Here is a 57,671-nt window from a genome sequence, read left to right as displayed (position 1 = left end):
CGGGTGAGGCCTTGACGCGGAGATCACCCGGGAGAACGATGACGCCCCCGGTCGACCCACCGGCCCTCGCACGACGACGTGGAGGTGTTGTGGCGCTCTACCAGTACGCCTGCGACGACGACGGCCCGTTCGACGCGACCGCCCCGATCGGCACCGCACCGGCGGTGTTCCCGTGCCCGGCGTGCCGGGCGCCGTCGCGGCGCGTGTTCACCGCGCCGCGCCTGTCCCGCGCGTCGGCTCCGGCGTTCGCGGTGATCGAGCGCGCGGAACGCTCGGCGCACGCACCGGACGTCGTGACGTCCCCGCCGCCGGCCGCGCGCCGGCCCCCGCGCCCGGGACCGGCCGCGTCCCCGGCGCTCCGGAAGCTCCCGCGCCCCTGAGGGCGCGGACCCCGCCGAGGAGGAGGTGACCTGCCGTGGGGGACGTCGGTCTGCTGTACGTGGGCGCGGTGCTGTTCCTGAACGGCATGATGCTGCTGGGCAGGGTGGACGGGCGCGCCGCCGCCCCCCTGAACGTCTTCGTCGGCCTGCTGCAGGTGCTGACGCCGACGTACCTGATCCTCACCGCCGGGGGTGACCAGGAGACCGTCCTGAGCGCCTCCGGGCTGTACCTGTTCGGGTTCACGTACCTGTACGTGGCCTTCAACCTGCTGCGGGACCTGGACGGCACGGGGCTGGGCTGGTTATCCCTGTTCGTCGCGCCCTGCGCGCTGGTGTACGCGTTCCTGAACTTCACGCGCTTCGACGACCCGGCGTTCGGCGTGATCTGGCTGCAGTGGGCGTTCCTGTGGACGCTGTTCTTCCTGCTGCTGGGGCTGCGCCGCGAGGGCCTGACCCGCTACACCGGCGCGGTGGCGGTCGTGCAGGGCGTCATCACCGCCGCGGTGCCGGCGTTCCTGCTGCTGACCGGCCGCTGGCGCGCCGACGCCACCACCGCCGTCGTCCTCGCCGTCGTCGGCGCGGTCGCGTTCGGCGCGCTGTACCCCCGCCTCACCGGCGCCCGGGGCGGGTACACCACGACGGCGCCGCCGCGGGCGGCCGCCGGCCCACCGCTGGACCGAAACCCGTGAACCCGTAGGAGGCGACGATGCCCGAGGTGGTCTTCCCGCTGGACTCGACCAAGAGGTTCACCGAGCAGGAGAAGCTCGGCCACAACCGCTGGCACCCCGACATCCCGGCGCAGGTGCACGTCAAGCGGGACAGCACGTTCCGCGTGCACTGCCGGGAGTGGTTCGACGGTGCCATCCGGAACGACGACTCGGCGGACGACGTGCGCGACGCGCCGCTGTCCACGGTGCACGTCCTGTCCGGCCCGATCGCGGTCGAGGGCGCGAAGCCCGGCGACCTGCTCGTGGTCGACATCGTGGACGTGGGCCCGATCCCGCAGGAGGACTCCGGCCCGCTGGCCGGTCAGGGCTGGGGCTACACCGGCATCTTCGCGACGCGGAACGGCGGCGGTTTCCTCACCGAGCAGTTCCCCGACGCCTACAAGGTGGTCTGGGACTTCCGCGGGCAGACGGCGACGTCGCGGCACGTGCCGGGGGTCTCGTTCACGGGCATCGTGCACCCGGGCCTCATGGGCACCGCCCCCTCGCACGAGCTGCTGGCGCGCTGGAACGCGCGCGAGGGCGCGCTCATCGCCACCGACCCGGACCGGGTGCCGCCGCTGGCGCTGCCGCCGCTGCCGCAGGACGCGATCCTCGGCGGCCTCACCGGTGACGCCTTCACGAAGGCCGCCGCGGAGGCGGCGCGCACGGCACCGCCGCGCGAGAACGGCGGCAACCAGGACATCAAGAACTTCACGAAGGGGACGCGCGTCTTCTACCCGGTGTTCGTGGACGGGGCGAACCTGTCGATGGGCGACCTGCACTTCTCCCAGGGCGACGGGGAGATCACCTTCTGCGGGGCCATCGAGATGGGCGGGTTCATCGACCTGCACGTGGACGTCATCGAGGGCGGCATGGAGACGTACGGCGTCTCCGAGAACGCGGTCTTCATGCCCGGGAACACCGACCCCCAGTACAGCCAGTGGCTGGCGTTCTCCGGCACCTCGGTCACCCTGGACGGCGAGCAGCGCTACCTGGACTCGCACCTGTCGTACCAGCGGGCGTGCCTGCACGCGATCGACTACCTGAGCAGGTTCGGGTGGACGCCGGAGCAGGCCTACATGATCCTCGGTGCCGCGCCCATCGAGGGGCGGCTGTCGGGGGTGGTGGACATCCCGAACTCCTGCTCGACGGTGTACGTGCCCACGGCGATCTTCGACATCGACGTGCGCCCGTCGGCGTCCGGGCCGGCGCGGATCGACCCCGGTCAGGGGGTGCCGCGCTCGAGCTTCTGAGGGACGTGGAGCGTCCCGGTCGCCCGGGCCGCCAGCCGACCGGGACGCTCCGCGGGACAGCGCGACGCGTCGTCGCGGTGGGGTCCGGAACCGGGTCGCCGGGTCCCGCCGCGACAGCCGCACCTCCTGTCCCTACGCTCGGGCACCTGCTGCACCGGCCGCGGGACTCGGAGGTTCGTCAGGCCATGGCCCTCCCGCCACCCAGCGACCTGTTCGCGTCGTACCAGCCGATCGTGGACCTGCGCACCCGCGAGGTCGTGGCCGTCGAGGGGCTGGTGCGCGGTCGTCGCGGCGACGAGCGGTTGACGCCCCAGCAGCTGTTCACCGACGCCGCCGCGCGCGGTGGCGACGCGGTGGCGCGCCTGGACGAGGCGTGCCTGCGCTGCACCACCGGGTCGGCGGGCGACCTGCCGCCCGGCGCCGTCCTGTTCGTCAACGTGGAACCGCCGACGCTGGCCGCGTTGTCGCGCCGGGACCTGGCCGAGGTCGCGGCGGGGGTGGGCCCGGGGGTGCGCGTGGTCGTCGAGGTGACCGAGCGCGACCTGCTGCAGAACCCCGCGCAGCTGCTGGAGGGTGTCCGGCGGGTGCGCGACCTGGGGTGGTCGGTCGCCCTGGACGACGTGGGCGCCGAACCGGCGGCGCTGGCGCTCATGCCGTTCCTGCGCCCGCAGGTCATCAAGCTCGACCTGGCGCTCGTGCGGGCGCGGCCGTCGCTGGACGTGGCCGCCATCGTCAACGCCGTGCACGCCGAGGCGCAGCGCTCCGGCGCGCTGGTGCTGGCCGAGGGCATCGAGACCCGCGAGCACCTGCACCGGGCCCTCAGCACGGGCGCTCGGCTGGGCCAGGGCTGGTACTTCGCCCACCCCGGCCCACCGCCGCGGCGGTGGGCCGGGACGCTGCAGCTGCCCCCGCCCGCGCCGACCCCGTCGAGCGCCACCACGGCCTACGAGCTCCTCGCGCGGAGCGTCGCCGCCCAGCCGACCACCCCGGACCTGCTGGCGGCGCTGACCCGGCAGGTCGAGCGGCAGGCGATGCTGCTGGACGAGACGGCCGTGGTCCTGTCCTGCTTCCAGCACGCCGACTTCCTGACCACCGCCACCCGGCGCCGGTACGAGGCGCTGGCCTCGGTGTCCTCCCTGACCGCCGTCCTGGCTCCCGGGATCGGGGCCGCACCCGCCCCCGGCGTGCACGGCACGGCGCTGGCCGACGACGACCCGATGAGCGGCGAGTGGGTGGTGACGGTGGTCTCCCCCCACTTCGCCGCCGCTCTGGCCGCCCGCGACGTGCGGCACGGGGACGGGGACGGGACGGCTCCGGTCCCGGACCGGCCCGGGCCGCCGCGGCAGCAGCGCCGGATGACGTACGTGCTCAGCTACGACCGCGAGCAGGTGATCGCCGCCGCCAGCCTGCTCATGTCCCGCCTGCGGGCGCCCGAGCCGCCGCCGCAGGACGGTGGCGCCCAGGGCCCCGCCGGCCGGCACGGGCCAGCCGGTGCGGCCCCGGACGGCGGCGCCGCGCCGTCACCGGCCCCGCTGGCCGGTGTGCCGGCCCGGGACCTGCCGGACCTGCTGACGCGGGCCATCGCCACGGCCAGCAACGGCATCGCCATCGCGGACGCGACCGCCGCCGACACCCCGCTGGTGTACGTCAACGCCGCGTTCGAGCGGCTGACCGGCTACACGTCCGCGGAGGTCCTGGGGCGCAACTGCCGGTTCCTGCAGGGTCCGGCGACCGACCGCACCCAGGTCCGGGTCATGGGGCGGCGGCTGCTGACCGGGCGCCCGGTGCGGACCACCGTGCTGAACTACCGCCGCGACGGCGAGGAGTTCTGGAACGAGGTCACGATCAGCCCCGTCCACGACACCGACGGGCGCCTGACGCACTTCATCGGCAACCAGGTCGACGTCACCGACCGCGTCGACCGGGAGGAGCGCACCGCCCACCTCGCCTACCACGACTCGCTGACGGGTCTGCCGAACCGCGCCCAGGCGCTGGCGAACCTGGGTCTGGAACTGCGCCGCAGCACGCGGACCGGGTCGGGGGTGGCGGCGGTGTTCATCGACCTCGACGACTTCAAGTCCGTCAACGACCGCTTCGGGCACGCCGCCGGCGACCGGGCGCTCGTCCACGCCGCGCGGTGCCTGCAGTCGGTGGTGCGCTCCGGCGACCTGCTGGCCCGCCTGGCCGGCGACGAGTTCCTGCTCGTCCTCACGGGGCTGCCGCCCGGTGACGACGGTCCCGTGCGCTGCGTGGTGCAGCACCTGCACGACAGCCTGCGCGAGCCCGTGGACGTGCCCGGTGGCGCGGTGACGCTGGGTGCCAGCATCGGGTTCGCCCTGGCGCCCCGCGACGGCGGCGACGCGGCCACCCTCGTGGACGCCGCCGACGCCCGCATGTACCGCAGCAAGCGCACCGACCACCCGCCGGACCGGTGAACCTGCCGCCGCGCCGAGCTGCCGCGGGTGCTCGTCGCGGCCGGCGCGCACCGGGGTGAGCCGGCCGGTGCGCTGACCGGCCGGCGTCACGGCCGCAGGTACACGCCCCGCCGGTGCAGGAGCGCGGCGAGCGCCGTCCACGCCAGCACGGCCAGCACCGTGTACGGCACCTGCTGGTGCCCGCCGACGGCGACGGCCTCGGCGGTCCGCGCGCTGAGCGACCGCCCGTCGGCGTCGACCTGCCGGGCGAGCAGCGCGGTGACGACGTGGGAGCCGAAGTACACGAGCAGGCTGTTGCGGCCCAGCGCGACCAGCGGCCAGGTGGCCGTGCGCAGCGCTCTCGGGGTGGACGCCCGGTCCAGGACGACGTGCGCGAGGACGAGGGCGAGCGCCACCCCGGCGGCCACGGACAGCCCGAACGGCGCGCTCCACAGCCGCTTCATGACGGGGACCTCGACGCCGAGGGCACCGGGGACGGCGACGGCCAGCCACGCCAGCGCCGCCAGGACGCCCGCGACGGCGGCCACGGGTCCCACCGCCGCCCACGGCCCGCGCCGCTCACCGGCCGCCGAGGCGCGCACGGTGAGCAGCAGGTGCCCGACGGTGGCGCCGGCGGCGGCGCTGACGACCGCGCCCGACGCGGCGACCAGCCCCTCCGGGTCGTGCCCGGCGGTGCCCAGCCGGTAGACGTGGTCGGCGCCGAACGCGGCAACGTCCAGCCACCCCGAGGGGTTGCACTCCCGGGTGAGGGTCCCGCCGGGGCAGGTGCCGGCCCACCCGGCGAGCAGGGCGGTGTGGGCGGCGGCCAGGACGGCCGTCAGGGCCAGCCACCCCCGCCAGGAGCGGGTGAGCAGGTGCAGCAGGACGAGCACGAGGACGACGAGCGCGTACAGCTGCAGAACACCGGTGACCCGCCAGGTGGCCGGGTCCCACGCGCCGGAGGTCAGCGCGTTGTAGAGCAGGCCGACGGCGACGAGGACGAGCACCCGGCGGGCCAGGCTGCGCACGTCGGTGCGCCGGTGCATCGCGAAGGCGAGACCGCAGCCGGTGAGGGTGACGAAGACGGGGAAGACGAGGTCGATGCCGTGCACGCCGTCCCACTCGGCGTGGTCGAACCAGGCAGGCACGACGAGCAGGCTGTTGACGCTCACGCTGACGACGAGCATGAGCCCGCGCACGACGTCCAGGCTGGACAGGCGGGGCCGGGCGGTGCGGCCGGCGCGGTCGACGCCGGGGGTGCCGGTGGCGGACCCGGTCACGGTGCTCCTCCCCCGCGGACGCGGGCCGTCCACGGCGGCCCATGCTGCCAGCCGGCCCGGGCGCGACCGGCGGGCGGCGGGGCCGGGTGGCACGATGCGCCGGTGCGGGGTGCTGGCGTGCGACGGGCGGCGGGCCTGGTGGGGGGTCTGGTGGCCGCGGGCCTGCTGGCGGGGTGCTCGCCGCCGCTGCCGCCGGCGACGCTGGCCGAGCAGCTGCTGCTCGTGGTCAGCCCCCACCCGGACGACGAGCTGCAGGGCTGGTCGCTGGTCACCGGCCGCGGGCCGGGCACGTACCCGGTGTTCGTGACGCTGACGCACGGGGAGTCGACCACCAAGTGCGCGCCGGAGGAGCTGGAGCGCACCCTGCGGACCGGCTGGGGCGAGCGGGAGCCGGAGCCGCTGCCGGAAGGTCCGGGCACGCCGTCGTGCGGCGAGGCGCGGCTGGACAGCTGGCACGCCTTCCTCGACGAGGCGACCGCCGTGGAGGGCTGGCGCGAGACCTTCGACGACCTCGTCGAGGGCGAGGTGGAGGTGCCGGGCGTGGCGGCGCCGGCGACGACGTGGGTGGGCGAGTCGGGCGCGCGGGTCGCGGTGGACGGCGGGGACGGGTCGCTGACCCCGCAGGTGGTCGACGCGGCCGTGGACGCGGTGCTGGGGCTGCGCGGGACGGTGCTGCCGGACCTGCCGCTGGCGACCGTGGTGGGCGCCGCCTACACCAACGACGCCCCCGGCGAGGGCCGCAACCGCGCCGCGGACGGCACCTGCACCGACCACCCGTGCGAAGGCGACCCCCGGTACGCCGAGTACGAGCACCCCGACCACTGGGCGGTGCGCGAGGCGCTGCTGGCCCGCGAGCCGCAGGCGTGGACGTGCGTGGCGACGTGGCCGCGGGACCCGGAGCTGACGCAGCGGCGCGACGTCCCGGCGGACGTGTACGAGGCGCTCATGGGCCTCGGCGAGGAGGTCGAGCCCGGCGACCCGGAGTCCCGCGAGCGGCTGGGCGCCCACCAGCGCGCCTACGGGTGGCTGGCGTTCCCGCGCACGTACTGGCCGCCGACGGTGCTGCCGGTGCCGGACGAGGCCGGCGAGCCGCTGGTGATGTCCTCGCGGCAGTCGTTCACGTGCCGCCGGCCGGTGTGAGGACGCGCTTGCACCTTCTGGTGCAACCGCGCGGGTGCATCCGCCCGCTGCTGGAGGGCTGACCGCCGCCGCGACGAACCTCGGGGCATGACCACGACCCCGCTGACCGTCCCCGCGCGCCGACCCCCCGCCCGCGGTCTCCCCGCGCTGCTGCGCACCCACCCCCTCGTCAGCTTCTTCGTCCTCGCCAACCTGATGAGCTGGTTGGCGTGGACGCCGTACGTGCTGTCCGCCAACGGCCTGGGCCTGTGGTCCTACCGGTTCCCCGAACTGCTCGGGACCAGCCAGCTCCTGGGCGTCCTGCCCGGCGCCTACCTCGGCCCCATCGCCTCCGCGTTCCTCGTCACCGCCGTCGCCGACGGCCGGGAGGGGTTGCGGCGCTGGGCGGGCCGGATGTGGCGGTGGCGGGTGGACTGGCGCTGGTACGCCTTCACGCTGCTGGGCATCCCGGCGGCGGTGCTCCTCAGCGGTCTCGCCTTCTCCGGCGGGCAGGTGGCGGTGCCGTCGACGCTGGCGCTGGCCGCGTACGTGCCCGCGCTGCTCGTGCAGGTGGTCACGACCGGTCTGGCGGAGGAGCCCGGCTGGCGGGACTTCGCGCTGCCGCGGCTGCAGGACCGCTTCGGTCCGCTGGCCGGCTCGATGGTCCTCGGGCCGTTCTGGGCGCTGTGGCACGCGCCGCTGTTCCTCACCGAGTGGGGCGGGTGGCCGCACGCGCACTGGTCGCGCCCCGTGGCGTTCGTCGTGTTCTGCCTGGCGTTCAACCTCGTCATGACGTGGGTGTTCAACCGGACCGGGCAGAGCCTGCCGCTGGCGGTGCTCGCGCACGTCGGTGTCAACAACGTCTCCTCCGTGCTGTGGGCGGAGACGTTCCCCGCGATCGACGCGGACCGGGCGGTGGTGGCCACGGCCGCGGGCGCGGTCGTCGGGGCCGCGGTGCTCCTGGTGGCTACCCGCGGCCGCCTGGGCCGGTGACGCCCTCAGCCCGTGCCGTCACCGCCGGGCACCGCGACGACGTGGTTCTGGTAGGCCCACACCACGGCCTGCAGGCGCGAGGAGACGCCCAGCTTGGGCAGCATCCGCGCCAGGTGCGACTTCACCGTGGACACCTCCACGACGAGGGCGCGGGCGATGTCGTCGTTCGCCATGCCCTGCGCGAGCAGCAGCAGGATCTCCCGCTCGCGCGGGGTGAGCAGGTCGTCGGCGCGGCGGGCGGTCACCGGTTGCAGGCGGCGGCGCTGGACGAACTCGGCGAGGACGCGGCGGGTCAGGGTCTGGTCGATGGTGCCCTGGCCGGAGGCCACCTGGCGCACCGCGCGCACGATGTCCTCCGGCTCGGAGTCCTTCAGCAGGAACCCCGACACCCCCGCCTCCAGCGCGCCGAACACGTACTCGTCGAGGTCGAACGTCGTCAGGACCAGCACGGGGACCCGCGGGTCGGCGTCCGGCGCGCACAGCGCGCGGGCCACCTCGATGCCGTCCAGGCCCGGCATCCGCACGTCCAGGCACGCCACGTCGGGCACCAGGTCGCGGGCCATCGCCAGCGCCCGGTCGCCGTCTGCGGCGACGCCGACGACGTCGAGGTCGTCCTCGGCCGCCAGCAGCGCGGTCAGGCCCGCGCGCACGAGGTGCTGGTCGTCGGCGAGCAGGACGCGGATCACGCGGTCCCCTCCAGGTGGTCGTCGCGGTGGTCGGGACGGGCGGCGGGTTCGGCCGGCAGGCGCAGCCGGACCCGCCAGCCGCCGTCACCGGTGGGCCCGTGCTCGAGGGTGCCGCCGACGAGCTGGGCGCGCTCGGCCATCGCGACGAGCCCGAAACCCGATCCGGGTCCCTGGTCCGGGCCGGTGGGCGGGCCGTTGCGGACGGTGAGGACGACGCGGTCGGACGCGGTCGCGTCGACCTCCACGGCGCACACCGCGCCGGGGGCGTGCGCGGCGGCGTTGGCGAGCGCCTCCTGCACCGCGCGGTGGGCGACGAGCTGCGCGAGCGGGCCCAGACGCTCCGCGCCGTCGCCGCGGTGGACCAGCGCGACGTCGGCGCCGACGGCGCGGCGCGCGCGCACGAGGTCGTCCAGCCCGGCCAGCGTCTCGACCGGGCGGGCGTCCGCCGCGTCCTCCCGCAGCAGCCCGACGAGGCGGCGCAGGTCGTCCAGGACGGCGCGGCTCTGCTCGCGGACCAGCTGGGCGGAGCGCTTCGCGGCAGCCGGGTCGGTGTCCACCTGCCGGCCGATCGCGGCGGCCAGCAGCGCGATCCCCGACAGGTGGTGGGCGGCGATGTCGTGCAGCTCCCGCGACATCGCCGTCCGCTGCTGCGAGACGGCGGCCGCCAGCAGCGCCTCCTGCTCGCGGCGCAGCGCGGCCACCTCCTGCCGCCGCGCGCGCTCGGCGTCGCGGCGGGCGGCGACGACGGAGCCCAGGAGCAGCGGCGCACCGACGACGAGGAGCGCCTGCGCCGTACCGGCGGCCACCGGCACCCACGGCCCGCCCCCGGCGGCCGGCTCGTCACCGGTCTGGCCGAGCACCTGGGCGAGGGCCACCAGCAGCAGCGTCGCGGCGAGCGCGCCGGCCAGCCGGCGCAGCGGGCGCGACAGCACGGCCAGGTGCGTCGCGACCGCGACGGGCAGCGTCGTCAGCGTGAGGACCGCGGAGGGCGCCGCCAGGGCCAGGGGCAGGGGCAGCGCCGCGGTGAGCGGCAGCAGGAGGGCGGGGCGGCGGGCGACGCGCGCCACCAGCACCGACTGCGCGGCGACCACGGCCGCGGCCGCCCACCACGAGGGGCTCGCGAGCGCCGGCGCCGCCCCGAGGGAGGGGTCCGCGGCAGCGGCCACCGGCAGCCACGCCAGGAGCGCGAGGGCGACGGCCGCGACGGCGAGGGCCGCGAGCGCGTGGGGGTGCGGGCGGTGGCCGCCCGCACCGCCGGGCCGGTCGGGGCGGGCGGGCACGCGCCCACCCCACCACGCGCGGGCTGGCGGCCGCCACGTCCCGGCCCTCTCAGGGATTCAGCAGCCCGTCTCCCACACCGGCGGCGGCAGCGGGGACTCCCGGCCGGGCTCGGGCAGCCACACGGTGCCGCGGCAGGGCAGCTCGACGGCGACGGCGGTGCCGCGCTCCACCGTCGGGTGGCCGAGGCCGCGCAGCTCCTCCAGCAGGGCGAGCTTGCCGGCGCGGGTGGCGCCGGCCCCGTCGATGCGGGTGTCGACGACGATCCAGTCGGCGGTGACGGGGTCGGTGTTGGTGAAGATCCGCACGGTGTGCCGGGTGATCAGGTACGGCCCGGCGCCGTTGTCGGCGGCGACGAGCGAGCCGGCGGGCAGGTCGGCGGACAGCGCCTGCAGGTCCCGGGTGGCGGCGGAGGGCCGCCACGTGTCGGCGTCGAGGGGGTCGGCGACGAAGTTCGCGGCCCGGTAGGTGCCGGCGCTGACGGTGACGCTCGCGACGGCGATCCCGGCGAGGAGGGCGCGGCGGACGCGCGGCCGCAGCCGGCGCAGGACGTCGACGACGGCGAGGGCGACGACGGGCATGACGACGGCGTCGTAGTGGAAGCGGGTGGACCAGTAGCTCTCGTACGGGGAGGCCAGCCGCCACAGCAGGGTGGGCACGGCGACCAGCGCCAGCGGGGAGCGCACCCACACGAACCCGCCGGTGGCGAGCACGGTCAGCAGCAGCTCCGCGCGCGGCTGCCCGTCCGCCGACCACGTCAGCGGCTCGGCGGGCGCGGCCTCCCCCGCGAAGCGCAGCTCGAACAGCGGCACGACCGAGTCGGGGTTGGCCCACCAGATCACCGCGAAGGCCAGGACGGTGCCCGCGACGGCGGCCGCGGCGGTCCCCACCGCGAGCAGCCGCACGCGGCGGCGGTCGGCGCCCCGGGCGAGCAGGAACGCGACGGCGGCGACGGCCACCACGGTCGGTCCCTGGTCCTCCTTGACCAGCAGCAGCGGCAGCGACCACGCCAGCGCCGCCCGCAGCCGCCGCTCCAGCAGCGCCGAGCAGGCGAGGGCGACGAGGGGGACGGCGAAGCACACCTCGTGCACGTCGAGGCGGGCGACGTTGACGACGCCGTAGGAGGCCGTGAACAGGGCCGCGACGACCGCGGACGCGCCCGCGCCCAGGTGCCGGCGGGCGGTGGCGTGGACGACGCCGACGGCCGCGGCGAGGGCGAGCGCCTGCACGACGATCAGCGAGCGCGGGTCCGGCCACACCCACCAGCCGGCGCCGAACAGGACGGTGACGGGGCTGAAGTGCTCCCCCAGCAGGGGCAGCCCGCGGATGTCGCTGTACGGCAGGCGCCCGGACGCCCACGACTGCGCGGACTGGGCGAACACGCCGAGGTCGAAGGCGCCGGAGCGGCCGGCGTTCCAGCGGGCCAGCCCCACCCAGGTCAGCGCCGCGAACGCGAGCGCCGCCGCGAGCAGCGACGGCCCGCGGCGCGTGCGGACGGGTGTGGCGGGTGCGTCCGGGGGCGCGGCGGTCGTGCTCATCGTGGCCGCGAACCTACCGCCGGTGACGCGCCGGGCGGGTCCGGCGCGGCTCCGAGGCGGGTGCGGCGGCTACCGTCCTGCGACTGTGCGCCCCGCTGCGACCGTGACGGCCCCGCCTGCACCGGCCCCCGCGCGCGGGGGCGCCGCGGCGCGGGTGCTGGCGGGGCTGGCGGTGCTGGCGCTGGGGGTGTTCGCGTTCGGCTGGCGACTGGGCGTGGAGACGTCGAACGGCGACGAGCTGGTGTACCGCGACGCCGGCGCCGCGTACTGGCGCGGCGACGTGACCCCGAACCCCGAGCACCCGCCGCTGGCCAAGCACCTCGTGGGGCTGGGCGGGCTGCTGGGCGACGGGTCGCTGACGGCCGAGCGGGTCCCGGCCGCGGTGTGCGGGGTGCTGGTGGCGGTGGTGCTGTTCGCGGTGACCCGCCGCCTGGCGGGCACGTGGACGGGGCTGCTGGCGGCGCTGCTGTGGTGCGCGCTGCCGCTGGCGCCGGGCGTGGTGCCCGCGCACGTGGCGCGGCGCGCGACGCTGGAGGCGCCGCTGCTGCTGTTCACGACCTGCGCGGTGCTGGCCGCGCAGCGGGTCGCGGACCGATCGACGCCCGGCCGGTGGGCGGTGCTGGGCGTGGCGGTGGGCGCGGCGACGGCCTCGAAGCTGACGGGCGCGGCGGTGGCGGTGGTGGCGCTCGCGGCGCTGTGGACGCACCGGCGGTCGTGGCGCGCGGCGCTGCCGGGCGCCGTCCTGGCGGGCGCGGTCGCGGTCGCGGTGTTCTGCGCCACCTACCTGCCGCACGGCGACCGGTTCTGGTGGGGCCTGCGCACGGTGGTCGCCTGGCAGCTGGAGCACGCCGGCCGTGGCGCGGTGCAGGAGGTCGCCGGGACCGTGTCGGCGTTCCCGCCGTGGTGGTCGGCGTGGTGGTTCCAGGCGCAGTACCTGGGCGCGGCGGGCACGGCGGCGCTGTGGTCGGCGGCGCTGCTGGGCGCGGCGCTCGTGGTGCGACGGCGCGCCGGGCTGCCGGTGGTGGCGGCGCTCGCCGCGACCACGGCCGCGCTGGTGGCCAGCCCGCTGAAGCTGCCGCAGTACCACGACGTCGCCGTCCCGCCGCTGCTCGTGCTGGCGGCGGTGGCGGTGCACGCGCTGCTGACCCGCCCGCGCGCGGGGGCGGCCCGGCTGGCCGGGGCGGTGCTGGTCGTCGTGGTGCTCGCTCCCCTGGCGACGGTGGCGGCCGGGCACCTGGCGCGGGTGGCGACCACCGCCCCCGCCGACTACCGGGTCGTGGCCCGCGAGCTGCCCGCCACCGCCGCGCCGGTCGTGGTGTGGGGGGACGCGGAGGCGCTGCGCCGACTGCGCCCGGACCTCGCGCTGACCGGTGCCGTGGCGCCCGACTGCGCGGCGGCCGCGCTCGTGGTGGACCCGACGGTGGCGAACCGCGTCGAGGGCGCGGACACCGCGGCGTGGGTCGGGGCGTGCGGGTGGCGGCTGGTGCTGCGCGCGGACCGGCTGTCGGTGTGGGCGGAGCGGTGAGGGACGACCGGGTGGCGACCGAACCGTCAGCGTGACCCGTCCCGGCGGTAGGCGTCGCTGAGCGCTGCGCAGTCGGCCAGCACGGGCAGGAGCCCCAGCTCGCGTCCCTTGATGACGGCGTTCAGCCGGTCCCCCACGCCCAGCGCCCGGTAGAGGTGCTGCAGGTGCTTGTGCACGGTGCGCTCGCTGATGCCGAGGCGCCGGCCGATGGCCGCGGCGGTCCACCCCTGCGCGAGGTGGCAGAGGATCTCGTGCTGGCGCGGCACGAGTCCTCGGGCGTCCTCACCTCCCGGTGAGGAGCGGGCGGCGCCGGCGACCTCGTCGACGACCACGGACGTGGAATCCTGCAGCGCGGGTCGCCAGCCCAGGGACAGGGCTCCGCGCCGGGTCGGCAGGCTCCCCGTGCGCTGGGCGGCGCTGAGGTGGCGACGGGCGACCGCGAGCACCTGCGCCGGGGTGGTTCCGTGCCGGTCCAGCAGCGTGGACGCCTCCGCGTTGGCGTAGGCGAGCGCCGCCCCCCGGAACACCAGCAGCCCGCAGCCGGCGGCGACGGCGCGGTCCAGGTCGAGGAGCAGCGCGTCGCGCTCGCGGTCGAGGGCGGCGCGGCGCAGGAACGGCACGAGGGCCCGCAGCGCGGCCCGCTCGTCGTCGCTGAACGGACGGCTGCGGTTCACCCCCCAGCCGAGGACGTCCCCGGCCGGGGAGAACTGCGCGGCCAGCAGCGCGAACGGCACCCCGCGGGGTTCGAGCAGCTCGCGCCGCATCGGGTTCACCGCCCACTCCTCGGGCGTGCAGATGTCCTCCACGCGGCTGGCGGGCAGTTCCCCGTTGCCGACGAGGTAGGCGATGCCGGGGTTGCCGCGCAGCACGACGTCCACGGCTGCCCGGTCCTGGGAGAACAGGGCGTCGGGCGCCTCGGTGACGTCGGCGCCTCGCCCGGTGGCACTGACGCGCACCTCGGCGGCGACGTCCCCCGGCGCGACGCGCAGCATCGCCCGCAGGCCGGCGTGCACCTGCGTCGATGGATCGTCGACCTCGAGCAGTTCCAGCCCCAGGTCCGTCGCGAGCCGCGCTCCGCTCATCCCGCGCACGTACCGGTAGTAGCACAGAATGCTACCTGTTGCATCCGCTCCGTGTCCGGTACGCAGTAGTGCGTACTTCCCCACCGCGGCGCCTCCTGGTTGCAGAGGATGCACGAGCGCGGTGGGCACTCGTATCAGCGCTCCACGTGCACCGAGGTCGACACCAGCAACGAGCTCGACGGAGTGGGTCGACGGAGTGGGTCGACGGAGTGGGCCGGCGGAGTGGGCCGGCGGCTCGACGAGGACCCGATCTCGACACTCTCACGATCCACCCGCCGAAGCGCGGCACCTGAACCCGGAAGCTCCAGCAGCAAGATGGTCGAGGAGGTATGCGGTGAGTCCCAGGGGGGAAGTCGCGGGCCGCACCAGGAGTCGCCGAGCGAGCGGCAGTTCGGTGAGCCGTCGGGGCCTCGTAGCGGTGTGGGTCCTCACCTTCGCGGCGTTGGGCTCGAGCGCAGCGTGGGCCGCTTACTCGTGGAAGTTCACCACTTCCAGCGAGGTCGAGACGGCTGCGAACGTCGAACCCCGGGCGACGGTCGTCGAGAAGGTGGGCGGCTTGTACCCAGGAGCGCTGCTCCCCATCTCGATCGAGGTGGAGAACCCGAACTCGTACCCCATCGTCGTGACGAGTCTGGAGGGTCATTCGGAGAAGCTGGCCAGTGGCTGCAACGACTACGCTGTCCAGCTCGTCAAGCAGACGCCTGAAGAGCTGGCCAGGACGGTGATCGGTCCCCGGAAGACGGTGAACGTTCCAGCTCAGATCACCATGAAGGAGTGGGCGCCCAAGGAGTGCGCTGACCAGACCTTGCGGATGAACATCATCGTGGGCGCCAGACAGTCGATCACTCCGTGAAGCGCGCCGACCACCGGACGGCACCGACGCCACCGTCGACGACTTCCGCTGACCCGACACGTGACACCTCTCGAGGAACGGGTGGTCCGGTCCTCGCGACCGACTCCCGACCAGGCGTCGAGCACACGAAGTCCCAGGCACCGAGGCGGTCCAGGCACGCCTCCTTCCCGACAGGTGACCCGATGACATCCGACAGCAGTCATGTGACCGAGGAGAGTGACATCCCGCAGATCAGTGAGAGGCCTCGGAGCCCTGGAGGTCTCGACGGGAGACACCTGGTCTGGACGTTCATCCCGGCGTTCGTGACAGTCGTCTTCGGTCTCGTCGGGTTCTTGGCGGGCGGCTACACGACCCAGTTCAAGGTGTTGTCGATCGCCGCGTTCACCTGTGCGGTCGTCGGGGCGGGTTCTCACGTCCTCCTCGCCCAGGGACACCAGCGAGCCCGAGGCGCTCTCGGCGCCTTGCGCACCTCGTCCAGTGCACTGTCCGTGGCAGCGATACTGGTCATGGTCGCCTTCACGCTGACCGGCAAACCCTCGTCCTTGGGTCCAGCACAGGCAGCGACAGCCGCCTTCACCGCTCCCGATGCTCGAACGCCGGTCAGCAGCCCCTTCTCCGCTTGGGGTACGTCCGACCTCCCGGCGAACACCCACCTCTGGCTCCTGGTACGCCCACCGAACGGCGTCTTCTACACCACCGACTTCGCCCCTCTCCACGTCGATCCACAGGGCGAGTGGGACACTGCAGGGATCGGGCTGGGCAGGGACCGGGACGACATCGGCAAGTCCTACGAGTTGCACCTCGTCGGGGTTCGAGTGGCGGAGGACGCGGACCCGAGGGTTGAGGATCCGATCTACCGGGCCGCACTGGCCGCACCGGAGGGCCAGGGCTCCGTGAGCTTCGACGTGCTCCCCGTGGGCGCCGAAGAACTCGACAGTGTTCGTGTCACCCTGGGCGATCGGCTGCCGTGAAGCTGTCCTCAGCACGTGCACACCCTCCGGATGCATCCTCGCGGCGCAGCTGAGACCTCGCGAGAACCATTCGTGCTACCGGCAGCGACGGGTCCACCTGGTCTCGCGCGTTCACGAGTCCGTCCCCTCGTGCCCCGCGGCCACCGGCCTCGCAGGAGCCCCGTGGACCGCCCGAGAGCCCCGTGACGAACCCGGCACCCAGCTGCACCTGGACGGCGTGTCCGGGCTCTCCGCCGGCTGGCGCCTGACGTCCGGCAGGCTCACCTCGTCTTCACGGTGACGGGTCGCGAGGGGCCGGTGCGGGCGGCCGCGCGGTCGGTGAGGGGTGGACGGTGGAGCACGGCGCGGCAACGGGGGACGAGGAGTCCCTGGGCGACGTCGTCCGCGAACGGCGGCGGCTGCTGTCGCTCGCCTACCGGGTCCTCGGCACGGTCGCCGACGCCGAGGACGCCGTGGGCGAGACGTACGTGCGCTGGTACCGGCTGAGCGAGGAGGAGCGGGCGGCGGTCGCGAACCCGCAGGCGTGGCTCACCCGGGTCGCGGGCCGGGTCTGCCTGGACGCCCTCGGCTCGGCGCGCGCGCGCCGCGAGCGCTACGTCGGCGAGTGGCTGCCCGAGCCCGTCCCGGCGGACCTGTTCGCCGGGACCGGTGGTGCCGCGGAGGCGGCCGACCCGGCGGACCGGGTGAGCCTGGACGAGTCGGTGAGCACGGCGTTCCTCGTCGTCCTGGAGGCGATGACCCCGGCCGAGCGCGTCTCGTTCGTCCTGCACGACGTGTTCGCGCTGCCGTTCGCGGAGGTCGCCGCCGTCGTGGGCCGCTCCCCCGGCGCGGTGCGCCAGCTGGCGTCGTCGGCGCGGCGCCGGGTGCGCGAGGGCGGCGCCGCGCAGGTGGACCGCCTGCAGCACGACGCGGTGGTGCGCGCGTTCGCCCGCGCCTGCCGCACCGGGGACGTGGAGACCCTCACCCGCGTGCTGGACCCGGCGGTCGTGCTGCGCTCGGACGGCGGGGGCGTGGTCAGCGCGGCCCGCCGCCCGGTGCGGGGGCCTCGGACGTGGCGCGCTTCCTGCTGGGCGTGGCGCGCAAGCAGCCGGACGCGCGGATGGTCGAGGAGCGCACGGGCGACGGGCTGGCCCTGCGCGTGGAGCACGAGGAGGTCGTGCGCGGGGTGCTGAACGCCCGCGTCGTGGACGGGCTGGTCGCGGAGCTCTGGTTGCAGGTCAACCCGCACAAGCTCGGCACGTGGACCGCGGGGAAGCCGTGAGGCCGGGCGGGTGATCCGCACCACAGCGGGCGGCTCGGCCTGACACCTCGCGGTGGTGCGTCGTCTGTCCGGCAGCAGGCGCGCGGAGCACCGCGGCGCCGTCCGTCCGGGGAGGTCGTCGTGGGAGTCGTCGAGGTGAGGAGCAGGCCGGCGGGCACGACGCTGCGCGAGCGTCGGGCGCTGCTGTGGCTGCTCGTCGTGCTGGGCCTGTACGTGGGCATCTGGTCGGCGTTCTTCCCCCTCTCGTTCTACGAGGAGTTCCCGGGGCCGTTCAGCGCGTGGATCGCGCTGGACGGCCCGTACAACGAGCACCTCGTGCGCGACGTGGGGACGTTCAACCTGGGCCTGGCGGCGGCGAGCGCGGCCGCCACCCGCTACCGGGACGCCGGGCCGGGGCAGGTGGTGGGGCTGGCGTGGGTGGTGTACTCGGTCCCGCACCTGGCGTACCACTTGCAGCACCTGGGCCACCTCGGCGTCGTCGACGTCGTCGGCCAGGTCGTCTCGCTCAGCTCCACGCTGGTGCTGGCCCTGCCCCTGCTGCTGCCCGAGCGTGCCACCGCGCGGGCCGACCGGCCCGGTGTCCGGGCCAGGAAGATCGGGTGAGACCCGTGAGGATCGCTGTCGCCGGTGGGACCGGCACCGTCGGGCGGCACGTCGTCGCCGCCGCCGAGGCGCGCGGCCACGAGACCGTCGTCCTGTCCCGCTCCACAGGGGTGGACCTCGTCGCGGGCACCGGCCTGGACGCCGCGCTGGACGGGGTGGACGCCGTCGTGGACGTCGCCTCCGTCCCGACGCAGTCCGCGAAGGCGTCCACGGCGTTCTTCCGCGCCGTCACGACGCACCTGCTCGCCGCGGGCGAGCGCGCCGGGGTCCGCCGCCACGTCGCCCTGTCGATCGTGGGCTCCGACCGCGCCCCGCACGGGTACTACGCGGGCAAGGCCGTGCAGGAGGACCTGGTGGCGCGCGGGCCGGTGCCGTGGACGCTGCTGCGCGCCACCCAGTTCCACGAGTTCGCCGGGCAGCTCCTCGGGCAGTTGTCCCTCGGCCCGCTGGCGCTGGTGCCGGTGATGCGCTCGCAGCCCGTCGCCGCCCGCGAGGTCGCCGAGCGGCTCGTCGTCCTCGCCGAGGAGGGCGTGGCCGGCGCCGCGCCGGGGCGGGCGCGGGACCTGGGCGGGCCGGAGGTCCTGCGGATGGCCGACGCGGTCCGCGCGTACGCCCGGGCCACCGGCCGCAGGGGCCCGGTGGTGGAGGTCCCGCTGCCGGGGGCGATGGGGAGGGCGTTCCGCGACGGGACCCTGGTCGCCGGCCCGGACGCCGACCGGGGGACGCAGACGTTCGCGCAGTGGCTGGCCGGGACGGGTGCTCCCGCGCGGCGCTGAACCACGGGTGGGCGTCCCGGTCGTCGTGAGCGCCTCGCGACGACCGGGACCCCCACCCGCTCAGGGGGTGGCGACGGGCACCGGGGCGACGAGCTCGTCCGGGTCCCGGCGGGAGCGTCCGCTGCCGGTGACGACCGCAAGCCCTTCCCGGGCCCAGTACTCGAAACCGCCGATCAGCACCTGCACCCGCGTGTAGCCCATCGACGCCAACGTGTGGGCGGCCTTGGTGGCGCCGTTGCACCCCGGCCCCCAGCAGTAGACGACGATCGGGGTGTCCAGGTCCGGCGCCAGCTCCGCGATCCCGTCGCGCACCTGCGCACCAGGCAGGTGCACCGCGCCGGGGATGCGTCCCTGGCCCCAGCCCGCGGCGGAGCGCACGTCGAGCACGAGAGGCGCCCCACCGGCGGCGCGGGCGGCGGCGAGGTCGGCGGGATCGGTCTGGTGGGCCAGCTGGGCGGCGAAGAAGTCCACCGCGCTCATCGGGTTCGGCATGCCGCCATCGAACCCGGCCCAGATCGGGAGGACCACCACCGTTTCCCGGTGGACCGAGCTCCGCGCCGTCGATCCGCTGGTAGTTTCCGGCACGTGGCGACGAATCCGCGGCCCGCTCTCGACGCGACCGACCACCGCGTCCTGGCGCACCTGCAGCGGGACGGGCGGACGAGCGTCGCGGAGCTGGCCCGGGCGGTCAACCTCTCCGCGAGCGCCACCGCCGAGCGGTTGCGGCGCCTGACGGACACCGGCGTCATCACCGGCTACACCGCCGTCCTGGACCCGGAGGCGTTGGGCTACACCGTGACCGCGTTCGTGCGCCTGGCCTACCCCACGGGGAACTACAAGCCGTTCCACGACCTGCTCGACGTCACCCCCGAGGTGGTCGAGGCCCACCACGTCACCGGCGACGACTGCTTCGTCCTGAAGGTCCTCGCCCGGTCGATGCGCGACCTGGAGCGCATCACCGGTGGGCTGGCGACCCTGGGCGGCATCACCACCAGCGTCGTCTACTCCAGCCCGCTGCCGCGCCGGCACCTCGACCCCGCGTAGGGACGGACCGGGGAACCGGTTCTCCGGACGTGGCCGTGGACGGCTCACCGGACCCCCTCCGGTGGCCCCGCGCCACCGGCAGCACCTCGACGAGGTGGGCGCCGGCGTTCACCGCAGGTGCTGCACGGCCAAGCCCACCGCCAGGACCAGGTAGCAGACCGCGAAGCTCCTGGTGACCCGGGCCAGCAGCGCCGGGCGGCGGACCAGGACCGGGCGCAGCAGCGCCGCGCCGACGCCGTAGGCGGTGAACACCACCCAGGTCAGTCCCGTGAAGACCGCCCCCAGCACGCTCATCTGCACCGCCGCCCGCACCGGTTGCGCGGTGGTGAGGAACTGGGGCAGGAACGCGATGAAGAAGATCGTCAGCTTCGGGTTGAGCAGGTTCAGGACCACGCCGTCGCGCAGGACCCTGCTCGCGCGTGGTGCCGGGACCGTCACCGCCACCGCCCCTGCGCGCAGCGGTGGCGCGGCGACGCCCGCGGGCCCGGCCGGAGCCGGGACCCGGTGGCCGGGGACCGGGAGCCCGCCGGTCCCCGTCGCGGTCTCGACGGTCACCGACCTCCACGTGGTCCAGGTCATGTGGAGCAGGTAGGCGACGCCGGCCCACACGAGGACCTGGTGCACCGCGCTGGCGGCGTGCAGCAGCGCGGCCAGGCCGCTGACCGCGGCGAGCAGGTGCGGCACGGTGCCCAGGGTGCACGCCGCAGCAGCCCACGCGGCGGCGCGGTGCCCCCGCAGCAGGCCGGCGTTCAGCGTGTAGACCGCTCCCGTGCCCGGGGTGGCGACGACGACCAGGCTGGTGAGCAGGAACGGCCAGCTCACCACGCCCGACCACCACAGTGCGCGCCGGACGCCGACCACCCCGCTCCTCGGTGCCGCGGCGAGAAGACCAGCGCGGCGCCGTCGAGCACGGCGGAGGGCGAGGAGGTCGCGGTCCGCCGGTCACGGGCGGTGCGGTGAGGACCGGCGACCCCTCGTCCGTGGTCCCCTGCGGCGTCGTGGGCTGCGTCCTTCACGACCGCGATGCTGGGTGCCAGGATGGACCAGCTCAAGACCCAAAGCCCGACCCTCCGGATGGACCAAATGACCCGGTCAGGTGCCTCCACCCGGTCCGGCCCGTCCTGGAACCGCGACCGGCTGGACGCCGACGACGACGCGGGAGGTGCCGGCTCCACCCCGCGGAGCGGTGGTCGCGGCAGTGACTTCCTCCAGCTGGACCCCACCGCGGCTCCGACCCGGGGCAGGTCGGCGTGGCTGGCTGCGCGCCTGCGGGAGGCGATCACCACCGGGCGGGTGCCTGACGGCGCGGTGCTGCCGCCCACCCGGGCCCTGGCCGTCGACCTGGGGTGGGCCCGCGGCGTGGTGGTGGAGGCCTACCAGCGCCTGGGCGAGGAGGGCCTGACCACGGGACGAGCCCGCGGAGGTACTCGCGTCCGCCTGCCACCGACCCACCCGGCCGGCCCGCGTCCCCGCACCGCACCGTCGTCCGCCGGCACCTCACCGGACCCGCCCGCGGGGCGGGCGCCGGCGTGCACCTCGGCTCCCGTCCTGGACCTGACACCCGGGGTACCGGACCTGACGCGCTTCCCCCGAGCGGCGTGGTTGCGCGCCGAACGCAGTGCCCTGCACACCGCCGGCCCCGACGTCCTGCGCTACGGCGGCCCCGCCGGTGACCCGGGGCTGCGGCAGCGACTGGTCTCCTGGCTGGCACTGCACCGCGGCATCAGCACCACCCCCGAGGACGTCGTGATCGTCGCCGGTGTCGCCCAGGCCCTGGCCCTGACCGCCCACGTCCTGCGCCGGCGCGGGCTGGACCGCATCGGGGTCGAGGACCCCGGTAGCCGCGGCGCCCGTGACGAACTGGCCTACTGGGGCTTGGACCCCGTGCCGGTCCCCGTCGACGAGCACGGACTGCGCACCGACCTCCTCCCCGCGCTGCTCCCCTCCACGACCGGCCGCCCCGGCGGGGCGGTCCCGGCCGGAGGCCGGCCTCGCGGGGCGGTGGTGGTGACCCCGGCCCACCAGTACCCGACGGGGGTCCCGCTCAGCCCGGCGCGACGTGTCGAGCTCCTGCGCTGGGCGAGCGAGCACGACGGGTTGATCGTCGAGGACGACTACGACGCCGAGCACCGCTACGACCGCACCCCCACCGCGTCGGTGCACGCCGCGGCCCCCGACCGGGTGCTGCACACCGGCAGCGTCTCCAAGACCCTGGCCCCCGCGCTGCGCCTGGGCTGGGTCGTGGCCCCCACCTGGTTGCGCACCGAGCTGCTGGAGGCCAAGCACGCCAGCGACATCAGCAACCCGTCGCTGCCGCAGTTGGTCCTGGCGCAGATGCTCTCCGACGGCAGCTACGAACGGCACCTGCGCCTGACCCGGCGGCACCAGCGCGGCCGACGCGACGAGTTCGTGTCGGCCCTGCACCGCGCTCTGCCCACCGCCCGCGTCGGTGGGCTGGCCGCGGGCCTGCACCTCGTCCTCGACCTGAGCGGCCACGACCTCGACGACGTCGAGCTCGCCGACCGGCTGGCCCGCCGTGGTGTGGTGGTCGACACCCTCAGCAGGCACCGGGTGCGGCCGGGCCCTCCCGGGCTGGTCCTCGGGTACGCGGGACTCACCCCCCAGCGACTGCGGGCCGCAGCCGACCGGATCGCCGCCACCGTCAGCGACCTCCGCTGAGCCGCGCGCTCCGGTGCCGGGCCGACGCCACGTCCACGTCCGGGGAGCCGGGAAACTGCTTGCCCCCGCACCACCGCGGGTCCACCCTGGTCCCGTGCGTTCCTGAGCCCGTCCCCTCCCGCCCCGCGGCCACCGGCCCGGCGGGAGTCCCGTGGACCGCTCAGGAGCCCCGTGACGACCCCCAGCACCCACCTGCGCCTCGACGGCGTGTCCGTGTCCCCCGCCGGCCGGCGCGTCCTGACCGACGTGTCCCTCGTGGTCGCCGCCGGTGAGCGCGTCGGCCTCGTCGGCGAGAACGGGTCCGGCAAGTCGACGCTGCTGCGCGCGGCCGCCGGCCTGCTCGTCCCCGACGCCGGGACGGTGACGGCCACCGCCCCCGGCGGGCGCGTCCCGACGCGCGGGCTGCTGCACCAGGAACCGCCGTTCGCGCCGACGACGACCGTGGTCACCGCCGTGGAGGACGCCCTCGCCCCGGTGCGCCGGGCCGCGGCCGTCGTGGAGGAGCGCGCCCTCGCGCTGGCCGCCGCCCCCGACGACGCCGGAGCCGCCACGGCGTACGCGGCGGCGGTGGAGGACGCCGAGCTGGCTGGGGTGTGGGACGCCGACGCCCGCGCCGCGACGACGCTCGCCGCCCTCGGCCTGGGCGCGGTGCCCGTGGACCGGCCGACGGGTGAGCTGTCGGGCGGGCAGCGGGCCCGGCTGTCGCTGGCGTGGTTGCTGCTGCGCGCCCCGGACGTCCTGCTGCTGGACGAGCCGACGAACCACCTCGACGACACCGCGACCGCGCACCTGCGCGACGTCCTGCTGACCTGGCGCGGGCCGGTGCTGCTGGCCAGCCACGACCGCGCGTTCCTCGACGAGACGACGACGGGCGTGGTGGACCTGGACCCCTCCCCGCTGCCGCGCGCGCTGGCAGGTCCCCTCGCCGCGGGTGACAGCGGCACGGGTCTCGGCGCCGCGCGCGCCACCACGGGCACCGGCGGGTACACCGAGCACCTGCTGCGGCGCGCGCGGGAGCGGCAGCGGTGGGGGCAGCGGTTCCGCGACGAGCAGGAGGAGCTGGGCCGGCTGCGCGCCGCCGTCGAGCGCGACCAGGTCGTCGGCCACGACGACTGGAAACCCCGCACCGAGGGTCGCGCCGCGCAGAAGTTCTACGCCGACCGCAACGCCCGCGTCGTCTCGCGACGGGTGTCGGACGCCCGCGCCCGGCTGGCCGAGCTGGAGGAGGGGCAGGTGCGGAAACCTCCCGCACCGCTGCGGTTCGCCGGGTTCGGCGCGGTCCGCGAGCGGGACGCGGAGCCGGTGCTCGCGGCCGAGGACGTCCACGTCCCCGGCCGCCTGGCCCCCACGTCCCTGACCGTGGGGCCCGGGGAGAAGTGGCTCGTCACGGGCGCGAACGGGGCGGGCAAGTCGACGCTCCTGCACGTCCTCGCCGGCCTGCTCGAACCCCGCGGCGGCGCCGTCCGCCGGGCCGGGCGCGCGGGCCTGCTGACCCAGGACGTGGACCTGCCAGACCCGCGCGGTCGCGGCGCGCACCGGACCGTCCGGCAGGTGTGGGCGGACCTGGTGGGTGCGGCGCGCGCCGAGGAGGTGCCGCTCGCGGCGACGGGGTTGCTGTCCCGCCACGAGGAGGACCGCCGGGTCGGCGAGCTCAGCCTCGGGCAGCAGCGGCGCCTGGCGCTGGCCGTCCTCGTCGCCGACCCCCCGGACGTGCTGCTGCTGGACGAGCCCACCAACCACCTGTCCCTGCCGCTGGTGAGCGCGCTGGAGGAGGCCGTCGAGGAGCACCGCGGCGCCGTGGTGATCGCCTCGCACGACCGGTGGCTGCGGCGGCGCTGGCGTGGGCGGCACCTGTCCCTGCACCCGGTGACGGACGGCTGACGCGCCTTCCGGCCGGGCGCGCCGTGGGGCATGCTCGCCCCGTGGAGCAGGACGGGTTCGGCGCGGCGCTGCGGCGCCTGCGGGAGGCCACGGCCCCGGAGACCGTCGGGCTGCCGGCGGGCCGGCGGCGGACGCGGGGCCTGCGGCGCGAGGAGCTCGGCGACCTGGCGGGCATGTCCGCGGACTACGTGCGCCGGCTGGAGCAGGGCCGCAGCCACCCGTCGGCCGCCGTCGTCAACGCCGTCGCGCGGGCGCTGCGGGCCGGGCGGGCGGACTACGAGCAGCTGTGCGCGCTCGCCGGGTACGCGGCCGCCGAGGGGCGGGTGCCCACCGAGCTGGGCCCGGGCGCGACGCGGCTGCTGGAGCGGTTCGCGGACACCCCGGTGGTCGTCTACGACGCCGCGATGAACGCCGTCGCGGCCAACAGCACGTTCCTGGCGCTGGAGCACTGGGACCTCACCGGGGAACGCTGGGAGTGGAACGTCGCCTGGCGGACGTTCTGCTCCCCCCTCGGCGGCTTCCGGCAGTCCGCGGCGGACGCCAGCGACCGCGAGGCGGTGATGGTGGCGCGGCTGCGCAGCGCGGTGCTGCGCTACCCGGCCGACGCCCCGCTGGCTGACCTGGTCGACGAGATGCGCACCCGCAGCTCCCTGTTCGACACCCTGTGGCGCGCGCCGCGGCCGGTGGACGCCTACGAGAGCAACGCGGCGTTCACCCGCTCGAACGGCGAGACGCTCACGCTGATGGGCAACTTCATCGCCATCCCCGGCGACGACCTGGCGGCCGTGATGCTGACCGCGGCGCCCGGTTCGGCGGACGCGGTCAAGCTCGCGGAGGTCGTCGGCGCGGTCGACGGCCCGGCGGTCGTGAAGGTGGGCCATCTCGGCCCAGGATGAGCGCGCCGCGACCTGCGAGGTTCGTGTCGTCCCCAGGACCGCGGAACAGGTCCGCGGAGCTTCCTCGGGGACCTCGAAGGAGCAGGTGCAGCGATGAAGGCAGTGCGTTTCCACCAGGTCGGCGGCCCCGAGGTCCTGCAGCACGAGGAGGTCGAGCAGCCCGTCCCCGGTCCCGGTGAGGTCCTGGTGCGGGTGGCGGCCTCGGCGTTCAACGCCGCCGACAACGGCATGCGGGCGGGGTTCCTGCCCATCCCGGTCGTGCTCCCGCACGTGCCCGGCTACGACGTCTCCGGCACGGTCGAGGCGCTCGGCGAGGGCGTGGACGACCTGGCGGCCGGGGACCCGGTCGTCGGGTTCCTGCCGATGGAGCGCGACGGCGGTGCCGCGGAGTTCGTCGTGGCCCCCGCCCAGGCGCTGGTCGCGGCGCCCGCGAGCGTCCCGCTGGCCGACGCGGCGGGCCTGCCGTCGGTGGCGCTGACGGCGTGGCAGGCGCTGTTCGACGAGGGCGAGCTGACGGCGGGTCAGCGGGTCCTGATCGTCGGGGCCGGGGGTGTCGTCGGCAAGTACGCGATCGCCCTGGCGAAGCGCGCCGGCGTGCACGTCGTGGCGACCGCCAGCCCGCGCAGCGCCGACGCGGTCCGCGCCGCGGGCGCCGACGAGGTCGTCGACCACACCCGCACCGACCTGCTCGACGCCGTGCAGGAGCAGGTCGACGTGCTGGTCAACCTCGCCCCCCTCGACCCGGAGGGGTTCACCGCCCTGGTGGCGCTGGTCCGCGACGGCGGCGCGGTCGTCAGCACCACCGCGTTCATCCCCACCCCCGGCGACGAGTCCCGCGGCGTGAGCGCGAGGACCGTCTTCGTGAAGCCGAACCGCGAGCGCCTGGCGGAGCTGGTGTCCCTCGTGGACTCCGGCGTCCTGACCCTGGAGGTCACCCGCCGCATCGCGCTGGCCGAGCTGCCCGCCCTGCACGCCGAGGCCGCCGCCGGCCGGATCCCCGGCAAGGTCGTCGTGCTGCCGGGGGACGCCTCCACCGCGGAGCGGTCGTGACCACGGCCACCGTCGCCCGGTCCGTCCCCGACCTCGCTCCCTTCTCCCCGCCCGGCAGTCCGGAGTACACGGCGGCGACGACCGCCTACCAGCTGGCCGAGCCGGTGGACCCGGTCGCCGCGACCACCGCCCGCAGCGTCGAGGACGTCGTGCGCGCCGTCGCCACCGCCCGCCGCAGCGGGCTGCCGCTGCGGGTCAGCACCACCGGGCACGCGGCGGGCCGCACCGGTCCGCTGGCGGGGTCGCTGCTGCTGCGACCGCTGATCGACGGACCCGTGCGCGTGGACCCGCGCACCCGCACCGCCCGCGTCCCGGCGGGGCGCACGTGGGGCGAGGTGCTGCCGGAGGTGCTGCCGCACGGGCTGACCGCCCTGCACGGCTCCTCCCCCACCGTCGGCGTCGTCGGCTACCTGCTGGGCGGCGGCGTGAGCTTCTACGGCCGGCGGTTCGGGCTGGCCGCGAACGCGGTGCGCTCGCTGACGGTCGTGCTGGCCGACGGGCGGGTCCTGGAGGCGAGCGCGGACGAGCACCCGGACCTGTTCTGGGCGCTGCGCGGCGGCGGCGGAGGGTTCGGCGTCGTCGTGGAGGCGCAGGTCGACCTCGTGCCCGTGCACGCCGTCGTCACCGGGCGGGCCGTGTGGGACGTCGCCGACGCGGCGCGCCTGGCGCCGCTCTGGCAGGAGTGGGCGCGCACGGCCCCGCCGGAGATCAGCACGAGCCTGCGGGTGCTGGACCTGCCGCCGCTGCCCGCGCTGCCGCCGTCGCTGGCCGGCCGGCGCGCGCTGGTCCTGGACGGCGCGGTCACCGCCACCACCGCGGGGGACCTGCCGGCCGCGCAGCGCACCGCGGAGGACCTGCTGGCCCCGCTGCGCGCGCTCGCGGAACCCGTCGAGGACACCTGGGCACCGGCCGCGCCGGGCGCGCTGGCCCACGTCCACCTGGACCCGCCGGACCCGGCGGCGTTCCGCTCCGACACCGCGCTCGTGGGGGAGCTGGACGACGCGGACTGGGCCGGGTTGTTCGACGCCGCGACGGGTCTCGTGTCGCTGGAGCTGCGGCAGCTCGGCGGGGCGATCGCCGACCCGCCGAGCGCCGGTGGCGTCGTCGACCGGTTCGCGGCGCCCCTGCTGCAGTACGCGGTCGGCCCGGCCGGCGCGGACACGGCGTCGCGTCTCGCGGCGGTGCGCGAGGTCCTGCAGCCGCGCCTGACGGGCAGGACCGCACCAGGTTTCGTGGACCGGCCCGACCAGCCGCAGCGCAGCTACGACGACGAGACCCGCGCGCGGGTCGAGGGCGTGCGCCTGGCGGTCGACCCCGGCGGCCTGTTCGCCGGTGACGTCGCGCCCGTGCGCGACCGAGCGGCGCGCGAGGAGGGGGTGAGCGGCCGTGGCTGAGCAGCCGTCGCTGAACGAGCGGGTCGTCGCGGAGTTCCGCGCGAACGGCGGCCGGGTGGGCGGGCCCTTCGCCGGGATGCCGCTGGTGCTGCTGCACCACGTCGGGCGCACCAGCGGCCGGGAGTTCGTCACCCCGGCCGCGTACCTGCCCGTCGAGGGGACCGACGACGCCGTGTACGTGTTCGCCACGAACGGCGGCGCGGCGGAGAACCCCGGCTGGTACGCGAACCTCGTCGCGGCGGGGACCGCCCGGATCGAGCGGGGCACCCGGACGGTCACGGTGTCCGTGCGTGAGCTGACCGGTGACGAGCGCGACGCGGTCTACGCCGAGCAGGTCCGCCGCGCTCCCGGGTTCGCCGAGTACGAGCGGGCGACCGCGGGTGTGCGGGTCATCCCGGTGCTGGAACTGGTTCGCACCGGGACGGGGTGAGCGGGCCGGCTACCCGCTCCCGGGCGGGCTCAGTCTGCCTACCCGCGGACCAGTCGCTGCTCGATGGCCTCGCGCAGCCACTGAGCCGGTGTCACACCTTGGCGCGCCGCAGCCGCGCGCACCGCGTCGTCCACGTCCTGCGGGACACGCGTCGACAGCCGCGGCGAGTGTCCGCTCGACGTCGTCCCCAACGGCGGGCGACCGCGGCGCAGCTGCGGTGGCCCCGAGCGCTCAGCCTCGTCCGCGAGCTCGTCGAAGTAGGCGTCGTCGTAGCGACGGCCGCTCGGGTCGCGTGCAGCGTCGATCGACGGGTCGAACTGCGCCTCCTCGGCCACGGAGACGACACCGCCGGGCAGACGCACCTGGTCCTTCGCGCTCATCGGTCCTTCCTCTCTCGCAGAGCCACGGGCATGACGTGCACGAACATGAGGAGCTCCTCCTGCCACACCGCCATGACTTCCAGCACCCGGCCGCCCTCGTCCGGGCCGACCCACCACAGTTGAGGGTCGCGGCCGGGCACGTGGTGGACCACCGGGACCGCGGTGCGGACGACGTACTGGGCAGAGCCTCGGCCGACGCGGTGGCGGCGGGCGCTCCGCACCCAGATCATCCTCACCGGTCAATTGTGTCACCTTTTAACAGGTGACACAATTAGTTTCGCGCTTGTGATCACCCGACTGAGGTCACCAGCGCGAGACCGCAGGAACCGGCGACGCCTCGACGTCGAACACGCCAGGCCCACCGGCCTCTCGGCTGCGCCGGGCACGCTCCTCGACCTCCCGCCAGGCGGTGCCGTCGCCGGTGAGGACGTCGAGCAGGTGGGCGGCCACGGCGTCGGCGACGAGGGCGACGCGGTCGGCGTCCTCGTCGGTGGTCTCGCGCACGGCCTCCCCGGCCAGGCCGCCGAGGGTGTGCTCCCCCTCGGCGATCGTGAGCAGGCGCGTGGGGGCGGGGCTGAGGACGTGGGCGTCGGTGAACCAGTCCGGCCCGCGGGTGGACAGGGCGGAGTCGTCCCGGCCGCCGGCGACCACGAGCGTCGGGGTGGTCAGGGTGGAGAAGTCGGGGCGCATGAACGGCAGGTGCTCGCGCGCGAACGCCGTCAGGCTCTCGCCGGTGCCGGGGGCCGCGAGGAGCGCCCCCGCCCGGACGGCCGGGTGGCGGAAGTCCTCCTCCGGGTCGCCGGCGGGCGGCAGGACGCGGGCGCCGAGGAGGGCTCCGGTGCTCTGACCGCCCCAGGAGTGCCCGGCGACGGCGACCCGCGCGGGGTCGGCGCGGCCGGGCAGGCCGGGGACCTGCTCGAGGAGGTCGCCGAGGTGGTCGAGGACGGCGTGCAGGTCGGCGATCCGCGTGCGCCAGATCCCCGGGAACCGGGGGTCGTCGACGCCGATGCCGTACCGGCGCGAGTCCAGGTGGGTCGGCTGGACGACGACGAACCCGGCGGCGGCCCAGCGGGCGACGAGGGGGCCGTAGCCGTCCATGGACCAGGCGTTGCCGTGGGAGAACACGAGGACGGGCAGGTCGCGGCCGCCGGCGGGGGCGGTGACCTTGACGTGCAGATCGGCGCCGCGCCCGGTGCTGGGGACGAGCAGGGGCGCGACCGCGACGAGGCGGCGGGCGGGGGCGGGGGTGGGCACGGTGGGTCCTCCGTGGGGGGTGCGCTCTGCCAGACTCGGCGGAGCATCGTTCCGCGAACGTTAGCGGAACACTGTTCCGCGAGCAACGGAGACCCTGTGACCCCCACGACCGGAGCGCGGCAGGCCGGCGCGCAGCGCAGCCGGGAGGCCCTGCTGACCGCGGCGGCCGCGGTGTTCGTCGAGTCCGGCGTGCAGGCGCCCGTGCGCACCGTCGCCGAGCGCGCCGGGGTCGGCGTCGGCACCGTCTACCGCCACTTCCCCACCCGCGCCGACCTGGTCAGCGCCGTCTACCGCCACCAGGTGACCGAGTGCGTGGACCTGGCGGAGCGGCTGCGCACGCAGCCGGTCCGGCCGGTCGAGGCGCTGGAGCGCTGGGTCGCCGCCTTCCTCGACTTCCTCGTCACCAAGCACGGCCTGAGCGACGCCCTGCGCTCGGAGGACCCCGCCCTGGCGAACCTGCACGCGCTGATCCTCGACGAGCTGGTGCCCGCCTGCGACGCCCTCCTGCGCGCCGGTCAGGACGCCGGGGAGGTCGACCCGGACGTCGCGGCTCTCACGCTGCTGCGCGCGGTGGGGAACCTGGCCGTCCTCGGGCCCGGGTACGGGCGCGAGGAGGCGCGGGCGATGACCGTCCGGTTGCTCGCCGGTTGCCGGACGTCCCCCTGAGGTCACCGGACGTTCTCCGGAGAACCGACGCGTTCCGCTGACGGGCCCGCCCGGAGGTGGCACTCTCACCTGCGCGCACCGCGATCTCCGGGTTCCCGGCACCGGCGCGCCCGCAGGCAGGCCCTTCGAGAGGAGTCCCCCGTGCCCTTCGTCACCACCCCCGACGGCGTGGAGATCTACTACACCGAGGCGGGGTCGGGTCAGCCGATCGTCCTCAGCCACGGCTGGCCGCTCAGCTCCGACGCGTGGCAGGTCGAGCTGAAGGTGTTCTCCGACGCCGGCTACCGCGTCGTCGCCCACGACCGCCGCGGCCACGGCCGCTCGGAGAAGACCGCCGTCGGCCACGACATGGACACCTACGCCCGCGACCTCGCGGCGGTGGTCGAGGCGCTGGACCTGCGCGACGTGGTCGTCATGGGCCACTCCACCGGCGGCGGCGAGGTCGTGCGCTACGCCGCCCGCTACGCCGACGGCCGGGTCGCCCGGGTCGTCACCTTCGGCGCCGTCCCCCCGCAGATGGTGAAGTCCGAGACGAACCCCGACGGCCTGCCGATCGAGGTGTTCGACGGCATCCGCGAGAACGTCCTGAAGGACCGCTCGCAGTTCTGGAAGGACCTGGCGGAGAGCTTCTTCGGCGCGAACCACGGCCGCGACGTCTCCCAGGGCGAGAAGGACGACTTCTGGCGCCAGGGCATGTTGGTGAACCTCGTCGCCGCCTACGACTGCGTGAAGGTGTTCTCCGAGACGGAGTTCACCGACGACCTCAAGGCGCTGGACGTGCCGGTCCTCATCGCCCACGGCGACGACGACCAGATCGTGCCCATCGGCGCCTCCGCGCTCAAGGCCGCGGAACTGGTGAAGGACGGGACGCTGAAGGTGTACCCGGGCGCCCCGCACGCCGTCCACGGCGACTACCGCGAGGCCCTGCACCGCGACGTGCTGGCCTGGCTGGCCGGCTGACGAGGCGCGGTCGCACCAGGAGTGGAGCGTTCCGGTCGTCGGAAGGCGTGTTCCACAACCGGAACGCTCCACTCGCTCCCGCCCGGTGCGGGTCCCGCCGCGGGTCAGGAGGGGCGCGCCGCGCCCACGAACCACCGGTCGGCCGGCTGGCGGCGGTCCAGCTCCGCGCGGGTCTCGGCGGGGGTGCTCGTCGCCCCCGTCAGCAGGAGGGGCGCGTCGATCTGGGCGGCGAACGGGCCCGCGGCCAGCGCGTCGGGGTAGTTGTCGCCGACGGCCAGGACGGCCGCGGTGGACCCGTCGAAGAACCGCCGGCCGACGGCGACGGCGGTGTCGTAGCGCGTGGCGCCGCCGAGCCGCTCGAACGTCGCGCCCTGGTGGCCGAGGGCGCGGATCTCGTCGAGGACGGCGTCCGAGACGGCACCCTCGCCGCCGAGCACGAAGAACCTGCTCGGCGACAGGCCGAGCGGGTCGCCGGGCGCGAGGGCCTCGGCGACCGGGGCGGGCAGGCGGTCGCGGCCGACGAGGAGGATCGGCGCGCCCTGGTTCCCGGCGGCCGCGGCACCGGCGAGCGCGTCGGGGTAGTTCTCGCCCGTGGCGAGGAAGACGGTGTCCGGGTCCTCCCACAGGACCTGCGCCGCGGTCACGGCGGTGTCGTAGCGGTCCTGCCCGGACAGGCGCAGCACGAGGTACCCCAGCCGCCCCAGCTGCGCCTCCACCGCCGTGCTCACCGAGCCGGTGCCGCCGACGAGGTAGACGGCGAAGGTGTCCAGGCGGGCGAGCTCGTCGATCGTGGCCTGCGGCAGCGCGTAGCGGCCGGTGAGCAGCACCCGGCTCTGGTCGGCGCCCGCGGCGGCGCTGGCGGCCAGCGCGTCGGGGAAGTTCTCCCCCGTCGCCAGGTAGACGGGCGAGTAGAGGCTGCCCTCGAACGCCTGCGAGACCGCGCTCGCGGTGGCGTACCGGTCGGGGCCGAACAGCCGCTGGTCCGCCGCCTGGGCCGGCAGCGCGGTGCTGAGGCCGAAGGCGCCGGCGAGGGTGAGGGCGAGCAGGGTGGAGCGACGGCGCACGGGGGAACTCCTGGTGTCCTGGACGGCGGGCGTGCGGTGTGGCGGCGGCCACCCGCCGAGCCTGACGGACACGACGCGGTCGCGACCCGCGGTGCGCCGTCCGGTCACCGTCCTGCCGAACCGCTTGACGCGCAGTAGTGGCGTGACCACTTGATGGTGGTGGTGCCCGCACGCGCGGGCCGGGAACCCGGAGGAACCACTCGTGAAGAAGCTGTTCGGCACGGCGGGTGCCGTCGCCACCGCCGCCGTCGCCCTCGCCGTGGGTGTCGCACCCTCCGCGTCGGCGGCCGGGACGGAGACCGTCACGGCGCGCTGCTCGGCTCAGCTGCCGATCACCCACCCCGGGTGCGGCCGCGCCTACGTCGGAGCCCCGCTGCCCGACGGCGCTCCCGACGAGCACCTGTCCGGCCCGGACCGCTGGAGCACCGCGGTGGCCGTCGCCGAGCACGGCTTCCCCCGGGCCGACGTGGTCGTGCTGGTCAACGGGGAGAACGCCCACCTGGTCGACGCGCTCGGTGCCGCGCCGCTGGCCCGCTCCCTCGCTGCGCCGCTGCTGCTCACCTCCCGCGACTCCCTGCCCGCGGCGACGAGCCGGTTCCTGCGCGAGCGCGCGGTGCGGGCCGTCCTCGTCGTCGGCGGGGACGCCGCGGTGTCACCGGCCGTGGAGTCGCAGCTGCGCGAGCTCGGCGTCGGCAGCGTCGGCCGGGTCCGCGGCTCGGACCGCTACGCCACGTCCCGCGCGGTGGCCGCGCTGGTGCCGGCGAGCACCCACGCCTGGGTCGCCTCCGGGGAGACCCGTCACCTGGTGGACGCCCTCGCCGCGAGCGGCCCCGCCGCCCGGCTCGCCGAGCCCGTGGTGCTGGTGCCGCGCGACGGTGACGTGAGCGCCACGGTGTCCGAGCTGCGCGCGCGGGGGATCACGTCGACCTCCGTCGCCGGCGGTGCCGCCGCCGTCTCCGACGCCGTCCTGCGCCAGCTCCCCTCCCCCGAGCGCCTGGCCAGCGACGACCGCTGGTGGACGGCCCTCGTGGTCGCCGACGCCGCCGTCGAGCGCGGGGTGCGCAGCGACGACAACGTCCTCGTCAGCGGGGAGGACGGACACCTGGTCGACGCGCTCGCCGGTGCCACCCTCGGGCGGGTCACCCTGCTGATCGGGGACAGCGAGGACGCGGTGTGGGCCGTGGAGAACTGGGACGCGGTCTACCCCAGCACGCGCCGGGTGTCCGTCGGCGGCTGAGGCCGCGGACGACGCTGACGGTCGGGGGCCGCGTGCTGCGGCTCCCGACCCCCGCTCAGGCGACGTCGCGCGCGGCCCCGGGTTCCACGCAGGGCGCGGGGGTGCCCGCCCACAGCTGCCCCGCGGTGCCGTCGGCCAGCCGCGCGGCGTACAGGTCGGCCTTGGCGGCGATCGCGTCGCGCGCCGCGAGGAGTTCGGCGACCTGCTGCTCGACGTGCTGCTGGTGCGCGCGCAGCAGCTCGTAGCGCTCGCGCTCGTTGCCCTCCCCCGCACGCACGAGGTCGGCGTACTCGCGGATCGTCGGCAGCGGCATGCCGGTGCCGCGCAGCCGCGCGCACATGCGCACCCACTCCACCTCGAACGTCCCGTAGCTGCGCCGCCCGGCGGCGTCGCGGGCCACCGGGTGCACGAACAGGGCCTCGCGCTCGTAGAAGCGCAGCGTGTCCACGCTCACCCCGGTGAGCGCGCTGACCTCTCCGATGCTGAACCGCTCCACGGCACCACTGTACGAACGGGCGGGACCGTCCTGCGAGGGTTGACCTGGAGTCGGCTCCAGCTCCTAGCGTCCCCGCCATGACACCGATCGACCTCGCGGACACCACCTGGATCGTCACCGGAGCTTCCAGCGGCCTGGGCCGCCTGACCACCGAGCGCCTGCTCGCGGCGGGGGCGCGCGTGGCGGCCGTGGTGCGCCGGCCGGACGCCCTCGACGACCTGGGCGACGACGCCGGGGACCGCCTGCTGGTGGGCGTCGCCGACGTCACCGACGCCGCGGCCGTCCGCGCCGCGGTGGACGAGGCGTTCGCGCGGTTCGGACGCGTGGACGTCGTCCTCAGCAACGCCGGCTACGGGTTGTTCTGCGCCGTGGAGGAGGCCTCCGACGAGCAGGTGGAGCAGCAGCTGCGCACCAACGTCCTCGGCTCGATGCACGTGGTCCGGGCGGCGCTGCCGCACCTGCGCCGGCAGGGCGGCGGGCGCGTCCTGCAAGTCTCCTCGGCCGGCGGGCAGACGACCTACCCGAACTTCAGCTACTACCACGCCTCGAAGTGGGCGATCGAGGGTTTCTGCCAGACCCTCGCCCTGGAGACCGAACCCTTCGGGATCGCCACGACGATCGTCGAACCCGGCGCCACGGGCACGGGTTTCGCCGCGGCCCTGGTCACCGCCCCGGTGCTGGACGCCTACGAGGACACCCCGGCCGGTCACGTCCGCCGGCTCGTCACCTCCGGGGAGTTCCCGGTGCCCGGTGACGCCGGGAGGGTCGTGGACGCGGTGCTGGACCTGGTCGCCAGCGGGCGGACGCCGCTGCGGCTGCCGCTCGGCCCGGACACGTACGCGGACGTGCGGGCGGACCTGCGGTCGCGGCTGGAGGAGCTGGAGGCGCAGCGGGAGGTGGCGCTGTCCACGGCGGCTTCGGCTGGCGCGTGAGCGAGTGGAGCGTTCTGGTCGTCCCGATGGCGTCTCGACGACCGGAACGCCCGCTCGCGACACCAGCGGGCCTGGTGGAGCACACCGCTCGGCGCAGCCGCGCCGGGCTCAGCCCGCCCCGATCAGGGGAGCGAGTCCTCGGGCGATCTCCCGCGCACGCGGCAGGTCACGCGCCGCGGCAGGACGGCGCACCTCCAGGACGCCCTCGCGCGCGGCCGGGTCGCTGACGTCCAGGACCACCGCGCGCCCGTCGACCAGCATGGCGTCCAGCAGCCGCTCGGCATCGGCGGCCGCCGCGACGACCCGCGAGCGCAGCAAGTGCCCGACCGCCGTCGTCCGCGCCAACCGCAGCAGCAGGCTCTCGTCGTCCAGGTGGTGCAGCTCGGGGCGGCGCAGCAGGACGCGGGCGAGCGCGCTGATCTCCGCGGGGCTCGCGGGCCGGACCGCCCCGCCCGCACTGGCGCCCGGGCGCACGGCCGCGTTGACGCTGATCGGTCGGTGCTGGCGCCCCACGGCGGTCTCCTCATGAGCATCAGGCGCTCACGCCCACCGTGAGCCGTCCTGTCTGTTCCTCACACATCGGCGGGCGCGGGTGGTCAGGTGATCGACCATCCGGGCGCTCCCCGTCCGGGTGCGTGCGAACACTGGGCAGGAAGGGGCGACAAGGAGCCTCGCTCGTCTCATGGGCAGCGATCGCCGCCGGGGCCGAGGGCGCTGACACGCCGGCGACGCCGACCGGCGCGCGTCACCGCATGTCGAGCTCGACGTCCACCGGGGTCACGACGGAGGCGATGACCCTGCCATCGAGGTGGACGCGGGTGGTCGTCAGCTGCGTGACGTGCAGGTAGTCCCACCCGGGCTCGGCGCCGGCGGGGCAGCGCAGGTCCCGCGGCGCGTACTGCTGGTACTTCTCGATGGACGTCAGGTCGAAGCCGTGAGCGACCACGCGGACGGGTGCGGTGGAGGCCGGCACGTCACCCTCACCGGACCTGCCCCACGGGGTGCCGGTGCCGTAGGTGGTGTTCCCCGCCCCGGTGCGGAGGCCGTACCGCTCCGTTCCGGGGACGAGCGCGCCGTCCGGGGCGAAGCAGGCGAGGTAGGCGTCGCCGCTGGCACCGTTGGTCAGGCCGGTCGCCACGTTCATCGGCGCTGCGGTGACGACGGGCGTCCCGCCGTTCAGGCGGGCAGTGAGACCGCTGGCTCCGGTGACCGTCACGGTGCGGGTGTTGTTCGCCTCGTCGGACTCGGCGATGCGGCGGGCGTCGTCCACGAAGGCGACGACGCTGCTCACCCCGGCGGTGACCGGCCAGGAGGCCGACCCGCGCGGGCCGCTGTTGGCGGTGAGGGTGACGGAACCACCCGGCGGCAGGCTGCTGCGCCAGGTGTCGGACCAGGTGACGGTGGAACCGCGCACACCGAACCCGACGCCGTGGACGACGCCCTCCGGCGTGGGGGCGTTGCCGCGGTTGGTGACGGTGGCGGTGAAGGTGACGCCCTGCCCGGCGATCGGCGTCCGCGGCGCCCACTTCACGTCGGTGACGACCAGGTCCGGTTGCGCCGGAGCCGCGGACGAGGGGCCGGCGACGGCCACCCCGGCGATGACGACGCTGGCCAGGACAGCACTGAGCTTCTTCATGGTTACCCCCACGCTCACCGCGAGCGATCACTCACGGTGAGCAGGGACACTACGCCGCGTGCTTCTCCTGCTGCGCCCCTCCGCGGAGGGCCGCGCACTCGCTGCGCGCCAGCCGAGGTGGTGGAACGCGCGAGTGGAGCGTTCCGGTCGTGGTGCAGGGCTTCGCACGACCGGAACGCTCCACTCGGGAAGGAATCAGCGGGCGCTGGTGGTGACCGTCCGGGTCGCGAACGAGTACGTCATCGACCCGCCCTGGAAGTCCTGGCGCACGCCGCCGGGCACGGGGTACTCCCCCGAGCGCGGGTACCCGAGCCGGCCGTTCTCCCAGCCGGCCGCCGCCCACGCCCGCCGGATCTCCCCCTGCACCACGTGCGCCCCGGTCGCGGGCGACCAGTAGACGGCCCCGCCCTGGAACGCGGTGAACGCCCCGCCGCGCAGCGCGACCTCACCGGTGGTGGGGAAACCGAGGAACCCCTGCACCCCACCGCTGGCGGTCGAGCGGTCCAGGATCGCCCCCCGCACCTCGTGGGCGCCCGTCGCCGGGGACCAGGCCAGCACACCGCGCTGGAACGCCTGCACGACCCCGCCGCGCACGGGCCGCTCCTCCCCCACGGGGAACCCGACCGGGGAGGTGTTCGCGCCGAGCCGACGCCACTCGGCGAGCACGTCGCCCTTCACCACCTGGGCGCCGCCAACCGGCGTCCACCACACCTGCCCGCGCTCGAAGGTCGCGTACGCGCCACCCGGGACGGGGACCTCGCTGCTGGTCGGCCAACCCAGGGAGCCGGTGCGCTCGCCGTCCGCGCGGTAGCGGGCCAGGATCGCGCCCTTGACGTTCACGGTGCGGCCGTCGCGGGTGTAGTCCGCGGACCCGTCGGCGCGGACGACGACCGGCGGCGCCGAGGGCGCGGGGGTGCGCGTGGGCGTCGGGGTCGGCGTGCGGGTCGGCGTCGGCGCGGGTGCCGTCGTGCGGGTCGGGGTGGGGACCGGTGCGGCGGTGGGGACGGGAGCCGGGGCCGGGAGCGGAGCCGTGGTCGGAACCGGCTGGCTGGTCGTCGGCGGCGTCGTCACGGGCGTCGTCACGGGCGTCGTCGGGACGACGGGCGGCGAGAAGGTCACCGGGTCCGAGGGGACCGACTCCGGGCTGTTCCCCGCCGCGTTGGACGCCGTGATGGCGAACGTGTACGAGCCAGCGAGGGTCATCGGCAAGGTGGTGCTGGTGCCGCTGGACGCCACCGTCCGCACGAACGCGCCGTCCTGGTGGACGTTCACGCTGTACCCGAGCACCGGACTGCCACCGTCGGCGGGGGCGGTCCACGTGAGGGTGACCGTCGAGCCGCTCAGCGTCGCGACGGGTTTGGCGACGCGAGCCGGCGGGGTGGCCACCTCGTACCGGACGTCCCCGCTGCGGACCTCGTCGCCCACACCGACGGCGTTGACGGCCCGCACTCCGAACGCGTACGGCACGTTCGCGTCGAGCGTGAAGCTGGTGGAGGTGCCGGTGACCGTGCGCGGTGCCTGTGCGACACCGTCCCGGTGGGGAGTGACGGTGTACTCGGTGACCGGACTGCCGTTGGCGGACGCCGCTGGCCACGACACGCTCGCCGTGGCCCCGACCGCCGTGGCCGTCACGGACGTGACGGCGGACGGCCGGTCGGAGGGGACGACGGCGGCGCTGCGGCTGCTCTCCGCGCCCGTGCCGACGCCGTTCCGGGCGGTCACGGTGAAGGTGTACGTGGTGCCGTTGGTGAGGCCGGTGACGCGGGTCGACGTCGCGGTGGCCGCCACGGTCTTCGCGAGGCCGGGCTGCGCGACGCCGTTCACGTACGGCGTGACGACCTGATCGGCGATCGGGGAACCGTTCGCCGCGCCCACGGTCCACGAGACGTCGGCGGCGCCGGGCGCGCGGTTCACGGAGGTGATGGAACCGGCACCGGGGACCGACACGGTGGCCGGGTCGACGACGCTCTCCAGGCTCTGGCCGATGGCGACCTTCACCCGGGCCCGCTGCCCGTCGTACGAGAGGGTCTGGACCTTGACGTTCCCGCTGACCGAGGTGAAGACCTGATCGGTCTTCAGGCTCCAGTCGTAGCGACTGGTGCCGTAGCTGGTGTCGAGCACCATGGACGCGCCGGTCTGGGAGATGTCCGGGCGGGTGATGCGAACGCCCTTGGCGGGCTCGCGCCAGAAGGCCGCCGCGCGGTTGTCACCGGGCGAGTCCCCGCGCAGCTCCACGAAGTACCGGACGTCGTTCACCGGGTCGACCACGGTGAGACCGTGGGTGCCGCCCGTGGCGCGCACGGGCAGGGCGGCGACGTCGTACACGCCGCTCGCGGTGACGGACCTGATCCCACCGGCCGTCACACCCAGCCGGTGCTGGAGCGCGACGCCCAGGTTGCCGTGCCCGACGGTGTCACCGCTGTAGGACATGACGTCGAAGAGGTCGCCGTAGGGAACCCGCTCCATCGTGCAGTCCGGGCACCCGCACACCCCGTTGCCGGCGGCGACGTCCGCCGACGCGGAGCAGTACACGGCGTTCGCGTGGCCGAGCGACATGTTGTGGCCGAGCTCGTGCGCCCACAGGGACGACTCGATGTCCGTGACGTACAGCCGCCCCGCCGAGTTGACGCTGGAACCGATGGTGCCCTGGCCGTAGGCCTCGCACGCCCCCGAGTCGAGAGCCTTCCGTGGCGTGACGACGATCAAGTGCTCGCGCGGGTTGTTCGCGTTGAACCCGGTCCTGGCCGCGGCCTCGCCCCACAGGGCTCCGGGATTCGAACAGGGTTGGGACGCCTGGTACCAGTCGACGACCGGGGAGGCCAGGGTGAACGTCAGCTGGCCGTCGGTCTGCGCGCTCCAGTAGTCCGAGGCGGCCTGCAGGGCCTCCTCGGCCTGCGCCGTCGTGAAGCGGACGTCGTCCTGGGTGACGCCCGCCGGGACCGCCATGGCGATGCGCACGGTGTGCGGCACAGCCGCCTTGCCCAGCTCGGGCCGGGGTTCGTCGGTGGGCTCCACGTCGACGAGGGACAGCACCTGCAGGACCTCGGCGTCCGCGTCGCGCACCCGCAGCTCGACGAGCGTCCCCGGTTCCAGGGCGGTGACCCGGGCGTCGGTCACCTGCTGGTACACCGACGGCTCGGTCTCCAGGTAGGTCTCGACGTCGCCGTGACCGGCACCCGTCTCCGCGGCCAGCTTCACCACGGTGCCGTCGACCAGTTCGCCGTGACCGGCGGCGTGGGCGCTGCCGGGCGGCAGCAGGACCACGGCCGGCAGCACGGCCGCCAGCCAGCCGAGCGATCGGCGCTTCTTCACCTGGACCTCCGAGGTCGACACGTCTCAGCGGTCCGTCGGCGGTGTCGTTCACCACTTGACGAGCGGGTGGACCGGTCGGGTGAGGTCTTTCCCCAGTCGGACGAACCACTTCGCCGGACCGGGGCGGGCGCGGGCCCGACCTGCTAGACGCCTGGGGAGCCCGCCTCCCTCGGAGCCGTTCGCCCGGACGGGTGATCGGCTCCCGCTCGCTCACCGGCTCTGCTGGGATGAGGCCGACGGACCTGGGGAGGCGCGGTGCGGGCTGGACGGGTGGGACCGGGCGCGCTGGCGCTCGCACTGCTGGCGGGGTGCGCGGCACCGGGTGGTGGACCGGCGGCACCGGCCGCGGCACGAGGTCCGGTGGTGGCGTTCACGGGCCACACCCCCGGTACCGGCGGGGCGGTCCTTCTCGCGGTGGACACCGCCACGAGGGAGCAGCGTGAGGTCGCCCCGGAGGGGGCGAGTGAACTGGCCTGGTCGCCGGACGGTGAGCGCTTGGCGTGGATCGGCTGGGACGACGTCACCGGGGGCGGCACAGCGCGGGTGGCCGGCCTGGACGACGAGGTGAGCGACCTGCCGGGCGGCGGTGACGTGCGCGGGCTGGCGTGGGCGGGCGACGGGACGCTGGCGCTGCTGCGCCGCCCCGCGGCCGGCGGGCTGCCGGAGCAGGACTGCGCCTTCCCGGACGCGCGGCGCGCCATCCGGCTCGAGGTGGTGCTGCGCTCCACCGACGGGTCGGAGCGGGTGTTGACGACGGCGGCGCCCACGGCGCGCGAGCTGACGTGGTCGCCGGACGCACGAACCCTGCTGTGGACGGAGAGCGGCCCGGACGTGTGCACGGGCGTGGACTCGCAGGTGTTCCTCGCCGACGTGGGCAGCGGTGCCGTGCGGCAGGTGAGCGGGGAGTCGCAGCGCGCCGGGGGCGCGCAGTTCACCCCGGACAGCCGGACGGTGGTGCTGTCCAAGAGCGATGGCCTGGGCGCCGACCTGGTGCTGGTGGACGTCGCGTCGGCGACGTCGCGGCGCCTGCTGACGCCTGGGGTGTTCGAGCTGCGCCACGCCCTGTCCCCCGACGGCACCCGCGTCGCGGTCGAGCGCTGGGCTGAGGAGGACCGGGAGTCCCGGATTGTGCTCCTGGACCTGGAGGCGCACGTGGTGCGGGACGTGGCCCCCGCGTTCGACCTGACCGACGCCATCGCCTGGTCACCCGACGGGACGTTCCTGGCGGTGGCCGGTTCGATCACGACGCCGTGGTGCGAGGGGCCGTCGTGCGACGTGGCCGGCGCCGACCCGGCCGTGTGGCGGGTCGGGTTGGACGGGCGGGTGGACGTGCTCAGCGAGGACGGGTCGTTGGGGACCGATCAGTTGGCGTTCGCGCCGTGGTGGCCGGCCGGGCCGTCGGCGCAGCGGCGGGAGCGGCTAGTGAACAGTGGACACTTAGGTATTGGTCGCTAGAGGCACCAACCTGCCTTCCTGTTTCGTCAGTGCAGAGAAGGCAAACTTGGCTTCCGTAATGAGCGTTTGTCAGCAACAATTCTCCAGTTGACCGCGGATAATGCTTGCAATCACTCCAGCCGCCTTGATGCTCGGCAGCGGGGAAGCATGCCCTCAGCAAAACCTTACTTGTTATCCGACCAGCCCTTTAGCTCATCAAAATCCTGAGATTCTTCAACAATTTTGTCGACCCAGGAGGTGTCCCGATCGACTGACCCAGGCTTTGGCACCTCGAGGATGCCGAAGTGGCCGGCAAGTTTTCGCTCATTCTCATACAGTCGCTCCCCTAGCTCGTATAGCGCATCCTCGTAGAGGCTCCTACCCACGGGATACTCTGTAAAGTTCAGATATGTTGCGCAATCACGTTCCATCGCGAGAAGGATGCTATGAGCCGCCGCCTGCTGCATCGATAAGCCGCCGCGTACCTCGTGCAGCATGTTACGAACGTTCAAAACGGAAGTGTTGCACCTCGCCAGGTCCTGATCATCTTTCTGGACAGGCATACGAACCCGCAGGGGCTCAACCTCAAAGGCCCTCCGGTTAGCGATGAAAGAAATCAAGTTTTGAATCGAGGTTTTGTCGTATCGGTCGACATCTTTTCGCTTGCTTCTCCTGTCGTAAGCCAAGCTGGCGGCGACACCTAAAGCCGTGGCGAAGAATCCAGCAATGAAACTGGATGCCGTGGCTACGGAGAATGAGAGAACATCCATACCGAGACTCCTCAGTCGTTCAATGTTGCCGCTTGTTGCTTTCCTGGATCGACGGCCTACGCTTCAAATCAACTGATAGTGGCACAACAAGAGCGACCGGCATGAAATTTGCGGTAACGGCCACGCAGCATGCCGATAAAGTGGCGTTTAGCACCAAATTTTGGCACTGCCGGCGGCGGCCCGGTCTCGGCGCTAATCAGGGAGGTGTGGAGGGAACATCCGAGCGGAAAGTGAATCTCGCTAACGCTTCTCCCCTCAAGCCTAAGAGCACGCCGTATCCCATCGTGCCCGCCTCGACATGCCCGCGCTCACCCTGCACACGGTCACCGACTGGTGGGCTACCGTTCGCCGCAGATGTGGACACCAGTCCCGGCAGCGGGCTGCCTCCGGCAGCAGCACGTGCTGGTAGTACGGCCCATACCGCGCCACCTTGGCCAATCTGGCCCATGACGCCCAAGCCTCGGTCGACATGGCGTACCGTTACCTGTACGAAGGCCTGACGGTAATCACCGCCCACGACCCGGATCTGCATTTTGCTCGCGGCGCGACAGCGGGGCTTGAGCCGCCTTCATTTAGACGGAGCATCCAGCCTCACCGACCGGGCCGCTGTCCGTCCCGGCGCACGCTACAACCTGGCGTGCGCCGCGGACTCGTCTCGCCGACGCTTTGCGCATTCAGTGTTTGCGACCCGACCGGTACAGCCTCCCGCCAGTGCTTGCGGACAATAGCTACATCAGCGTCGGAGTCCGGGGGGCGGGTTCTTGACCGACGTCCGACTGGCGGTCGAGGACCGGACCGCACCTACAACCGCCGCGACGCCGCCCTACGGACATCCGCGGAGTGGGCAATCTACCTGCTGGGCCACTGGCGCACATCCGGGCACGTCATGCACGGCCCAAGCGTCATTATCAAGATCGCAGCCGCGGCCCTGCCCTCACCCACCTTCACCCGCCTTCAATCACCAACCCGATGGGAAAATTGCATCGGCACGCAGCAGTTGTCATCTTCGCTGCGCATCTGCGAACTACACTGCTAGGTGAGGCGGCCAATGATCGCCTATTAGAAGGACCATCCCGCTGCCGCAACACTTTCGCTCAATACGGCACACCCAAGACGCCGCCACATAAGCAGCCGGCCAGAAGGCTTGTCGCGCAAGGCGAATGCAGCACCGCAGAAAGCTGAACTTCAGCGCAGGGCCTTTCAGCAACCTCGCCCGGAACTGAACTCTCAACGATACTCAACTTGTCTCACAAACAAATGTTGGGCCCCTCGAAAATCGAGGGGCCCAACATTCGTGACTACGTCAGCTGCTGATGGTAGCAGTGACGGAGCTCGGCGTTGCGGCGGTTCCAGTAACATCCAAGAACTTCGCCGCACCCTGCGCCGTGAGGGCCACGCTCAACGGACCCGCGATAGCAACGGGGTCACCAGCAACGTCGACAGTAATAGTCGTCGAAGCAGTCGCAGCGGTAGTCGGCGCACCGGTGGACTGACCCGACGCCGTAGTCGTGGTGTTGGGAGCAGTCAGGACACTGACATTGAAGTCGCCAGTCGCCGGGGAACCCGTGAAGTACACCGGACGGTTGAACGTGAGGGTCACCGTGGCGACAGCGCCAGGGGCCTGACCATTGACAGCCGCCAGCTGCGCTCGGGCGGTGTTCGCAGCGGTCGCCAGGCGGAACTCCGTCGTGGTGCCGTTGTCGACGACCTGAATGGTCCCCGTCTGCGTGCCGTTCGCGATGTTGGACAGCGCCGCCGAGAACTGCGGAAGCGTACGCGTCTCCCCGTTCACGAAGTACGCGGCCGTGGTGTTACCCGCGTAGAACGTGGCGTCCGAGTAGTCCAGGTCGTCAGCCAGCAGAGCGTTTGCACCGGCGTTCTGGACGTCGAGCGTGGTCGCACCGACATTGACGCCCACCACGTTGCCCGTGAGGCTCTGGTTCGTGACCGAGACGGAGCCAGCGGTGTTGCTCGGCGCGTCCGGCGCCTGAATAGTGACACGGTCACCGGCCGTGAGTGCCGCCTCGAACTCCGCAAGAGTTGCAACACGGCCATCGACGATCAGGGTGTACCCCGTGGTGACGTCGACCGTCGGACTGGTCAGAGTGCCCGAGTTACCCACGTAGAGCGCCAGCGAACTGGCGGTCTGCCCCTCCGGAAGCACCCCGATGACCGGCGTCGGAGCCGAATTGGTGAGGGCCACTGTGGCGACGCCACCACTACGCGCATAGGTAACGCGGTCGCCCGCGGACAGGGCGCCATCGAACTGACTGAGAGTTGCAGCCGCGCCATCCACGGTCAGCCGGTCGGTCGACGACACCACAAAGGCAGTGTTCGCCGCGCTGGCGGGGTCATCGCCCAGCGTCGCGCCGGCCGCGGTGATGATGGTGAAGGAGTTGGCCGCAGTCCTAGCGCCAACCGTCCCGGAAACCGTCTGGTTGGTCAGTGCGATCGTGCGAGGCGCGGAGAGGGAGGCGCCCGTGCCCGAGATGGTGACAGTGTCACCCTCGTTGATCTCGGCATTGAAGCCCGTGACGGTCGCGGAGGTGCCGTTGACGGTGTAAGCCGTGTACGTACCGGAGTAGTCGATGCTCCCACGGAGAACCACACCGGTGACCGGCTCGATAATGTCGAAGGTGGTTGCCGTCGTGTTCACGTTGCCGACCAGCCCGGAGGTGTAGTCAGCAGGGGCGCGGTCGACGAGCCGGTAGGTCGTGCCGTTGGCGCCCCGCTCGATGGTGAGCTCGTCACCGAGAGAAGCAGCAGCCGCAAACGCGCCGACCGTAGCCGTCGTACCGTTGACAAGGAAGGTGTCGGCCTGAGTGAAGGCGGCGTCCGACTGGCTGGCGGCGGCAGGGTTCGCGTATCCGAGGACCCCGTTGGCGACGCGCGTGACGTCCGTGACGATGAAGGCCGCGGGAGCCTCCGGCACGTCGCGGCCGGCGTCCTGGGCCGCCGTGATCACCGTGTCCGCGATGGCCGCGCGGCCACCGAAGGCAGCAGCGGCCTGCAGGGTCGCCGCGTTGTCGGTGAGGTAGCCCTCGGCAGCCGCGCCCAGCACACCGGCGCTCTGCGTCAGCAGCAGCGGGAACTGGTTCGCACCCAGCCACTGGGCGCTGGCGAGCGCGTCGGCGGAGTTCTGGATGTTCGCGGCGATGTCACCGCGGGCGATGCCGACGCCCTCGTTCGAGAAGCCGAGGTTCGCGACCGCTGCGTTGGCGATGGCGACCGCGGTCTCCTGGCCGGAGGCGCCCGAGATGCGGGTGTTGACGGTGAAGCCAGCCGCGCGCAGGTCGGTCTCGACCTGGGCCGGGACAGCCGCGGTGCCACCGAGGACGGTGACGGAGGTGATGCCGGCGTCCTCGACAGCGGCGATCCACTCGGCGTTGACAGCGCCCGGGACGGGCAGGATCGGCACGCCGTTGGCGTAGGCGATCGGGCCAGCGGCCAGAGCGTCGGCCGGGTTGCCGAACGCGCGGACCAGGTAGGCCGACGTCGGAGCGTCGTCCACCTCGGACAGCGCGGACAGGATGTCCAGCGAGGTGCCGACGCGGTCGGCGCCCGAGAAGCGCTCGACGGTGTAGTCGGCCTCGAGGGCGGTCTGCTGCGCGGCGCTGACGGCGGCGGTGCCACCGACGATCCAGACGTTCTCGACGCCCAGGTCGGCGAGCGCCTCGGCGGTGGTGGCGTTCAGCGTGCCCGCGTCGGTGAGCAGGACGGCGGCGCCGACCTCACCCGCGATGGCGGCGGCCGACAGGGCGTCGGCGGGGCTGTACGCGTTCACCAGGACGGCGTCGGTGGTGCCGTTCTCGAAGGTGGCAGCGGCGATGTTCGCGGCGGTCTCGAAGCGGTCCGCACCCTGGACGCGCTCGACGGCGAAGTTCTCGTCAGCGAAAGCAGCGGTGGCGGTGAGGCCCACACCAGACAGGCCCACAAGAGCCGCGACGCCGGCCCCGATACCACGCCGGCGCAACCGGGAGGTTGCTGCGGTCACGATTGCCTCCAAGGCAGTGTGAAGTGATGTATCCCCCCCTGGGGGGCCGGCTCAGATCGAGCCTGCGTCGCCGTACTGTCCGCTACTCAGCGGAGTCCCCCGGTGACAGAGACGAACGTACACGAGAGTCACATCAGCAACACCAGGAGTGACGATCCGATCTGGGCTCCTACGGCGTGTCGCAAGCGCGACACGCTGTGTGACCTGCGGTTTTGTGTTTGGTGTGTAAATATCACAGTTCGGTAACGGTGGATCTCCACGGGCTCCGCAGCGTGCAGTCACCCGGACGGACTAGTCACAGCGGATGGAGTCACCGTCCACGCGGGGGCTCGGACGGGTGGGGTGCGTGTGGGTGATGCGGGTCAGGGGCTGATCCGGGGAGCGTGAGAGCGTGCTCGTCGCGGTGAGTGACGGGGAGGGTGTGGGGCGTGGGGCTGAGCGTGCTGGTGGGGTGAGGACTGGACTCCTTCCGTGATCATGCACAGCGCAGGTCGCGGTCACAGCGAGGTCGTGGTCAGCGCCGTGCATGATCACGTCAGGAGCCGGCCCCCACAGTCCTCACGGCGCCGCGCACCACTTCCTCCACCGCCAGCTACGCGGTCACCACAGCGCTGCGCGCCCACCGGCAGCCGGGCCGCGAGCGCCGCAGCGCTCCCCAGGACCGCCTCGCCACCCCGCCGTAGGCTCCGGGTCGTGCAGCGACCGGGAGGCACCGCGTGAAGCTGGCCGTCCTCGGCGGGGGCGGGTTCCGCACCCCGTTCGTCTGGCAGGCCCTCCTGCGCGACGACGGCGACCCGCGCGTCGACCACGTCGTCCTCCACGACACCGACCCCGCCCGCCTGGCCGGGATGCGCACCGTCCTCGACCAGCTCGCCCGCGGCTTCGCCCGCCCGCCCGCGCTGGAGACCACCACCGACCTCGACACCGCCCTGCGCGGCGCCGACGTCGTCTTCTCCGCGGTCCGCGTCGGCGGGCTCGCCGGCCGCGTCGCCGACGAGCGCGTCGCCCTCGACCTCGGCGTCCTCGGGCAGGAGACCACCGGGCCCGGGGGGCTGGCCTACGCGCTGCGCACCGTGCCCGTCGCCGTCGACGTCGCCCACCGCGTGCGCGAGCTCGCCCCCCGCGCGCTCGTCCTCAACTTCACCAACCCCGCCGGCCTCGTCACCGAGGCCATGCAGGCCGTCCTCGGCGAGCGCGTCGTCGGCATCTGCGACACCCCCTCCGGCCTCGGCCGCCGCGTCGCCCGCCTCCTCGGCCACGACCCCGACGCCGTCGAGCTCGACTACGTGGGCCTGAACCACCTCGGCTGGCTGCGCCGCGTCCTCGTCGACGGCCGCGACGTCCTGCCCGGCCTCCTCGACGACGACGCCCTCCTGCCCCGCCTGGAGGAGACCGCCCTCTTCGGCGCCGACTGGCTGCGCACCCTGCGCTGCGTCCCGAACGAGTACCTCTACTACTGGTACCGCGGCGCCGAGGCCGTCCGGAAGCTGCGCGAGGCCCCCCGCACCCGCGGCGAGGACCTCCTCGCCACCCAGCGCGACTTCTTCACCGCCCTGCCCGCCGCCGGCGAGCGCGCAGCCGACCTGTGGCGCGCCGCGGCCCTCGCCCGGCACGCCACGTACATGGCCGAGGCCAAGGACGGGCACGCCGCCGAGGGGCACGACGGCCCGCCCGAGACCGACCCCGACCAGCAGGGGTACGCCGGGGTCGCCCTCGCGGCTGTCGCCGCCGTCGCGCGCGACGAACCCGCCCGCGCCGTCCTGAACGTCCGCAACGGCGGCACGGTCGCCGCGCTGCCCGAGGACGCCGTCGTCGAGGTCCCCGTCGTCCTCGACGCCCGCGGCGCCACCCCCGTCGCCGTCTCGCCGCCCGACCTGCACCAGCTCGGCCTCATGGCGCAGGTCAAGGCCGTCGAGCGCCTGACCATCGAGGCCGCCCTCACCGGCGAGCGCGAGACGGCCGTGCAGGCCTTCGCCACCCACCCCCTCGTGCGGGACCTCGCCACCGCGCGCGCCCTCGTCGACGGCTACGTCGAGCGGATCCCCGAGGTCGCCGCCGTCCTGCGGCGCTGACCCCCCGCCGGACCCCCCGGCCGGGTGACACCGGTCAAGCCGTCGCCCCGGCGAACCGATGACCGCACCATGGCCGCCACTCCCCCACCGCTGCCCGCGCCCGCGGGCCCCGCGGCGGCCTCACCCCTCTACCTGGCGCTCGCCGCGCTGCTCACCGTCCTCGCCCTCGCCCACGACGGGCACGTCGAGGTGGTCCTCGTCGCCAGCGGCGTCGCCGCCCTCCTCACCACCGCCGCCGCCCTAGCCTGGTTGCAGCCGGGCGCCAACTCCCGCGCCTACGGCGCCGCCGGCGCCGCCTGGGGCACCGCCGTCGCCCTCGCCGGCACCTGGCCGCACGCCGAGGTCGCCGGTCTGTCCCTCGCGCACCTCCTCGTCGCCGCCGGCACCCTCGGCCCGCTCCTCGTCGTCCTGCGGCTGCTGCGCGATGCCCGCGCCGGCTCCGACGACCCGCCGCTGCTCGTCGACGCCCTCATGCTCGCCACCGCCCTCGCCACCGTCGGCTGGGACGCCTTCACCCGCAGCGGCCACCACGGCGGCACCGGCTGGACCACCTCCACCGTCCTCACCCTCACCGTCACCGCCCTGCTCGCCGGCTCCGCCACCGCCCTCGCCGTCGAGCACCCCCGCCTGCGCACCGCCGCCGTCGGCCTCAGCCTCCTCGGGGTCGGCACCGCCCTCACCGCGATCTGCTTCCACCACGAGCGCGCCACCGCCCACGTCGCCGTCGTCGTCGCCCTCGCCGGCGGCACCGCCGGACTGCTCCTGCTGCCGCGGTCCGGGATCGTCCAGCACGGCGGGCAGGCCGCGGCCCGCGCCGCCCGCCGCCTCGAGACCGCATCCCTCGTGCCCGGGCCGATCCTGCTCGTCGACCTCGTCCTGCTCGTGCTGTCGCCCCGCAGCGACCCGGTCCTGTTCGCCCTCTACATCAGCGTCCTCGTCGCCTACACCGTGCGGCACGCCGCGACCGCGCGCGCCGTCGACCGCAGCTACCGCGCCCTGCGCGAGCGGGCCCTGCGCGACGAGCTGACCGGCCTCGGCAACCGCACCGCCCTGCAGGACGCCCTCACCCAGCCCGACCGCGAGCAGACCCTCGTCCTGCTCGAGCTCGACGGCCTCGACGACGTCAACGACGTCCTCGGCGTGCGCTCCGGCGACGCCGTCGTCCGCGCCGCCGCCGAGAACCTCACCCGCGTCCTGACCGGCCCCGGCGGCACCGCCTACCGCACCGGCCGCGACGAGGTCGCCGTCGTCCTGCCCGGCGACACCGCCACCGCGCTGCGGCACGTCCCCGAGCTCGCCGCCGCCGTCGCCGACGCCCCCGCCGCCGTCGACGGCGCCTCCCGCTTCCCCCTCCTGGCCACCGCCGGCGTCGCCGCCTGCCCCCTGGACTCGGTCGAGGACCCCATGGCGCCGCTCGTGCGCGCCGACATCGCCCTGCGCGACGCCCGCCGCCTCGGACCCGGCGGCGTGTCCGTGTACTCCGGCGACGTCGCCGCCGCCCACGCCCGCCGCAGCCTCCTGCGCGAACGCCTCACCGGCGCCGTCCGCGACGGCCTCATCGCCGTCCACTACCAGCCCGTCGTCTCCTTCACCACGGGCCGCGTCGCCAAGTTCGAGGCCCTCGCCCGCTGGGACGACCCCGTCCTCGGCCGCGTCTCCCCCGCCGAGTTCGTGGCCGTCGCCGAGGAGTCCAACCTCGTCGTCGCCCTCGGCGAGCACGTCCTGCGCACCGCCGTGCGCGACGCCGCCGCCCTCGGCGTCCTCGCCGCCGGCGTCGGCCTCACCGTCAACGTCTCCGTCGTGCAGCTGCAGTCGCCCGGGTTCACCGACGTCGTGCGCGACATCCTCGCCGCCCACGACGTCGACCCCGCCCTGCTCACCCTGGAGCTCACCGAGTCCGTGTTCCTCGACACCGACTCCCCCGCCGAGCGCGTCGTCACCGAGCTCGCCCAGCTCGGCTGCCGCATCGCCATCGACGACTTCGGCACCGGCTACTCCGCCTTCGGCTACCTCGGGCGCCTGCCCGTGCACGTGCTGAAGATCGACCGCTCCCTCACCCGCTCCGTCACCGAGGACGTCACCGGCCAGTCCGTGCTCACCTGCGTCGTCGACCTCGCCAACCGCCTCGGCCTGGAGACCGTCGTCGAGGGCGTGGAGACCCCCGAGCAGGCCGCCGTGTGCCGGTACGTCTCCGCCCCCCTCGGCCAGGGCTGGCTGTACGCGCCGGCCGTGCCGCTGACCGACGTGCCCGCGCAGCTCGCCCGCGTCCACCCCGTGCCGGAGAGCGTGCAACCGGTGGCGTGAGGGGCTGTGGACGACGGAGCTCGTCCACAGACGGCCGTCCACCCGCGGTCGGAGCACGGGCGGACGGCTGACGCTGCACCCGTGACCGCTCGCAGCACCGCTGACTGGGCGGCCCGCGGTGTCGGCCGCGCCCGCCTGCGCGGGAGTGCCTACCGCTCGCCGCACCGCGGCGTCCACGCCGACGCCGGCCCGGAGGACGACCGCACCCGTGTCCTGGACGCCGCCGTCCTGCTGCCCGCGGGCGGGGCGGTCGGCGGGTGGGCGGCAGCGCTGCTGCTGGGCGCCGGGTGGCCGGACGGGCGCGACGTCGCCGGCGCCACCCGTCCCGTGCCCCTCGTCGTCCCCCGCCGCAGCCGGCCCCGTCCCCGCGACGGCGTCCGGCACCACCGCAGCGACCTGACCGACGAGGAGGTCGTGCTGGTCGCGGGCGTCCCCGTGACCGCACCCGCGAGGACGGCGTTCGACCTGTTGCGCTGGGGTGCGGAACCCCGCGAGGCGGTGGCCGACGTCGACGGCCTCCTGGCCGCGGGACTCACCGGCCTCGTCGACGTCGTCGAGGCGACCAGCACCCGCCGCGGCTGGCCGGGCTCCGTGCGCGCCGGGTCGCTGCTGCCCCACCTCAGCGACCGCAGCCGCTCACCGCAGGAGACGCGCCTCCGGCTGGTCTGGACCCTCGACGCCCGGCTGCCGCCCCCGCTGGTCAACTGCACCGTCCTCGGGCACGACGGCCGCAGCCGCGGGACGCCCGACCTGCTCGACACCGGGGCCGCCTTCGCCGCGGAGTTCGACGGCCGCTACCACCTCGACGGACGCACAGCGCCGACCGACCGGGTCCGCGAGGAAGGGCTCACCGCGACCGGTCTCACGGTCGCGAGGTTCTACGGCGCCGACCTGACCGTCCACCGCCGCCGGACCGTCCACCGGTTGCAGCAGGGGCGGTCGCGCGGCCTCGCCCGCGAGCGCAGCGCCGACTCCTGGCACGTGCGCCTGCCTGACGGCTCGTTGTGGTGGCCGTGAGCAGGCGTCGCGCACCAGGATCTGACGCTCACCGGTGCGGAACGCTCCACCGACGGCCTCCTCCGCGCCCACCCGCCACCCCCCGTCCGCGGGTCAAGCCCGCACCCGCAGACGCCGATACCTCCTGAGCACCAGGAGGGAGGGGCATGCACGCGCTCACGTCGCTGCGGCGCCGTGCCGCCGCACCCGCGGCCGTCACGCTGCTGCTCGCGCTGACCTACGCCCTCGCCGTCGTCGCCGGCCGCGCCACCCGCCCCGAACCGGGCGCCCTGGCGCTGCTGTGGCCCGCCAGCGGCGTCGCGCTGCTGTGGCTGCTGCACGTGCGCGCCTCCCGGCGCCGCCTCGCCGTCGCCACCGCCCTGCTGTTCGGCCTCACCGGCCTGATCAACGACGCCACCGGACTGCCCGCGCTCGCCGCGTGGAACGTCGCCGCCGCCACCACCGTGCAGGCGCACGTCGTGCTGCGCGTGCTGCGCCGCCTCGCCCCCCACGGGCTGCGCCTGCGGCGGGCGCGCGCCCTGTGGGTGCTGCTGCTCGCCGCCGCCGTCGGGTCCGCGGTCGGCGCCGTCCTCGCCGCGCCCGGCAACGCCCTCCTCCTCGGCCGCGAGGCCGACGACCTGGCCCTGCAGTGGTTCGCCCGGCACACCTCCGGGACCACGATCGTCGCCGGGATCGCCCTCGCCCTCGACCGGCGCCGCGCCGGCGGACCCTCCGCCGCGCGCTGGTACGAGTACGTCGGCGTCCTCGCCACCGCCACCGCCGGGTTCCACGTCCTGTTCAACGTCCTGCACAAGGACTCGCTGACCTTCGTCGTCGTGCCCGTCGCCGTGTGGCTCGGCATGCGCACCAGCGTGCGCGTGGCGGCCTGGACGATGAGCGGCGTCTCGTGCTTCCACCTGCTCATGGCCCGCGCCGGCGCGGGGCCCTTCGGCGCGCTGCCCCTCGTCGAGCGGGCCGTCGCCGTGCAGCTGTTCCTGCTCGTCGTCACCGTCCTCGCGCTCGTCCTCGCGCTGCACCACGACGAGCGCCGCCAGCTCGTCGCCGGCCTGCGGCGCGCCAGCGGCGTCGCCGAGGAGCAGATGCTGCTGCTGTCCACCGTCTTCGACCGCGCCCGCGACGCCCTCACCGTGTGCTCGGCCGACGGCACCGTCCTCATGCACAACAGCGCCGCGCAGCACCTCCTCGGCGACGTCCCGGCCGACGCGCGCACCGCGGTGTGGACCCGGTTCACGCGCCTCGAACGCCCCGACGGCACCCCCTACACGCGAGAGGACCGGCCCCTGGCGCGGGCCCTCGCCGGCGAGCACGTCGACCACGTCGACGTCCACGGCGTGCGCCCCGACGGCGAGCGCGTCGTCCTCGACGTCACCGTGCACCCCCTGCCGCCCGCGCCCGGGGCGGCCTGGTCGCGCGGCGCCCTCATGTCCGCGCGCGACGTCACCGCCGAGCGCGCCGCCCACCGCGCTGTGCGCGAGTCGCGCGACCTGTTCGCCGGCGTCCTCGACGCCGCCACCGAGGTCGCCATCGTCGTCTGCCACGTCGACGGCCGGATCATGCTGTTCAACGGCGGCGCCCAGCGCCTGCTCGGGTACACCGCCGAGGAGGTCCTCGGCCGCACCCCCCTGCTCTGGTACGACACCGACGAGGTCGCCGCGCGCGCCGACGAACTGGGCATCGACCCCGGTTTCGACGTGTTCACCGCCGTCCCCCGCCGCGAGGGTTCCGAGACGCGGCAGTGGACGCACGTCACCAAGGACGGCCGGCGCCTGCAGGTGTCGCTGTCCGTCAGCCTGCTGCGCGACGGCGCCGGGGAGGTCATCGGCGCCATCGGCGTCGCCACCGACGTCACCGCCCGCCTGCAGGCCGAGGCCGCCCTCGTGCACCGCGCCCACCACGACGCCCTCACCGGCTTGCCCAACCGGGTCCTGCTGCACGACCGGCTCACCACCGCGCTGCGCGGGGCCCGCGAGGGCGCGTCCGTCGGGTTGATGGCCGTCGACCTCGACGGGTTCAAGCACGTCAACGACTCCGCCGGGCACGCCGCCGGCGACGACCTCCTGCAGGCCGTCGCCGACCGGCTGTCCCTGTGCGTGCGCGGCGACGACACCGTCGCCCGGCTCGGCGGCGACGAGTTCGCCGTGCTGTGCCCCAGCGCCTCCCGCGACGACCTGCGCGGGGTCGCCCAGCGCGTCCTGGCCGCCCTGCAGGCCCCCTTCACGCTGGACGCCGGCACGTTCCACGTCGGCGCCAGCATCGGCTGGTCCGTCGCCGGCGCCGACGGCCCCGCCGTCGAGGAACTGCTCCAGCAGGCCGACGAGGCCATGTACGCCGCCAAGCGCGACGGCAAGAACCGCGCCTACGGCTACGACGTGCGCGACCGCGCCCGCGCCGAGCGCGCCGCCGTCCTCCTGCCGCAGCTGGCCGACGCCCTGCGCCGGGGGGAGTTCCGCCTGCACGGGCAGCCCGTCGTCGACCTGGGCAGCGGGGCCGTCGTCGCCGTGGAGACCCTGCTGCGCTGGCAGCACCCCGAGCGCGGGCTCCTCGCACCGGGTGAGTTCCTCGACGTGCTGGAGTCCAGCCCGTTCATGCCCGCCGTCGGTCGCCACGTCCTGCACGAGTCGTGCCGGATGGCCGCCGGGTGGTCCACGGAGCTCGGTGCCGACGCCCCCGCCGTCCACGTCAACGTCTCCGCCCGCCAGCTGGAGGCCGGCACGTTCCTGTCCGAGGTGCGCGGCGCCCTGGACCGGTTCTCCCTCGACCCGCACCTGCTCGTCGTCGAGCTCACCGAGACCCACGCCGCGCACATCACCGAGTCCTTGCGCGGGGACCTGGAGGACCTGCGCCGCCTCGGGGTGCGCGTCGCCATCGACGACCTCGGCACCGGGTACTCGGGGCTGGCGCGGCTGACGGAACTGCCCGTGGACGTGCTGAAGATCGATCTGCAGTTCGTGCGGGGGATGCTCACCGACCCCAGCTGCGACGCCGTCGTGCGCGCCGTGCTGAGCATCGGGCAGGCGCTCGGCACGACCGTCGTCGCCGAGGGCGTGGAGACGCCGGAGCAGGCGGAGCGGCTGCGCTCCTACGGCGCCGACACCGGCCAGGGCTGGTTGTTCGGCCGCCCCGTCCCCGAAGCCGACCTTCTCGCCGCCCTCACGGCCCAGCCCGCCGCCACCGCCTGACCCCTCCTCGCCCGCCGTGATCTCGCAGGGTTTCCCAGCAAGATCGCGGCGCGGGAGGAGGGGCGGGGGTGCGAGCCACCCAGGACTTCGCAGTGATCGTGCGTGGACGAAGGGTCAACCATGCATGATCACGGCGAGGGCGGAGGGGTGGCGGCGGTGCTGCCGAGAACTCGCACAGCTCGGGAACCGCCAGGTGCGACAACTCCCGGGAACGACGAACCCCGCCGCGGTCCCGCAGGGAAACCCTGCAGGACCGCGACGGGGTGGGGTTCGGCTCAGAGGCCGAGCTTGCCCTTCAGGCCGCTGACGGCGCCGCCCAGGCCGCCGCCGGAACCACCCTGACCACCGGAACCGCCCGAGCCGCCGGTGAAGGCGGACAGCAGCTCCTGCGGGCTGACGCCCAGCTTGCTCAGCAGGTCGCCGTGCTGCTCGGTGTCGACCTGGCCCGGCAGCTCCTGGTCGGCCTGCTGGGTGCGCTGGTCACCGCCGCCGAACTTGTCGGCCAGCAGCTTCAGCACGAACTCCTTGGGGATCTGCACCTCTACTCCTCTCGTCGCGTCTCCGGCGCGTCGACGTGGGTCCGCTCGCGGCGGACGACGGCCTCGACCGTCTCCTCGCCGGCGACCTCCACGACGCGCACCCTGACCCGCTCGACGGGCTCGACCCGCACCGAGACCACGGGGACCTCCTCGTGCAGCACGAGCTCCAGCTCGCGCGGCCCCGCGTCCCCGCCGTCCACGCCGTCGCCGAGCTCGGCGACGGGTTCGTGCGACAGGACGAGCTGCTCGACGCGGACCGGCACCTGCACGGTGCGGACCTCCTCGACCACGCGCTTGACGATCCGCACGCGCTCACGGGGGACGCGGCGGGTCGAGGTGACCAGCCGCTCCTCCGACAGGACGACCTCGACCTGCTGGTCCCAGACGCGGGGGGTGCCGGTCCCCCCCGCGGGGGGCACCGGCTCAGCGGTGCTCACTCAGCGCCGGTCGCGACCGGTGGTGGTCTCGGTGCCGGCGTCGAGGTCGATCTTCTCCTCGCGCACCTCGGCCTCGACCGTCTCCTGGCCCTCGACCGTCTCGGTGCCCAGCCGCACGCGCTCCACCGGCTTCGTCTCCTTCGAGACGACGGGGCGCTCCTCGTGCAGCGTGACCTCGTGCTCCTCCTCGGTCAGGTCGCCACCCGACAGGGCCGCGCCGCGGTTCGCCTCGGTGATCGGCTCGCGCTCGACGCGGACCTCCTCGTGGGCGACCGGCACGGTGCGGGTCTCGTGCTCGCTGACGATGTGCTTGCGCAGACGGGCGCGGCCCGCCTCGCGCCGCTCGGTGCCGACGCGCAGCTCCTCCTTGGAGCGCGTCATCGCGTCGTCGGTGTTCGGGCCCGAGGTGTCGTGGCCCTCACCGCGGGTCCCGCCCGTGGCCGCCGTGCCCGCGGCACCCGCCATCCCGGCCGCACCGGTGGTGCGGTCGCGGTCGGTGACGTCGCGGTCCGTCGTGGTGCGGTCCGTGACGTCGTGGTCCGTCGTGGTGCGGCCGGTGGTGCTCGAGTCGTAGGCGATGCCGTAGTACTCGTACAGGCCCTGCTCGTCCGCCTCGCTCAGGTGGGCGCCCGGGTCGTGGTTCGGGGCGTCCTTCACCTTGCTCTTGTCGAACGGCACGGTGATCGTGCCGTCGGACATCGAGGCCCGGTCCAGCGGGATCAGCGAGACGTTGGAACCGAACAGACCCGTCTTCACGGAGACCCACTCGGGGTCACCGGTGCGGTCGTCCAGGTAGACCTCGTCCACCTTGCCGATCTTGTCGCCGTCCTGGCCCGTGACGGTGGCGCCATACAGGTCGTCGATCGACGTCATACCCGAGATCATGTGTTCGTGTCCTCTCGTCGAACTGCTCGTTCGTCGCGTGCAAGCTCTTGAGTACCCACGCTCGGCGAGCTCAACCACGGATCCCGGAAGTTGTTGCGGGGAGGTCACGGACCCGCTGCGGCACAGCCCTCCTGACGACGTCACGGCGGGCGCGCCGGGTCGCACGTCACTACCGTCGTCGGTGCACCAGCCGCCCCCCGCGGCCCGCGATCCCCCAGGAGGACACCATGTCGACCCCCGCAGGCCACAGCGGCCGCGACGAACCCGGTCGCGGCCCCTCGCGGTCGGACCGCCCCGCGCAGCAGACGGCGAACGACCGCCTGAGCGTGGAGCGCACCGGAAACGATCGACACAGCGTTGTCGAGCGTGAACGCAACGCGTTCGGCGGCATCAAGCCCGGTTCGGCGTTCTTCGGCTGGCTCACCGCCACCGGCATGGTCGTGCTGCTCACCGCCCTCATCGCCGCCACCGGCACCGCCGTCGGCCTGTCCAACACGCAGGGCGGCGTCCAGGGCGCCGTCGACGCCGCCGCCCAGCAGGCCGGAGCCGACGCCGGCACCATCGGCGTCATCGGCGCGATCGCCGTCCTCGTCGTCCTGCTCGTCGCCTACTTCTGCGGCGGGTACGTCGCCGGCCGCATGGCCCGCTTCGACGGCGCCAAGCAGGGCGTGGCCGTCTGGCTGTGGGCCGTCGTCATCGCCGTCGTCGTCGCGGTCCTCGCGGCCGTCGCCGGCAGCCAGTACGACGTCCTCGGCCAGGTCAACGCCTTCCCCCGGATCCCCGTCGACTCCGGGCAGCTGACCACCGGCGCGGTCCTGTCCGTGGTCGCCGCCGCCGTCGTCAGCCTCGTCGGCGCCGTCCTCGGCGGCGTCGCCGGCATGCGCTACCACCGCAAGGTCGACCGCGCCGGCCTCGGCCGCTGACCCCTCCCCTCCCTCCGGGGGGGGGGGCGGGGGGGGGGGGGGGCGGGGGGGGGGGGGGGGGGGGGGGGGGGGGGGGGGGGGGGGGTG

Annotated in this window: 48 protein-coding genes and 1 pseudogene; 28 read left to right on the top strand and 21 right to left on the bottom strand. The window is 74.6% G+C overall.

The window, feature by feature from the left end; genetic code table 11:
* The first annotated feature begins 415 nt into the window (after nucleotides 1–415).
* The 3 genes from ACRYMY_RS01230 (at nucleotide 416) to ACRYMY_RS01220 (ending at nucleotide 4,775) form a co-directional block, all read left to right on the top strand.
* Nucleotides 416–1,069, top strand: coding sequence for an AmiS/UreI family transporter (locus tag ACRYMY_RS01230; RefSeq protein WP_432545447.1), 654 nt, complete (start codon nucleotides 416–418; stop codon nucleotides 1,067–1,069).
* A gap of 17 nt (nucleotides 1,070–1,086) precedes the next feature.
* Nucleotides 1,087–2,340 carry a formamidase gene (gene fmdA / locus ACRYMY_RS01225; protein WP_432545446.1) on the top strand — a complete coding sequence of 418 codons (1,254 nt, stop codon included), beginning with the start codon at nucleotides 1,087–1,089 and terminating at the stop codon, nucleotides 2,338–2,340.
* 185 nt (nucleotides 2,341–2,525) lie between these two features.
* On the top strand, nucleotides 2,526–4,775 hold the full coding sequence (locus ACRYMY_RS01220) for a diguanylate cyclase domain-containing protein (protein WP_432545445.1): 2,250 nt from the start codon (nucleotides 2,526–2,528) through the stop codon (nucleotides 4,773–4,775).
* Between the two features lie 86 nt (nucleotides 4,776–4,861).
* Here ACRYMY_RS01220 and ACRYMY_RS01215 read toward each other — a convergent pair whose 3' ends face one another.
* The gene (locus ACRYMY_RS01215; RefSeq protein ID WP_432545444.1) at nucleotides 4,862–6,034 is read right to left on the bottom strand and encodes a heparan-alpha-glucosaminide N-acetyltransferase domain-containing protein; all 1,173 of its coding nucleotides are present in this window, start codon (nucleotides 6,032–6,034) and stop codon (nucleotides 4,862–4,864) included.
* 102 nt (nucleotides 6,035–6,136) lie between these two features.
* On the opposite strand from ACRYMY_RS01215, the gene ACRYMY_RS01210 reads away from it, so the two are divergent.
* A complete protein-coding gene (locus ACRYMY_RS01210; protein ID WP_432545443.1) occupies nucleotides 6,137–7,174 on the top strand; it encodes a hypothetical protein in 1,038 nt (345 codons plus the stop codon).
* An 87-nt stretch (nucleotides 7,175–7,261) separates the two neighbouring features.
* Nucleotides 7,262–8,146, top strand: a complete 885-nt coding sequence (locus ACRYMY_RS01205) for a CPBP family glutamic-type intramembrane protease (RefSeq protein ID WP_432545442.1) — start codon at nucleotides 7,262–7,264, stop codon at nucleotides 8,144–8,146.
* 5 nt (nucleotides 8,147–8,151) lie between these two features.
* Here ACRYMY_RS01205 and ACRYMY_RS01200 read toward each other — a convergent pair whose 3' ends face one another.
* Genes ACRYMY_RS01200 through ACRYMY_RS01190 form a run of 3 tightly spaced genes read right to left on the bottom strand, consistent with a single transcriptional unit; the run spans nucleotide 8,152 to nucleotide 11,648 of the window.
* Entirely contained in the window at nucleotides 8,152–8,832 is a 681-nt protein-coding gene (locus ACRYMY_RS01200) for a response regulator (RefSeq protein WP_432545441.1), read from the bottom strand.
* On the bottom strand, nucleotides 8,829–10,112 hold the full coding sequence (locus tag ACRYMY_RS01195; RefSeq protein ID WP_432545440.1) for a sensor histidine kinase: 1,284 nt from the start codon (nucleotides 10,110–10,112) through the stop codon (nucleotides 8,829–8,831). Before ACRYMY_RS01195 ends, ACRYMY_RS01200 begins: the two co-directional genes overlap by 4 nt.
* 57 nt (nucleotides 10,113–10,169) lie before the next feature.
* Nucleotides 10,170–11,648, bottom strand: a complete 1,479-nt coding sequence (locus ACRYMY_RS01190) for a DUF2079 domain-containing protein (RefSeq protein WP_432545439.1) — start codon at nucleotides 11,646–11,648, stop codon at nucleotides 10,170–10,172.
* A 103-nt stretch (nucleotides 11,649–11,751) separates the two neighbouring features.
* Here ACRYMY_RS01190 and ACRYMY_RS01185 point away from each other — a divergent pair, with 103 nt between their 5' ends.
* Entirely contained in the window at nucleotides 11,752–13,173 is a 1,422-nt protein-coding gene (locus ACRYMY_RS01185) for a glycosyltransferase family 39 protein (protein ID WP_432545438.1), read from the top strand.
* A gap of 26 nt (nucleotides 13,174–13,199) precedes the next feature.
* Here ACRYMY_RS01185 and ACRYMY_RS01180 read toward each other — a convergent pair whose 3' ends face one another.
* Nucleotides 13,200–14,255, bottom strand: coding sequence for a helix-turn-helix transcriptional regulator (locus ACRYMY_RS01180; protein WP_432545437.1), 1,056 nt, complete (start codon nucleotides 14,253–14,255; stop codon nucleotides 13,200–13,202).
* A 468-nt stretch (nucleotides 14,256–14,723) separates the two neighbouring features.
* Nucleotides 14,724–14,873, bottom strand: a complete 150-nt coding sequence (locus ACRYMY_RS01175; protein ID WP_432545436.1) for a hypothetical protein — start codon at nucleotides 14,871–14,873, stop codon at nucleotides 14,724–14,726.
* A gap of 4 nt (nucleotides 14,874–14,877) precedes the next feature.
* Between ACRYMY_RS01175 and ACRYMY_RS01170 the strand changes: the two genes are divergently transcribed.
* The 5 genes and pseudogenes from ACRYMY_RS01170 (at nucleotide 14,878) to ACRYMY_RS01150 (ending at nucleotide 18,719) form a co-directional block, all read left to right on the top strand.
* Nucleotides 14,878–15,108 (top strand): hypothetical protein, encoded by a 231-nt coding sequence (locus tag ACRYMY_RS01170; RefSeq protein ID WP_432545435.1) that lies wholly within the window; start codon nucleotides 14,878–14,880, stop codon nucleotides 15,106–15,108.
* 182 nt (nucleotides 15,109–15,290) lie between these two features.
* Entirely contained in the window at nucleotides 15,291–16,079 is a 789-nt protein-coding gene (locus tag ACRYMY_RS01165; protein ID WP_432545434.1) for a hypothetical protein, read from the top strand.
* Nucleotides 16,080–16,411: 332 nt separating this feature from the next.
* Nucleotides 16,412–17,340: pseudogene (sigJ, locus tag ACRYMY_RS01160) on the top strand (RNA polymerase sigma factor SigJ).
* A gap of 135 nt (nucleotides 17,341–17,475) precedes the next feature.
* A complete protein-coding gene (locus ACRYMY_RS01155) occupies nucleotides 17,476–17,943 on the top strand; it encodes a hypothetical protein (protein ID WP_432545433.1) in 468 nt (155 codons plus the stop codon).
* Between the two features lie 5 nt (nucleotides 17,944–17,948).
* Entirely contained in the window at nucleotides 17,949–18,719 is a 771-nt protein-coding gene (locus tag ACRYMY_RS01150; protein WP_432545432.1) for an SDR family oxidoreductase, read from the top strand.
* A gap of 60 nt (nucleotides 18,720–18,779) precedes the next feature.
* Here ACRYMY_RS01150 and ACRYMY_RS01145 read toward each other — a convergent pair whose 3' ends face one another.
* Nucleotides 18,780–19,211 carry a rhodanese-like domain-containing protein gene (locus tag ACRYMY_RS01145; protein WP_432545431.1) on the bottom strand — a complete coding sequence of 144 codons (432 nt, stop codon included), beginning with the start codon at nucleotides 19,209–19,211 and terminating at the stop codon, nucleotides 18,780–18,782.
* A 93-nt stretch (nucleotides 19,212–19,304) separates the two neighbouring features.
* Between ACRYMY_RS01145 and ACRYMY_RS01140 the strand changes: the two genes are divergently transcribed.
* Nucleotides 19,305–19,763 (top strand): Lrp/AsnC family transcriptional regulator, encoded by a 459-nt coding sequence (locus ACRYMY_RS01140; RefSeq protein WP_432545430.1) that lies wholly within the window; start codon nucleotides 19,305–19,307, stop codon nucleotides 19,761–19,763.
* 108 nt (nucleotides 19,764–19,871) lie between these two features.
* On the opposite strand, the gene ACRYMY_RS01135 is transcribed toward ACRYMY_RS01140, so the two are convergent.
* A complete protein-coding gene (locus ACRYMY_RS01135) occupies nucleotides 19,872–20,585 on the bottom strand; it encodes a LysE family translocator (protein ID WP_432545579.1) in 714 nt (237 codons plus the stop codon).
* A gap of 216 nt (nucleotides 20,586–20,801) precedes the next feature.
* On the opposite strand from ACRYMY_RS01135, the gene pdxR reads away from it, so the two are divergent.
* From pdxR to ACRYMY_RS01105, 6 genes are all read left to right on the top strand, one after another.
* Nucleotides 20,802–22,442 (top strand): MocR-like pyridoxine biosynthesis transcription factor PdxR, encoded by a 1,641-nt coding sequence (gene pdxR, locus ACRYMY_RS01130; RefSeq protein WP_432545429.1) that lies wholly within the window; start codon nucleotides 20,802–20,804, stop codon nucleotides 22,440–22,442.
* A gap of 171 nt (nucleotides 22,443–22,613) precedes the next feature.
* Entirely contained in the window at nucleotides 22,614–24,323 is a 1,710-nt protein-coding gene (locus ACRYMY_RS01125; RefSeq protein WP_432545428.1) for an ABC-F family ATP-binding cassette domain-containing protein, read from the top strand.
* Between the two features lie 41 nt (nucleotides 24,324–24,364).
* Nucleotides 24,365–25,219, top strand: coding sequence for an MmyB family transcriptional regulator (locus tag ACRYMY_RS01120; protein WP_432545427.1), 855 nt, complete (start codon nucleotides 24,365–24,367; stop codon nucleotides 25,217–25,219).
* 93 nt (nucleotides 25,220–25,312) lie between these two features.
* On the top strand, nucleotides 25,313–26,269 hold the full coding sequence (locus ACRYMY_RS01115) for an NADP-dependent oxidoreductase (protein WP_432545426.1): 957 nt from the start codon (nucleotides 25,313–25,315) through the stop codon (nucleotides 26,267–26,269).
* Complete coding sequence (locus tag ACRYMY_RS01110; protein ID WP_432545425.1) at nucleotides 26,266–27,663, top strand: FAD-binding oxidoreductase; 1,398 nt, start codon at nucleotides 26,266–26,268, stop codon at nucleotides 27,661–27,663. Before ACRYMY_RS01115 ends, ACRYMY_RS01110 begins: the two co-directional genes overlap by 4 nt.
* A complete protein-coding gene (locus tag ACRYMY_RS01105; RefSeq protein ID WP_432545424.1) occupies nucleotides 27,656–28,093 on the top strand; it encodes a nitroreductase family deazaflavin-dependent oxidoreductase in 438 nt (145 codons plus the stop codon). The genes ACRYMY_RS01110 and ACRYMY_RS01105 overlap by 8 nt, the downstream gene beginning before the upstream one ends.
* Before the next feature lie 38 nt (nucleotides 28,094–28,131).
* Here ACRYMY_RS01105 and ACRYMY_RS01100 read toward each other — a convergent pair whose 3' ends face one another.
* The 3 genes from ACRYMY_RS01100 to ACRYMY_RS01090 all read right to left on the bottom strand — a co-directional run bounded on the left by ACRYMY_RS01100 (nucleotide 28,132) and on the right by ACRYMY_RS01090 (nucleotide 29,727).
* Complete coding sequence (locus ACRYMY_RS01100) at nucleotides 28,132–28,473, bottom strand: hypothetical protein (protein ID WP_432545423.1); 342 nt, start codon at nucleotides 28,471–28,473, stop codon at nucleotides 28,132–28,134.
* Nucleotides 28,470–28,709, bottom strand: coding sequence for a hypothetical protein (locus ACRYMY_RS01095; RefSeq protein ID WP_432545422.1), 240 nt, complete (start codon nucleotides 28,707–28,709; stop codon nucleotides 28,470–28,472). Before ACRYMY_RS01095 ends, ACRYMY_RS01100 begins: the two co-directional genes overlap by 4 nt.
* Nucleotides 28,710–28,776: 67 nt before the next feature.
* Nucleotides 28,777–29,727 (bottom strand): alpha/beta hydrolase family protein, encoded by a 951-nt coding sequence (locus ACRYMY_RS01090; protein ID WP_432545421.1) that lies wholly within the window; start codon nucleotides 29,725–29,727, stop codon nucleotides 28,777–28,779.
* A 96-nt stretch (nucleotides 29,728–29,823) separates the two neighbouring features.
* Between ACRYMY_RS01090 and ACRYMY_RS01085 the strand changes: the two genes are divergently transcribed.
* On the top strand, nucleotides 29,824–30,393 hold the full coding sequence (locus ACRYMY_RS01085; protein WP_432545420.1) for a TetR/AcrR family transcriptional regulator: 570 nt from the start codon (nucleotides 29,824–29,826) through the stop codon (nucleotides 30,391–30,393).
* Between the two features lie 141 nt (nucleotides 30,394–30,534).
* Nucleotides 30,535–31,353, top strand: coding sequence for an alpha/beta fold hydrolase (locus ACRYMY_RS01080; protein WP_432545419.1), 819 nt, complete (start codon nucleotides 30,535–30,537; stop codon nucleotides 31,351–31,353).
* A gap of 104 nt (nucleotides 31,354–31,457) precedes the next feature.
* Here ACRYMY_RS01080 and ACRYMY_RS01075 read toward each other — a convergent pair whose 3' ends face one another.
* A complete protein-coding gene (locus ACRYMY_RS01075) occupies nucleotides 31,458–32,417 on the bottom strand; it encodes a cell wall-binding repeat-containing protein (protein ID WP_432545418.1) in 960 nt (319 codons plus the stop codon).
* Nucleotides 32,418–32,619: 202 nt separating this feature from the next.
* Between ACRYMY_RS01075 and ACRYMY_RS01070 the strand changes: the two genes are divergently transcribed.
* Nucleotides 32,620–33,654, top strand: coding sequence for a cell wall-binding repeat-containing protein (locus ACRYMY_RS01070; protein WP_432545417.1), 1,035 nt, complete (start codon nucleotides 32,620–32,622; stop codon nucleotides 33,652–33,654).
* A 55-nt stretch (nucleotides 33,655–33,709) separates the two neighbouring features.
* On the opposite strand, the gene ACRYMY_RS01065 is transcribed toward ACRYMY_RS01070, so the two are convergent.
* On the bottom strand, nucleotides 33,710–34,150 hold the full coding sequence (locus ACRYMY_RS01065; protein WP_432545416.1) for a MerR family transcriptional regulator: 441 nt from the start codon (nucleotides 34,148–34,150) through the stop codon (nucleotides 33,710–33,712).
* A 77-nt stretch (nucleotides 34,151–34,227) separates the two neighbouring features.
* On the opposite strand from ACRYMY_RS01065, the gene ACRYMY_RS01060 reads away from it, so the two are divergent.
* On the top strand, nucleotides 34,228–35,082 hold the full coding sequence (locus ACRYMY_RS01060) for an SDR family oxidoreductase (RefSeq protein WP_432545415.1): 855 nt from the start codon (nucleotides 34,228–34,230) through the stop codon (nucleotides 35,080–35,082).
* 108 nt (nucleotides 35,083–35,190) lie between these two features.
* Here the strand turns inward: ACRYMY_RS01060 and ACRYMY_RS01055 are convergent, their stop codons facing one another.
* The 3 genes from ACRYMY_RS01055 to ACRYMY_RS01045 form a co-directional block, all read right to left on the bottom strand.
* The gene (locus ACRYMY_RS01055) at nucleotides 35,191–35,595 is read right to left on the bottom strand and encodes a hypothetical protein (RefSeq protein WP_432545414.1); all 405 of its coding nucleotides are present in this window, start codon (nucleotides 35,593–35,595) and stop codon (nucleotides 35,191–35,193) included.
* A gap of 232 nt (nucleotides 35,596–35,827) precedes the next feature.
* Nucleotides 35,828–36,736: a CARDB domain-containing protein gene (locus ACRYMY_RS01050; RefSeq protein WP_432545413.1), complete on the bottom strand. Its 909-nt coding sequence runs from the start codon at nucleotides 36,734–36,736 to the stop codon at nucleotides 35,828–35,830.
* Nucleotides 36,737–36,913: 177 nt separating this feature from the next.
* Nucleotides 36,914–40,051 carry a fibronectin type III domain-containing protein gene (locus ACRYMY_RS01045; RefSeq protein WP_432545412.1) on the bottom strand — a complete coding sequence of 1,046 codons (3,138 nt, stop codon included), beginning with the start codon at nucleotides 40,049–40,051 and terminating at the stop codon, nucleotides 36,914–36,916.
* Nucleotides 40,052–40,393: 342 nt separating this feature from the next.
* On the opposite strand from ACRYMY_RS01045, the gene ACRYMY_RS01040 reads away from it, so the two are divergent.
* Entirely contained in the window at nucleotides 40,394–41,485 is a 1,092-nt protein-coding gene (locus ACRYMY_RS01040; protein ID WP_432545411.1) for a TolB family protein, read from the top strand.
* A gap of 164 nt (nucleotides 41,486–41,649) precedes the next feature.
* Here the strand turns inward: ACRYMY_RS01040 and ACRYMY_RS01035 are convergent, their stop codons facing one another.
* Complete coding sequence (locus tag ACRYMY_RS01035; protein WP_432545410.1) at nucleotides 41,650–42,234, bottom strand: hypothetical protein; 585 nt, start codon at nucleotides 42,232–42,234, stop codon at nucleotides 41,650–41,652.
* Between the two features lie 1,303 nt (nucleotides 42,235–43,537).
* Nucleotides 43,538–46,228, bottom strand: a complete 2,691-nt coding sequence (locus tag ACRYMY_RS01030; RefSeq protein WP_432545409.1) for a beta strand repeat-containing protein — start codon at nucleotides 46,226–46,228, stop codon at nucleotides 43,538–43,540.
* A gap of 716 nt (nucleotides 46,229–46,944) precedes the next feature.
* Between ACRYMY_RS01030 and ACRYMY_RS01025 the strand changes: the two genes are divergently transcribed.
* From ACRYMY_RS01025 to ACRYMY_RS01010, 4 genes are all read left to right on the top strand, one after another.
* On the top strand, nucleotides 46,945–48,300 hold the full coding sequence (locus ACRYMY_RS01025) for a 6-phospho-beta-glucosidase (RefSeq protein WP_432545408.1): 1,356 nt from the start codon (nucleotides 46,945–46,947) through the stop codon (nucleotides 48,298–48,300).
* A 69-nt stretch (nucleotides 48,301–48,369) separates the two neighbouring features.
* On the top strand, nucleotides 48,370–50,604 hold the full coding sequence (locus ACRYMY_RS01020) for a putative bifunctional diguanylate cyclase/phosphodiesterase (RefSeq protein WP_432545407.1): 2,235 nt from the start codon (nucleotides 48,370–48,372) through the stop codon (nucleotides 50,602–50,604).
* Between the two features lie 81 nt (nucleotides 50,605–50,685).
* Nucleotides 50,686–51,621 (top strand): hypothetical protein, encoded by a 936-nt coding sequence (locus tag ACRYMY_RS01015; protein WP_432545406.1) that lies wholly within the window; start codon nucleotides 50,686–50,688, stop codon nucleotides 51,619–51,621.
* A gap of 146 nt (nucleotides 51,622–51,767) precedes the next feature.
* On the top strand, nucleotides 51,768–54,800 hold the full coding sequence (locus ACRYMY_RS01010) for a bifunctional diguanylate cyclase/phosphodiesterase (protein ID WP_432545405.1): 3,033 nt from the start codon (nucleotides 51,768–51,770) through the stop codon (nucleotides 54,798–54,800).
* Between the two features lie 275 nt (nucleotides 54,801–55,075).
* On the opposite strand, the gene ACRYMY_RS01005 is transcribed toward ACRYMY_RS01010, so the two are convergent.
* From ACRYMY_RS01005 to ACRYMY_RS00995, 3 genes are read right to left on the bottom strand one after another with little or no spacing between them, the layout of a single operon-like run.
* Nucleotides 55,076–55,339 carry a hypothetical protein gene (locus ACRYMY_RS01005; protein WP_432545404.1) on the bottom strand — a complete coding sequence of 88 codons (264 nt, stop codon included), beginning with the start codon at nucleotides 55,337–55,339 and terminating at the stop codon, nucleotides 55,076–55,078.
* A 2-nt stretch (nucleotides 55,340–55,341) separates the two neighbouring features.
* Nucleotides 55,342–55,776 (bottom strand): DUF2382 domain-containing protein, encoded by a 435-nt coding sequence (locus tag ACRYMY_RS01000; protein WP_432545403.1) that lies wholly within the window; start codon nucleotides 55,774–55,776, stop codon nucleotides 55,342–55,344.
* A complete protein-coding gene (locus ACRYMY_RS00995; protein WP_432545402.1) occupies nucleotides 55,777–56,661 on the bottom strand; it encodes a DUF2382 domain-containing protein in 885 nt (294 codons plus the stop codon).
* A 227-nt stretch (nucleotides 56,662–56,888) separates the two neighbouring features.
* Here ACRYMY_RS00995 and ACRYMY_RS00990 point away from each other — a divergent pair, with 227 nt between their 5' ends.
* Nucleotides 56,889–57,584 carry a hypothetical protein gene (locus ACRYMY_RS00990; RefSeq protein ID WP_432545401.1) on the top strand — a complete coding sequence of 232 codons (696 nt, stop codon included), beginning with the start codon at nucleotides 56,889–56,891 and terminating at the stop codon, nucleotides 57,582–57,584.
* Nucleotides 57,585–57,671: the final 87 nt, after the last annotated feature.

The sequence above is a fragment of the Kineococcus haloalkalitolerans genome (genome assembly GCF_050871905.1).
Classification (GTDB): Bacteria; Actinomycetota; Actinomycetes; order Actinomycetales; family Kineococcaceae; genus Kineococcus.
Note: the sequence above shows the minus strand (reverse complement) of the source record. Positions and strands in the feature narration are given on the sequence as shown.

Coding starts and splice junctions, on each gene's coding strand:
- ACRYMY_RS01220 (WP_432545445.1), top strand. CDS start 2,526: ATGGCCCTCCCGCCACCCAGCGACCTGTTCGCGTCGTACCAGCCGATC.
- ACRYMY_RS01020 (WP_432545407.1), top strand. CDS start 48,370: ATGGCCGCCACTCCCCCACCGCTGCCCGCGCCCGCGGGCCCCGCGGCG.
- fmdA (WP_432545446.1), top strand. CDS start 1,087: ATGCCCGAGGTGGTCTTCCCGCTGGACTCGACCAAGAGGTTCACCGAG.
- ACRYMY_RS00995 (WP_432545402.1), bottom strand. CDS start 56,661: ATGATCTCGGGTATGACGTCGATCGACGACCTGTATGGCGCCACCGTC.
- pdxR (WP_432545429.1), top strand. CDS start 20,802: ATGGACCAGCTCAAGACCCAAAGCCCGACCCTCCGGATGGACCAAATG.
- ACRYMY_RS01010 (WP_432545405.1), top strand. CDS start 51,768: ATGCACGCGCTCACGTCGCTGCGGCGCCGTGCCGCCGCACCCGCGGCC.
- ACRYMY_RS01035 (WP_432545410.1), bottom strand. CDS start 42,234: ATGGATGTTCTCTCATTCTCCGTAGCCACGGCATCCAGTTTCATTGCT.
- ACRYMY_RS00990 (WP_432545401.1), top strand. CDS start 56,889: ATGTCGACCCCCGCAGGCCACAGCGGCCGCGACGAACCCGGTCGCGGC.
- ACRYMY_RS01175 (WP_432545436.1), bottom strand. CDS start 14,873: ATGGGGTACGAGTTCGGGTTCTCCACCTCGATCGAGATGGGGAGCAGC.
- ACRYMY_RS01190 (WP_432545439.1), bottom strand. CDS start 11,648: ATGAGCACGACCGCCGCGCCCCCGGACGCACCCGCCACACCCGTCCGC.
- ACRYMY_RS01115 (WP_432545426.1), top strand. CDS start 25,313: ATGAAGGCAGTGCGTTTCCACCAGGTCGGCGGCCCCGAGGTCCTGCAG.
- ACRYMY_RS01165 (WP_432545434.1), top strand. CDS start 15,291: ATGACATCCGACAGCAGTCATGTGACCGAGGAGAGTGACATCCCGCAG.
- ACRYMY_RS01205 (WP_432545442.1), top strand. CDS start 7,262: ATGACCACGACCCCGCTGACCGTCCCCGCGCGCCGACCCCCCGCCCGC.
- ACRYMY_RS01145 (WP_432545431.1), bottom strand. CDS start 19,211: ATGCCGAACCCGATGAGCGCGGTGGACTTCTTCGCCGCCCAGCTGGCC.
- ACRYMY_RS01100 (WP_432545423.1), bottom strand. CDS start 28,473: ATGAGCGCGAAGGACCAGGTGCGTCTGCCCGGCGGTGTCGTCTCCGTG.
- ACRYMY_RS01060 (WP_432545415.1), top strand. CDS start 34,228: ATGACACCGATCGACCTCGCGGACACCACCTGGATCGTCACCGGAGCT.
- ACRYMY_RS01180 (WP_432545437.1), bottom strand. CDS start 14,255: ATGAGCGGAGCGCGGCTCGCGACGGACCTGGGGCTGGAACTGCTCGAG.